Source organism: Hyalangium ruber (assembly GCF_034259325.1).
In the GTDB taxonomy this organism is placed as follows: Bacteria; Myxococcota; Myxococcia; order Myxococcales; family Myxococcaceae; genus Hyalangium_A; species Hyalangium_A rubrum.
In genome coordinates, this window is record NZ_JAXIVS010000021.1 from 57672 (window position 1) to 115342 (window position 57671).

At 70.4% G+C, this 57671-nt stretch carries 43 protein-coding genes (2 of these 43 cut by a window edge); 22 read left to right on the plus strand and 21 right to left on the minus strand.

The window, feature by feature from the left end; translation table 11 throughout:
- The 3 genes in view from SYV04_RS39535 to SYV04_RS39545 are tightly spaced (each overlapping or abutting the next) and all read right to left on the minus strand, a layout consistent with a single transcriptional unit that may run on beyond the window.
- Positions 1 to 1108, minus strand: partial view of a GNAT family N-acetyltransferase gene (locus SYV04_RS39535; RefSeq protein ID WP_321551258.1) — the 5' portion only. The gene continues 1307 nt to the left of window position 1, outside the view; the window shows 1108 of its 2415 coding nt (coding positions 1-1108); it begins with the start codon at positions 1106 to 1108; its stop codon lies off the left edge, out of view.
- A complete protein-coding gene (locus SYV04_RS39540; RefSeq protein WP_321551259.1) occupies positions 1101 to 2639 on the minus strand; it encodes a pyridoxal phosphate-dependent decarboxylase family protein in 1539 nt (512 codons plus the stop codon). The genes SYV04_RS39535 and SYV04_RS39540 overlap by 8 nt, the downstream gene beginning before the upstream one ends.
- Positions 2636 to 4078 carry an aspartate aminotransferase family protein gene (locus tag SYV04_RS39545; protein WP_321551260.1) on the minus strand — a complete coding sequence of 481 codons (1443 nt, stop codon included), beginning with the start codon at positions 4076 to 4078 and terminating at the stop codon, positions 2636 to 2638. The genes SYV04_RS39540 and SYV04_RS39545 overlap by 4 nt, the downstream gene beginning before the upstream one ends.
- A gap of 234 nt (positions 4079 to 4312) precedes the next feature.
- Between SYV04_RS39545 and SYV04_RS39550 the strand changes: the two genes are divergently transcribed.
- The gene (locus SYV04_RS39550; RefSeq protein WP_321551261.1) at positions 4313 to 5443 is read left to right on the plus strand and encodes a PepSY-associated TM helix domain-containing protein; all 1131 of its coding nucleotides are present in this window, start codon (positions 4313 to 4315) and stop codon (positions 5441 to 5443) included.
- A 41-nt stretch (positions 5444 to 5484) separates the two neighbouring features.
- On the plus strand, positions 5485 to 7785 hold the full coding sequence (locus SYV04_RS39555) for a TonB-dependent receptor (protein WP_321551262.1): 2301 nt from the start codon (positions 5485 to 5487) through the stop codon (positions 7783 to 7785).
- Positions 7786 to 7800: 15 nt separating this feature from the next.
- Here SYV04_RS39555 and SYV04_RS39560 read toward each other — a convergent pair whose 3' ends face one another.
- Entirely contained in the window at positions 7801 to 8982 is a 1182-nt protein-coding gene (locus SYV04_RS39560; protein ID WP_321551263.1) for an SRPBCC family protein, read from the minus strand.
- Positions 8983 to 9191: 209 nt separating this feature from the next.
- Between SYV04_RS39560 and SYV04_RS39565 the strand changes: the two genes are divergently transcribed.
- The 5 genes from SYV04_RS39565 (at position 9192) to SYV04_RS39585 (ending at position 11580) form a co-directional block, all read left to right on the plus strand.
- Positions 9192 to 9440 (plus strand): hypothetical protein, encoded by a 249-nt coding sequence (locus tag SYV04_RS39565; RefSeq protein WP_321551264.1) that lies wholly within the window; start codon positions 9192 to 9194, stop codon positions 9438 to 9440.
- A gap of 162 nt (positions 9441 to 9602) precedes the next feature.
- The gene (locus SYV04_RS39570) at positions 9603 to 10565 is read left to right on the plus strand and encodes an SDR family oxidoreductase (RefSeq protein WP_321551265.1); all 963 of its coding nucleotides are present in this window, start codon (positions 9603 to 9605) and stop codon (positions 10563 to 10565) included.
- Between the two features lie 75 nt (positions 10566 to 10640).
- Positions 10641 to 10880, plus strand: a complete 240-nt coding sequence (locus SYV04_RS39575; RefSeq protein ID WP_321551266.1) for a ribbon-helix-helix domain-containing protein — start codon at positions 10641 to 10643, stop codon at positions 10878 to 10880.
- On the plus strand, positions 10877 to 11047 hold the full coding sequence (locus SYV04_RS39580) for a hypothetical protein (RefSeq protein WP_321551267.1): 171 nt from the start codon (positions 10877 to 10879) through the stop codon (positions 11045 to 11047). Before SYV04_RS39575 ends, SYV04_RS39580 begins: the two co-directional genes overlap by 4 nt.
- 86 nt (positions 11048 to 11133) lie before the next feature.
- Complete coding sequence (locus tag SYV04_RS39585; protein ID WP_321551268.1) at positions 11134 to 11580, plus strand: hypothetical protein; 447 nt, start codon at positions 11134 to 11136, stop codon at positions 11578 to 11580.
- Positions 11581 to 11625: 45 nt separating this feature from the next.
- On the opposite strand, the gene SYV04_RS39590 is transcribed toward SYV04_RS39585, so the two are convergent.
- Genes SYV04_RS39590 through SYV04_RS39600 form a run of 3 tightly spaced genes read right to left on the minus strand, consistent with a single transcriptional unit; the run spans position 11626 to position 13635 of the window.
- Positions 11626 to 12687, minus strand: a complete 1062-nt coding sequence (locus SYV04_RS39590) for a lysylphosphatidylglycerol synthase transmembrane domain-containing protein (RefSeq protein WP_321551269.1) — start codon at positions 12685 to 12687, stop codon at positions 11626 to 11628.
- 16 nt (positions 12688 to 12703) lie between these two features.
- Entirely contained in the window at positions 12704 to 13435 is a 732-nt protein-coding gene (locus SYV04_RS39595) for a tyrosine-protein phosphatase (RefSeq protein ID WP_321551270.1), read from the minus strand.
- Positions 13432 to 13635 (minus strand): DNA gyrase inhibitor YacG, encoded by a 204-nt coding sequence (locus SYV04_RS39600; protein WP_321551271.1) that lies wholly within the window; start codon positions 13633 to 13635, stop codon positions 13432 to 13434. The genes SYV04_RS39595 and SYV04_RS39600 overlap by 4 nt, the downstream gene beginning before the upstream one ends.
- A 175-nt stretch (positions 13636 to 13810) precedes the next feature.
- Here SYV04_RS39600 and SYV04_RS39605 point away from each other — a divergent pair, with 175 nt between their 5' ends.
- From SYV04_RS39605 to SYV04_RS39645, 9 genes are read left to right on the plus strand one after another with little or no spacing between them, the layout of a single operon-like run.
- Entirely contained in the window at positions 13811 to 15706 is a 1896-nt protein-coding gene (locus SYV04_RS39605) for a hypothetical protein (protein ID WP_321551272.1), read from the plus strand.
- Positions 15707 to 15747: 41 nt separating this feature from the next.
- The gene (locus SYV04_RS39610; RefSeq protein WP_321551273.1) at positions 15748 to 17652 is read left to right on the plus strand and encodes a hypothetical protein; all 1905 of its coding nucleotides are present in this window, start codon (positions 15748 to 15750) and stop codon (positions 17650 to 17652) included.
- On the plus strand, positions 17649 to 18479 hold the full coding sequence (locus tag SYV04_RS39615; RefSeq protein ID WP_321551274.1) for a carboxypeptidase regulatory-like domain-containing protein: 831 nt from the start codon (positions 17649 to 17651) through the stop codon (positions 18477 to 18479). The genes SYV04_RS39610 and SYV04_RS39615 overlap by 4 nt, the downstream gene beginning before the upstream one ends.
- Positions 18480 to 18482: 3 nt before the next feature.
- Complete coding sequence (locus SYV04_RS39620; RefSeq protein ID WP_321551275.1) at positions 18483 to 20384, plus strand: FecR domain-containing protein; 1902 nt, start codon at positions 18483 to 18485, stop codon at positions 20382 to 20384.
- A complete protein-coding gene (locus tag SYV04_RS39625; protein ID WP_321551276.1) occupies positions 20381 to 22117 on the plus strand; it encodes a protein kinase domain-containing protein in 1737 nt (578 codons plus the stop codon). Before SYV04_RS39620 ends, SYV04_RS39625 begins: the two co-directional genes overlap by 4 nt.
- A gap of 35 nt (positions 22118 to 22152) precedes the next feature.
- Complete coding sequence (locus SYV04_RS39630) at positions 22153 to 22893, plus strand: RNA ligase family protein (protein WP_321551277.1); 741 nt, start codon at positions 22153 to 22155, stop codon at positions 22891 to 22893.
- A 21-nt stretch (positions 22894 to 22914) separates the two neighbouring features.
- A complete protein-coding gene (locus SYV04_RS39635; protein ID WP_321551278.1) occupies positions 22915 to 24108 on the plus strand; it encodes a non-canonical purine NTP pyrophosphatase in 1194 nt (397 codons plus the stop codon).
- Positions 24105 to 24905, plus strand: coding sequence for a nucleotidyl transferase AbiEii/AbiGii toxin family protein (locus SYV04_RS39640; RefSeq protein ID WP_321551279.1), 801 nt, complete (start codon positions 24105 to 24107; stop codon positions 24903 to 24905). Before SYV04_RS39635 ends, SYV04_RS39640 begins: the two co-directional genes overlap by 4 nt.
- 39 nt (positions 24906 to 24944) lie before the next feature.
- A complete protein-coding gene (locus tag SYV04_RS39645) occupies positions 24945 to 25934 on the plus strand; it encodes an NAD(P)H-quinone oxidoreductase (protein WP_321551280.1) in 990 nt (329 codons plus the stop codon).
- A gap of 13 nt (positions 25935 to 25947) precedes the next feature.
- Here the strand turns inward: SYV04_RS39645 and SYV04_RS39650 are convergent, their stop codons facing one another.
- Entirely contained in the window at positions 25948 to 26415 is a 468-nt protein-coding gene (locus SYV04_RS39650) for an allene oxide cyclase family protein (RefSeq protein ID WP_321551281.1), read from the minus strand.
- Between the two features lie 122 nt (positions 26416 to 26537).
- Here SYV04_RS39650 and SYV04_RS39655 point away from each other — a divergent pair, with 122 nt between their 5' ends.
- Positions 26538 to 27575 (plus strand): agmatinase family protein, encoded by a 1038-nt coding sequence (locus tag SYV04_RS39655; protein WP_321551282.1) that lies wholly within the window; start codon positions 26538 to 26540, stop codon positions 27573 to 27575.
- On the opposite strand, the gene SYV04_RS39660 is transcribed toward SYV04_RS39655, so the two are convergent.
- Positions 27576 to 28592 (minus strand): ATP-binding response regulator, encoded by a 1017-nt coding sequence (locus tag SYV04_RS39660; protein ID WP_321551283.1) that lies wholly within the window; start codon positions 28590 to 28592, stop codon positions 27576 to 27578.
- A gap of 169 nt (positions 28593 to 28761) precedes the next feature.
- Between SYV04_RS39660 and SYV04_RS39665 the strand changes: the two genes are divergently transcribed.
- From SYV04_RS39665 to ggt, 4 genes are all read left to right on the plus strand, one after another.
- Complete coding sequence (locus tag SYV04_RS39665) at positions 28762 to 30096, plus strand: trypsin-like peptidase domain-containing protein (RefSeq protein ID WP_321551284.1); 1335 nt, start codon at positions 28762 to 28764, stop codon at positions 30094 to 30096.
- A 12-nt stretch (positions 30097 to 30108) separates the two neighbouring features.
- Positions 30109 to 31974 carry a serine/threonine-protein kinase gene (locus SYV04_RS39670; RefSeq protein ID WP_321551285.1) on the plus strand — a complete coding sequence of 622 codons (1866 nt, stop codon included), beginning with the start codon at positions 30109 to 30111 and terminating at the stop codon, positions 31972 to 31974.
- Positions 31975 to 32057: 83 nt separating this feature from the next.
- Complete coding sequence (locus SYV04_RS39675) at positions 32058 to 34136, plus strand: prolyl oligopeptidase family serine peptidase (RefSeq protein ID WP_321551286.1); 2079 nt, start codon at positions 32058 to 32060, stop codon at positions 34134 to 34136.
- Between the two features lie 38 nt (positions 34137 to 34174).
- Positions 34175 to 35998: a gamma-glutamyltransferase gene (gene ggt, locus SYV04_RS39680; protein WP_321551287.1), complete on the plus strand. Its 1824-nt coding sequence runs from the start codon at positions 34175 to 34177 to the stop codon at positions 35996 to 35998.
- 19 nt (positions 35999 to 36017) lie between these two features.
- Here the strand turns inward: ggt and SYV04_RS39685 are convergent, their stop codons facing one another.
- The 3 genes from SYV04_RS39685 to SYV04_RS39695 form a co-directional block, all read right to left on the minus strand.
- Entirely contained in the window at positions 36018 to 36620 is a 603-nt protein-coding gene (locus tag SYV04_RS39685) for a DUF1877 family protein (protein ID WP_321551288.1), read from the minus strand.
- Positions 36621 to 36624: 4 nt separating this feature from the next.
- Positions 36625 to 38295 (minus strand): cyclic di-GMP-binding domain-containing protein, MshE-related, encoded by a 1671-nt coding sequence (locus tag SYV04_RS39690; protein ID WP_321551289.1) that lies wholly within the window; start codon positions 38293 to 38295, stop codon positions 36625 to 36627.
- A 74-nt stretch (positions 38296 to 38369) separates the two neighbouring features.
- Positions 38370 to 38756 (minus strand): VOC family protein, encoded by a 387-nt coding sequence (locus SYV04_RS39695; RefSeq protein ID WP_321551290.1) that lies wholly within the window; start codon positions 38754 to 38756, stop codon positions 38370 to 38372.
- 28 nt (positions 38757 to 38784) lie between these two features.
- Here SYV04_RS39695 and SYV04_RS39700 point away from each other — a divergent pair, with 28 nt between their 5' ends.
- Positions 38785 to 40293, plus strand: coding sequence for a response regulator (locus SYV04_RS39700; protein ID WP_321551291.1), 1509 nt, complete (start codon positions 38785 to 38787; stop codon positions 40291 to 40293).
- Positions 40294 to 40303: 10 nt separating this feature from the next.
- On the opposite strand, the gene SYV04_RS39705 is transcribed toward SYV04_RS39700, so the two are convergent.
- From SYV04_RS39705 to SYV04_RS39745, 9 genes are all read right to left on the minus strand, one after another.
- The gene (locus SYV04_RS39705; RefSeq protein ID WP_321551292.1) at positions 40304 to 41212 is read right to left on the minus strand and encodes an MYXO-CTERM-anchored inactivated metalloprotease; all 909 of its coding nucleotides are present in this window, start codon (positions 41210 to 41212) and stop codon (positions 40304 to 40306) included.
- 41 nt (positions 41213 to 41253) lie between these two features.
- Positions 41254 to 42390, minus strand: coding sequence for a dipeptidase (locus SYV04_RS39710; RefSeq protein ID WP_321551293.1), 1137 nt, complete (start codon positions 42388 to 42390; stop codon positions 41254 to 41256).
- 69 nt (positions 42391 to 42459) lie between these two features.
- Positions 42460 to 42819 (minus strand): hypothetical protein, encoded by a 360-nt coding sequence (locus SYV04_RS39715; protein ID WP_321551294.1) that lies wholly within the window; start codon positions 42817 to 42819, stop codon positions 42460 to 42462.
- Positions 42820 to 42843: 24 nt separating this feature from the next.
- Positions 42844 to 45957, minus strand: a complete 3114-nt coding sequence (locus SYV04_RS39720; protein WP_321551295.1) for a hypothetical protein — start codon at positions 45955 to 45957, stop codon at positions 42844 to 42846.
- Complete coding sequence (locus SYV04_RS39725) at positions 45932 to 49516, minus strand: flagellar motor protein (RefSeq protein ID WP_321551296.1); 3585 nt, start codon at positions 49514 to 49516, stop codon at positions 45932 to 45934. Before SYV04_RS39725 ends, SYV04_RS39720 begins: the two co-directional genes overlap by 26 nt.
- The gene (locus SYV04_RS39730; protein WP_321551297.1) at positions 49513 to 51339 is read right to left on the minus strand and encodes a hypothetical protein; all 1827 of its coding nucleotides are present in this window, start codon (positions 51337 to 51339) and stop codon (positions 49513 to 49515) included. Before SYV04_RS39730 ends, SYV04_RS39725 begins: the two co-directional genes overlap by 4 nt.
- A gap of 207 nt (positions 51340 to 51546) precedes the next feature.
- The gene (locus SYV04_RS39735) at positions 51547 to 52521 is read right to left on the minus strand and encodes a FecR domain-containing protein (RefSeq protein WP_321551298.1); all 975 of its coding nucleotides are present in this window, start codon (positions 52519 to 52521) and stop codon (positions 51547 to 51549) included.
- 42 nt (positions 52522 to 52563) lie between these two features.
- Positions 52564 to 54411: a sensor histidine kinase gene (locus tag SYV04_RS39740; RefSeq protein WP_321551299.1), complete on the minus strand. Its 1848-nt coding sequence runs from the start codon at positions 54409 to 54411 to the stop codon at positions 52564 to 52566.
- Positions 54408 to 57671: the 3' portion of a response regulator gene (locus tag SYV04_RS39745; RefSeq protein ID WP_321551300.1), read on the minus strand. 66 nt of this gene lie beyond the right edge of the window; 3264 of the gene's 3330 nt are visible here — the last part of the coding sequence; its start codon lies beyond the right edge, outside the window; its stop codon occupies positions 54408 to 54410. Before SYV04_RS39745 ends, SYV04_RS39740 begins: the two co-directional genes overlap by 4 nt.

Genomic DNA, 57671 nt, shown 5'->3' on the forward strand with positions numbered 1-57671 from the left:
TCACGCACGAGAAGCCATCCAGCACCTTGCCCTCGTGGACCACCGCCACGTAGGCGGGATCGCCGATGACCTTGAACTGGGGGAAGCGCTCCTTCAGCTCGGTGCCTAGGGGGCCTTCCATCAGCCGGTACAGCTCCACGCCGCGCAGCAGCTCCTTGAACAGGTTCACCCGCTCGGAGTTGGTGATGCGCACCTGCAGGGACAGCTTGAACATGAAGGGGGCGTCCGCGTGGTACACGGTCCGCACCGAGGAAGTGGGCTGGAACGCTCGGCCCTGGGTGCCCAGATCCTTCAGCAGCCCCTTGGCGAGCAGCTCCTTCACCGGCGTCTCCTGGAGCAGCTTCTGCGCCTGCCAGGGGTGGACCGGGATGAGCACGAAGCCGCCCTCCTGGCAGTGCGCCTCCTTGAAGGAGCGTGGCACCTCGGCGTCCTCGCGCAGCATCTTCTTGATGAGCGTCGAGGCGCTCTCCGCGAGGGCCGAGTCCTGCCGCACCACGGAGGGATCGGCCGCGAAGTAGTGGAGGGCGAAAGCCCCGCCCAGCTCCGGGGAGTACCGCTCCAGCTCCTCTCCCTCGAAGCCGCTGCGGCTCTTGGGGGTGGGGTGCAGGGGGTGGCCGGTGAGCAGGCCCTGCTCGGCCTCGATGAAGGACAGCTCCGGCCCGAACAGGCGCGGCAGATCCTCGGAGCGAGCCTCCAGGAAGGTCGCGATGTTCTCGCAGCTATCGAGCGCGCGGATGCGCAGCTCGTCCAGCGCCACGGGATCCGCGCCACGCACCCGTGCCAGATCCGTCGTCACCAGGGTGACGAAGTCATCGAAGTTCATGGGATGCAGGGAGCCAGCCCCCACGGCGCGGCTGAGCAGCGGGAAGGCGTACCGGTGGTGGCCCGTCTCGGAGAAGTAGGCCACGGGAGCCCACACCTCCGTGGCGTCCTTCTCGAAGGGCAGCCGCGCCACGCTCTTCACCCCGCGCTTGCGCAGGTGCTGCCGGAGCGCCGTGTCCAGGCCGCCCTCGTCCACGTCGATGAGCGCCCACCCCGACGTCTCACGCAGATAGCAGTTGAGGAAAGTCCGGAGCGACACCTGCTCCGCGAGTTTGTTGTCACCCATGATTCGCCTCCTCGAGCTCCCGGCCAATGCGCCGCACGTCTTCCAGCAGGCCCGCGACATGGGCCCGCGTCGTTCTGGGGTTGAGCAGGGTGAACTTCAGGTAGCGCACCCCGTTCACCCGCGTCCGCCCCACCACCGCCATGCCCCGGTTCCACAGCACGTCCCGGATGCTCGCGTTGAGCTGATCCAGCCGCTCCTGGCTCTTCACCCGCGAGGGGCGGTAGCGGAACACCACCGCGTTCAGCTCGGGCTTTCCCGCCAGCTCCAGCTCCGGCGTGGCGGAGATGAGATCCGCGACGTCCGAGGTCAGGTCCACCGTGTACTCGACCAACGAGGCCAGGGTGCGGCGCCCCAGGGACTGGAGGCTGACGAACACCTTGAGCGCATCGAAGCGCCGCGTCGTCTGGACGGACTTCGTCACCAGGTTGTCGACGCCCGCCTCTTCCTCGTCCTCGGGGTTGAGGTAGTCGACGTTCAGCTTGATGTTGCGGAAGAGCGCGCCGTCCCGCACCAGGAAGGCCCCACAGCTCACCGGCTGGTAGAAGAGCTTGTGGAAGTCGATGGTGACGGAGTCCGCCAGCGAGAGCCCCTGGAGCCTGTCCCGGAACCGCTCGCTCAGCAGGAGCGCGCCGCCATAGGCCGCGTCCACGTGCAGCCACGCCCCATGCTTCCGGGCCAGCTCGGAGATCGCGGGGAGCGGATCAATGCTGCCGAAGTCCGTAGTCCCCGCGGTGGCCACCACCGCGAAGGGCAGCAGCCGCTCATAGCGCATCACCTCCAGGTACCGAGCCAGTGCCTGGGGATCGAGGCGGTGGCGCTCGTCGCTCTCCACCGCGACGACCGCGCTCTCACCCAGCCCGAGCAGCGCCGCCGCCTGGACGACGCTGAAGTGGGCCTTCTGCGAGCAGAGGATGCGCAGGCGATGGGACTCCAGGGGAAGCCCCTCTTGCTGCACATCCCAGTTCAGCTTCTCCTGGCAGAAGTGGTTGCGGGCTAGCAGCAGGCCCATGAAGTTCGACAGCGTTCCGCCGCTGGTGAAGACACCGTCCGACCCGGCGCCGAAGCCCGCCAGCTTCCCCAGCCACTTCACCACCTGCTGCTCCACGACGGTGGCCGCCGGCGCCTGGTCCCACGAGTCCATGGACTGGTTCGTCGCGGAGATGAGCGTCTCCGCCGCCAGGGCGGGCACCAGCGTGGGGCAGTGCAGGTGCGCCACGGTGGCCGGGTGCGAGACCCAAACCGAGTGCTGCAGGATGGCCTCGCGGACATCCTTCATCACCGCCTCGAGCCCCCTGCCCTCCTCCGGGCACGGGTCCATCGCCGTAATGGCCTTGCGGACCACCTCGGGGCTCGCGCCGCTGTAGGGCTTCTTCTGCCACGCCGCGCTCCCCTCCAGCGCCTTGAGCGCGGTGGAGATCGCCGCCTGGAAGGAGGCCTGGCTCTTCTCCGACGGGCAGACGAAGAGCCGCTCGAGCAGATCCGGCCCGAGCTCCTCCTGGGGGACGGGTTTCCTGGCCACCGCGGTCGTCATGACGGCGACGCCTCGCTGGTGCCCAGGGCCTGCTCCGCCGCGGCCACGGCCTCGCCGACGATCTCCCCGACGCGATCCACCTCGGCCGCGGTGATGATGAGCGGCGGCAGGAAGCGGATGACGCTGCCATGGCGCCCGCCCAGCTCCAGGATGAGGCCCCGGCGCAGGCACTCGGCCTGGATGCGGCGAGCCATGGACGTGTGCGCCGGGTAGCTGCCCATCGCGTTGGCGCGGCGCGAGCTGTCCACCACCTCGACACCCACCATCAGGCCGCGGCCACGCACCTGGCCGATGCAGCGCGACTTCTTCTGGACGGCCTCCAGGCGCTCCCGGAGACGCGCGCCCATCCGCTCCGCGTGCTCCACGAGGTGGTTCTCGCGGATGAAGCGCAGGGTCGCCGTGCCCGCCGCCATGGCGAGCTGGTTGCCACGGAAGGTGCCGGCATGCGCGCCCGGTCCCCAGCGGTCCAGGGAGGAGCGGTACACCACGACTGACAGCGGCAGGCTGCCGCCAATGGCCTTGGACAGCACCAGCACGTCCGGGAGGATTCCGGACTCCTGGAAGGCATAGAGCCAGCCGGTCCGGCCGAAGCCCGTCTGGACCTCGTCGATGATGAGGGGGATGTCGCGCTCTTGGGTGATGCGGCGCACCTCGCGCAGCCACTGCGCCGGAGCCGGGATGCAGCCGCCCTCGCCCTGGACGACCTCGAGGATCATCGCCGCGGGAGGGAGGATGCCGCTCTCGGGATCATCGAGCAGGTGCTCGATGTAGTGGCTGCTGAGCTGGTGCCCCTCCTCGCCGCCGCGCCCGAACGGGCAGCGGTAGTCATACGGGAAGGGCAGGAAGTGCACCTCCGGCATCAGCCCGCCGACCTCACGCTTCGGGCCCAGGTTGCCCATGAGCGCCAGCGCGCCATGCGTCATGCCGTGGTAGGCCCCATGGAAGGCCATGACGCCGGTGCGCCCGGTGGCCGTCTTCACCAGCTTGAGGGCCGCCTCGATGGCGTCCGCGCCAGAGGGGCCGCAGAACTGGATGCGGCAGTCCTTGGCGAACTCCTCGGGCAGGCTCGCCAGCAGCTCCCCCATGAACTCGTCCTTGGTGGGGGTGATGAGATCCAGCGTGTGCAGGGGCCGGCGGTGGGCCAGCATGTCCTGCAGCGCCTCGATGACCACCGGGTGGTTGTGCCCCAGGGCCAGCGTGCCCGCGCCCGCGAGGCAGTCGATGTACGTGCGCCCATCGGCGTCCTTCACGTACACGCCCTGCGCCTCGACCAGGGCCAGGGGGAGCTTGCGCGGATAGGAGCGCGCGTTCGACTCGCGCTGCGTCTGCCGCTCCAGATAGGGCGCCGAGAGCGGTGCCGGCTCGTCGTACGGAAGACTCGGAACCGAACCGCCCCCATCCTTCTGCTTCCCTGCCTGCGACACCGCTTGCTCTCTCATGGAACCTTTACTCCCCGTGGGATTTTGATTTTGAATTTCAACATCAAAATCATCGCGGCGAGTGATTACAAGAATCGCTATCAATTCGTCAAGTTCGGAACTTGAGGAGTCCCAGGAGGTCTCTGTCTGCAATCCCTACCCAGGCAGACATGTGTCTTGACAACTCGGTGAGTTCTAGAGTATGAAAATGATAATGATTCGCATTTTCATCTGTACCCAAGGGGTCGAGCTGCCATGAGGCTTCGCCGGTTCCTCTTCAAGGTGCACCTGTACGCGGGCCTCACGGTGGGCGCCGTCCTCGTCGTGACGGGCCTGACGGGCGCGGTGCTGGTGTTCGAAGAGGAGCTGGAAGGGGCCCTGGATCCCGAGGTGCGGCGGGTGGTGCCCGGCCCGGAGCGGGTCCCCTTCTCCCAGGTGCTCGCGGCGGTGGTGGAGAACCAGGGCGGAACCCAGCCGCGCATGTTGCGAATCCCCGAGCGCCACGATGCGCCCATCGAGGCCTGGATGGGGGGAGGACGCGACGCGGTGAAGGTCTACGTCAACCCCTACACCGCGCAGGTGCTGGGCTCCCGCAATCCAAGTGACAGCGTGGTGGGCATCGTCCGAGACCTGCACATCCGCCTGCTCGCGGGAAAAGCGGGGGAGACGGTGGTGGGCGGACTGGGCGTGGCCCTGCTGCTGCTGAGCGTGACGGGGATCATCGTCTGGTGGCCGGGGCGGCGGAAGCTGGCCGAGGGCTTCAAGGTGCGCCGCCCCCTGCGCTGGCGGCGCGGCAACTTTGATCTGCACAAGGTGAGCGGAGCAGTCACCTTGGTGTTCCTGCTGCTCGCGGGGCTGACGGGGACGGCGCTGGTGTTCCCCGCGCCCTTCCAGTGGATGCTGAAGCCGCTCCAGGCCAGCACGCCCAAGGCCACGCCGACGCCGCCAGGGCCTGCCACGGGCGAGCCGCTGTCGCTGGACGCGCTGATGGCCGTGGCGTCCCGGACGATGCCCGGCGCCCACCCCACCCGCATCGAGCTCCCCGCCACGCCGGATGCGGCGCTCAAGGTGCGCATGCGCTTTCCGCAGGAGCCCCACCCCAACGGGATGAGCTTCGTGTTCGTGGATCGCCACAGCGGCGCGGTGCTGTACGCGGAGAGCGCGTTGAAGGCCTCCGCGGCCTCGCGGCTGATGGCGCTGCGCTACCCGATTCACATTGGCCAGATCGGCGGCATGGTGACGCGAGTGCTGGCGGTGCTCACCGGGCTGTCGTTGGTGGGCCTCTTCTTCACGGGACTCTTCCTCTGGCACGCGCGGACCCGAGCCACTCCGGCCCCGCGGCCCGCGCAGAGCTCTACCCCTCCCACTCAGCCCAGCATGAGCTGAGCCCTCTCCTCTCCCTTCTCACCCCCCTTGGAACATCGTCCATGAGTTCTCCTCGCGACCCGCGCCGCCTGGCGCCCCGTGTGGCCATCTTCCTGATCACGCTGTCCTCCCCTCCTCTCTGGGCACAGGAACTCCCCGCGGCACCTTCCACCGAGACAGCTCCCGCCGAGCCCGCTGCCGAGGCTCCTGCCCCTGCGCCCGCTCCCGCCCCCACGGCGGTGCCCGCGCCCACGGCCGTGCCCGCCCCGGAGCAGCAGGCCCAGACGCCCAAGGACGCCGCGTTCTCCGAGGACATGATGGTGACGGCCACGCGGAAGCCGGAGAACATCGCCACCATCCCGGGCTCCGTGACGGTCGTCTCCCACGAGGAGCTCGTGACCCAGGCCCAGATCTCCCAGCGGAACCTGGGCGACACGTTGGGCAAGCTCGTCCCGGGCCTGGCCCCGGGCAGCCAGAGCGCCAGCACCTTTGGCCAGACGCTGCGTGGCCGCAACGTGCTGGTGCTGATCGACGGCGTCCCCCAGTCCTCGGTGCGCAGCGTGCAGCATGACCTGCTGGGCATCGACCCGTCGGCGGTGGAGCGGATCGAGGTGGTGCGCGGCACCACGGCCATCTACGGCGAGGGCGCCTCGGGTGGCATCATCAACGTCATCACGCGCGCGCCCCAAGGGGACCAGGGACTGAAGCTCACCACGGACCTCCAGGTGGAGAGCTCTCCCCGCAGCTTCTCCTCGGGCCTGGGCGGCACGCTCTCCCAGTCCGTGGATGGCTCGCTGGGGAAGATCGTGAGCTACGGCCTGACGGGCTCCTTCTCGCGCACCGGCGGCTACTTCGACGCGCAGGGTGATCGCATCCCGGCCGATCCGCATGGACAGGGAGGCCTGGCGGACACCAACGGCTTCAATCTCTTCGGCAAGGTGGGCGTGCGGCTCACGCCCGAGCAGCGCCTGCGCTTCAGCGCCAACTACTACCAGGGCGAGCAGGACACCCGCTACACGTCAGACCCCTCGGTGAAGACGGCGCCCCCGCTCTCGCAGAAGGCGCTGTCGCTGGAAGGGCTGGAGCTGTCGGATCCGCAGGGCACGCGCAACGCCGTGCTCTCGCTCACCTACGATCACGACCAGGTGCTGAACAGCACGCTGCACGCGCAGCTCTACTACCGCGACCACGAGTCGCGCTTCTTCCCCTTCGATGGACGCGCCTTCGCGGCCATGGGTGGCAACATCACCCAGTCGCGCCTGGCGACCCAGAAGGCCGGTGGCCGGCTGGAGATGGGCACCCCGCTCCCCTTCGGGCTGGATGTGCTGTGGGGCCTGGACGCCTCGCGGGAGAACACCTCGCAGCCCGTCACGCTGATGGATCAGCAGCTGTTCGCCGAGAGCAGCGGGCGGGCCTTCCAGTCGGTGGGCGAGAGCATGTGGGTGCCGGAGATGGCGCTCTCCACCGTGAGCCTCTTCACCCAGCTCGAGTGGAAGGCGCTCTCGCTGCTGTCCCTGCGCGCGGGCGTGCGCTACGAGCACACCGGACTGAACGTGGATGACTATTCCACGCTGGCGGGGGACGCCATCGAGGGCGCGTCGCTGTCCTTCAACCGGGCGCTCCTCAACGCGGGCGTGGTGGTCGGAGGGGCGCAAGGCATCAACGCGTTCGCGAATGTCTCGCAGGGCTACTCGCTGCCGGACGTGGGGCTCATCCTGCGCGGCGCGCCGGCCGGCTCCAGCGTGGCCACGCTCAACACCGCGCCGCAGGCGGTGGACCTGCTGGAGGTGGGCGTGCGCGGCAACTGGGAGTCGGTGCAGAGCTCGCTGTCCCTCTATTACAACCGCTCCGACCTGGGCACGAGCTCCGGAGGCCTCAGCGCCCCGGTGATTCGCGCGCCCGAGCGCGTGTACGGAATGGAGGCCACGGTGGACGTGCAGCCCATGGAGCGGCTGAACCTGGGCACCACCTTCACGTGGCTGGAGGGCCAGCTCGACAAGCTGGATGACGGGAACTACACCTTCCTCAACAGCTACCGGATTCCGCCGCTGAAGGTCACCGGCATCGTGCAGCACGAGACGCTGCCGGGCTGGCACAACATGGTGCAGCTGGTCTTCTCGGGCCACCGCAACCGCTTCCCCACCAGCACGGCCTATGGGGAGCGCAAGGTGGACAGCTACTTCACGGTGGATCTCTCCACCAGCCTGAAGGCGGGGCCCGGCCAGCTCCGGGTGAGCGTCGCCAACCTCTTCAACCGGCAGTACTACACCCGTGAGTCCCAGCTGCTGCGCACGGGCGCCAACGACAGCTATGCCGCGGCGCGCGGCGCCGTGGTGAGCGCCGGCTACACGATGACGTACTGAGCCCTCACGGAAGGCTCAGTACACCCAGGTCTCCACGCCCCGCCCCGGGACCAGCTCGTCCCGGGAGACGGTCTCGTGCCCCGTCGCCTTGCCCAGCTCCATCAGCGACTTGAGCCGCAGCAGGTCGTCGTCCATCTGCTTCTTCGGGTCGGCTCCCAGCAGCTTGGCGAACGCGTGCCCGATGAGCCCCGCGGGCGGGTTGTAGGACAGTCGGATGTCCAGCCGCGTCCGACCCTCCCCCAGGTCCTCGAAGTGGATGATGCCCGCGTTCTCCACCATGGAGCCCTCGACGCTCTTCCACGCGAGCACCCGCCCCGGGTCGAGCCGGGTAATCACCGCGTCCCACTCGAAGACGATCCCCGCCGGCCCCCGCACCTTCCAGCGCGAGTGCCCTTCCCCGGTCACCTCCACCTCTTCCACGTGGCTCATGAAGCGCGGGAAGTTGTGCATCGCCTGCCAGAAGGCGAACACCTCGTTCACCGGCGCCCGCAGGGTGATGTCCTTGTGGAACGTCAGCGCCTCCGGCCCCGCCCCCACGCCCGTGAGGCGCTTGAGCTCGAGGTTCGTCAGGCTCCGCAGCCCCAGCAGCAAGCTCACCCCTCCCAGCACCGGCGCCGCCTTGCCCCCACGCGAGAGGCCGTACCCGAGCAGCCCCACGCTCCCGAGCCCCACCAGGAAGCGCGCCGTCGGTGACCAGGAGCGCTGCAGCAACTCGGGGCGGCTCCCCGGCCGCGTCGCATCTCCCTGGAGATCCGGGTGATGTCCCGCGTGCTCGTGGACCTCGAGATCGTCATCGATCTCCCGCACGCCTCGCACGCGCCGGACGCAGGCGAGCACCCGCTTCGACTCGCTGGCCAGGATGGGCCCCTTCAGCTCCACCTGGCCGTGACGGCAAGCCACCTGGATGGCTCCGGGATGGGAGCAGACCCGCCCCATCGCCGAGCGCACCCGCGCCTCCAGCGTCACGTCATCCACGTCCTCGGGGTGGAGCTTGACCCGTCCCCGGTACAGGAGCCCTCGCGCCCGGTGGGACATGTCCCGGCGCACCACCTCGAACGCACTCCGCACCCCATGCAGGAGGTGCAGGGCCTTCTCCCGGACATGGGCGCGGCGCACCCTGCCGCTGCGCGGATCCGCCCAGTACATCAGCCCCGCTCCGAGCCCCACGCCACCGATTGCCCACCCTGCTCTGGTCATGCGTCTGGCCTCCTGTAGGTCCCCACCCACTCAACGTGAAGGCGCCATGTCCACCGAGCAGCAGCCAAGGAAGGGAGCCCCTCCATGACCGTCGCATCGGAAGGGAGACACATGCATTCCGCACCGGGGGTGCGCACCTTGTGAGACTCGAACGGGCGGCGAGGAACGGGCCCTGCGCTCGCGCCCCCGCCCGCAGACCCGAGGTGTTCATGCCTGTACAGCAGCCCTCCACGCCTCAAGCGCCCGTGAAGGAGCCTCAGCCCCAGAAGTCTCCGCAGGTCGAGCCGCCACCACGGCCGACCCCAGAGAAGGACCCACCGTCGAAGATGCCTCCCGAGCGCGATCCGCCGCCGCCTTCGCCCGAGCCCGGCAAGCCGGTGCCCGATGTGAAGGATCCACCAGTGCCAGGGCAGCCGCCTCGCACGCCCGGCATCATCGCCCAGGCGCCCCAGGCCTGAAGCGCGGCAGAGGACAGGGCGACGCCTCGGGTGCTCGGCTGCTCATCGGAGCCCCAGGCCAGCCCTGGCTCCCGCCCTGGTCGTCGTCTCGGGACGAACATCCATCTTGAGGGAGTTACGCCGCTTGAAGCCGGTCTGGCGGCGCCACGAAAGGACTCGCCCGTGCCCAGCAAGCTGAGCAGGTCCGTCGTCGTCGTCACCGGAGCCTCGAGCGGCATCGGCCGAGCGTCCGCGCTGCGCTTCGCGCGCAAGGGTGCCGCCGTCGTCCTCACCGCCCGCAACGAGCCCGCGCTGCGCGAGGTGGCCTCCGAGTGCGAACAGCTCGGCGCGCGCACCCTCGTGCTCCCGGCGGACGTCACGGATGAAGCCGCCGTGAAGGAGCTGGCCCGCATCGTCGTGGCGGCCTTCGGTCGGCTCGATGTCTGGGTCAACAACGCCGCGGTGGCCCTCTTCGCCCGCTTCGAGGACGCGCCACCCGAAGCCTTCCGCCAGGTCATCGAGACGAACCTCTTCGGCTACGTCCATGGCGCGCGCGCCGCCCTGCCCTACTTCCGCAAGCAGAACGGCGGCGTGCTCATCAACGTCTCCTCCGTCTTCGGTCCCGGCGGCGCGCCCTACCTCAGCGCCTACATCGCCTCGAAGTACGCCATCCGCGGCTTGTCCTCGTGCCTGCGGCAGGAGAGCCGCGACACGGGCATCCACGTCGTCACCGTGCTGCCCGCCTCCGTGGACACCCCGATGTTCCAGCACGCCGCCAACTTCTGCGGCCGCGACGCCCAGCCCCTCGAGCCCGTCTATCCCGCCGAGCAGGTGGCCCGCGCCATCGTTCGCAGCGCCCTGCGCCCCCGTCGCGAGGTGTTCGTGGGCAAGCCCCGCCGCAGCAAGGGGCTCCTGAGCAGGGTGTCCCCGTCCCTCGGTGAACGCCGCGCCGCGCGCAAAGAGGGTGAAGCGCGCCGCCCGTCCGCGCTCGCTCCGCCCTCGCCCGGCAACCTCTTCGCCCCCATGCCTCCCGCCGAGGTGAGCGGCGGATGGCGCCGCGCGACCTACGTCCGCAAGGGGCTGCTGCTGGGGCTGCTGGCGCTGCCCTTCCTGATCAGCTGGCGCAGACAGCGGCGGAATTTTTGACGGGACGCCCAGCCGACCTCCTAATGCCGCCCACAGGCCAGTAGCGGCCTGTAGCAGCCCTCCAGGAGGTCCCTGATGCAGGATGGCAATATCAGCCCGCTGACTGCCGACACCGTGTCGGCCCCGGTCGATTCCGGTGAGCGTCGTCCCAGCCCCGAGGCCGACGTCGTCTCCACCCACGTCCTCGTCGCCGAGGAGCAGGTGCAGAAGCTCCGCGAGCTGGCTCGGCGCACCCGCATCGCCCAGAGCGAGTACCTCCGCGAGGCGGTGGAGGATCTGCTCGCCAAGTACGGCCGCACCGGCGGTGAGCCGTGACAGGCGCCACTGCGTCCACCAGCGCCCCCACGCGCACCCGCGACGTGCTGCCGCTCGCCCTGTCTCGGGACTTCGAGGGCTGGCGTGGCTCGCGCGCTCAGTCGCCCGCCGAGCGGCCGACCTCCATCAAAGAGGCCGTCATCCGCTGGCTCAACGAAGAGCTGTAACCCCGCGCCCGTGCAAGCCCGGCCCCGTTTGGAGGGCCGGTGGGGGTTTGGATAGGCTTCCGGCTCCCTTTGCACAGGAGTGTTGCTTGTACCTTCGTCCGCTGTTGCTTGCCGCCGCTGCCGCCGCCGTCACCGGCTGCGCCTCGTCCCCCAAGCCGAACTTCGACGCCATCTACCCCGGCATGCACTCGCAGCAGGTGGTGGAGGCGATGCAGGGCGGCCCCTCCCGAGCCCGGGAGTTCGGCGAAGGCTCCACCGCCTGGTACTACGGTGAGGACCAGTGCGTGCTGATGCGCGAGGACAAGGTGGTGTCCAAGGAGCGCACCCAGGAGAACACCTCCGTGGACGCCGTCGTCGTCTCGCTGAAGAACTCCACGAAGGCCATGTGCGCGCCCCCCGGCATGGGCGAGGCCCGCAGCGAGCAGGAGATCGACACGCCCATCGGCACCTTCAAGGGCTCCATCGATCCCGCCGCCATCAAGAACAAGGTCATCGAGACCAAGAAGGAGCTGGTGGGCGACTCGCCCAAGTAGCCCCTCCGTGCTTCGCCCCTCTTCCGCGAGAGGAGGGGCGCCGGCTCACGCCACCGGGGCGGAGGCCTCGCCTTCCTTGTCCAGCTTGGTGGCGATGTCCCGGAAGGACAGGTGGCCGAGCGACAGCAGCACGAGGCCCAGGCCCACCTGCTGCACCGTCTGGCACAGCCACACCACGTTGGCGTAGGCCAGCCCGCTGGAGTTCACCACCGCGGCGGGCAGGAAGAGGCTCAGGCCCACCTTGGTCGCCGCCTGGAAGGTGCCCATCATCCCGGGCGCCGCCGGAATCATCAGCCCCACCACCAGCACCGTCATCACCACGTAGCCCTGGTACAGCGACAGGCCCATGGGCTGGCACGCGGCGTCCGTCACGCCCGAGCAGCTGAAGGCCCGCGACACCAGGGCCATGCCCGCGCCGTTGAGCCCCCAGTAGACCACGGTGCAGAGAAAGAAGCCCACCAGCCCCTTGGCATCGGGCAGCTGGCGCATCGCTCCCACGAAGCCGTCCACCACGTCCGCCATCTTGTCGGCCAGCTTCGGCACCACCCGCCCCACCGTGGCACGCACCAGGTGGACCGCCCGGTCGTGCTGCCAGCGCGCGAAGAACAGGAAGGCCAGCCCGCCACCGAACACGGCGAACATCAGCGTGGAGCCCAGCTTCACCAGGCGCACCGCCTCCGTCTCCGTGGGCAGGAAGAAGAGCAGCCCCCGCAGCAGCGTGGCCACGAAGAGCCCGTCGGTAATCCGCTCGAGCACCACCGAGGTCATCGCCGCGCTGCGGCGGATGGTGCTGCGCTGGGCGATGAGGAAGGGGCGCGCGAACTCGCCCAGCCGGAACGGCAGCACCAGCAACATCATGAAGCCGATGCCGGAGGCCTCGTTGAGCGGCCGGAACGCCACCCGCTGCATGCCCGAGAGCAGAAACCCCCACCTCAGCGTCCGGCACAGGTGGATGAGCAGCAGGATGGCGAAGTACGGCAGGACGTAGATGTAGTCGGCCGAGCGCAGACTGGCCCACTGCGACTTCCAGTCGGTGTCTCGGAACGCCCACCAGGAGAACAGGATGGTGACCAGCAGGCTGGCGATGAGCTTGACGGCACGCTTCACGGCGGGCGGTATACCGTCACTCCTCCTGGGACTCCAGTGTCTCTCCCGCCAGCAGACGCGCTGGGTTCTCCCGAAGGAGCCGCCCGAACGCCTGCTCCCCTACCCGCGAGCGCAGCTCCGCCAGCGCCTTGCCTACCCACTCCCGCGCTCCCACGGGGGCGTGCAGGTCCGTGGCACCCAGCGCGTAGAGCCCCTCGTCCAGGAAGGCCCGGGCCAGCTTCTTCGCCGTGCCTCCGTAGCGCCCGGTGAGCGCGCCCACGTCCAGCTGCAGCAAGGCCCCGGTGCGCACCGCCTCGGCGGCGCGGCCCTTGCGCTCGAACTCCAGGCAACGCTCCGGGTGGGCGATGACCGGGAAGACTCCCTTGGTGCGGATGCGGAACAGGATGTCGAGCAGCGCGGGTACCGGCGCGGTGTAGGGCAGCTCCACGAGCACATAGCGGCCCGCGCCCAGCAACCGCGCGGCGGGGGTGCCCAGGCTCCGCAGGAAGACGTCATCCAGCACGTTCTCCGCGTTGCGCCCGAGCGTCAGGGCAATGCCCTCGCGCTCCAGGGCGGCGCGGACTTCGGCGAGCCTGGCGTCCACCACCTCGGGGGGCGCGTACTCGGGGCGCGCGTGCGGACTGGGCGCCACCGTGGAGAAGCCCAGGTCCACCAGGGCCCGAGCCATCTCCAAGGTGTCTTCCAGGCGCTGCGCCCCATCATCCACGCCTGGCAGCAGGTGGCAGTGCAGGTCGACCAGACCGCTCACGCGTCACTGCCCCGATCTGAGTGCTCGGGCGGCAGTTCGTCCTCCCGCTCGTCCGATTGGCGCTCGGGCACGCGGTACTCCTCGCCGAGCCAGCGACCGAGATCCACCGCGCGGCACCGCCGCGAGCAGAATGGGAAGGAGGGGTTCTCGGCGCGCGGGGCGGCCGGCTTCTGGCAGATGGAACAGAGGGGGCGCGACATGATTGGTCTCCCAGGACTCATAAGTCCTGGCGCCGGCACGGACCAGGATGTTTGACGGCCCCTGGCCCCTTGGGGGTCGGGGCACCGAGACACACCTACATCGTAATATTGCACTGGCCTTGCGCGCTTCCCTACGATACCGGCACCTGCTGCCCGCCACGCCCCGGAGCGAGAGATGAACCAGGCAACGAGCCGCCGGCTCCGCAAGCACTCCTTGTTACTGCTGATCCCGTTCCTGCTGGCGGGTGCGCCGCCGGCCCCCGTGGCGCAGAACGTCTCGTTGACCGGTGCCCCCACGCAACTGCGGCTCGAGTATGGCGGCACACCGAGGGCGGGGGTGCCGATCGAGGTCCGGGTGAAGGCCCTGGACGTGCTGGGCTTCGTCGCCCCCAGCTACCTGGGGAAGGTCCGCTTCAGGAGCACGGACACGGGGGCCACCCTCCCCGCGCCCTACCACTTCACCGAGGGCGATGCGGGGCAGCAGGTGTTCACCGTCACGTTCACCCAGGCCACCGAGCAGACCTTGTGGGTCGAGGCGATCGATGGTCCTCCGATGACGAGCGCCAGCATCTCCGTCACGATCGGCGTCGGCGTTCCGCACCACGTGAGGATCAGCGGCGCTCCCCTGCCGGTCCGCGCTGGAGCGCCCTTCGTCATCACGGCGATCGCCGTCGACGAGTTTGATAATCCGGCGGTCTTCGACGGGAACGTGTCCTTCACCTGGAGCGAGAGCCGGGTGGGACCGCCCGCTCCCCGTACTTTCGGGAACGGCCAGTTCGAGTTCGTCTTCCAGAGCGCCCGCACGCATTCGGTGAAGATCAGCACCCCCAGCCTTCCCGTAGCCAACGTGGAGCTGCCCGACATCGAGGTGCTTCCGGGTGAGTTCTTCCGGGTAAAGCTGTCCACCGCCACCCCACAGCCGGTGGAGGCTTGCAGCCCGGCGGTGCTCCAGCTGGCGGCGGTGGATCCCTTCGACAACCCCGTACGGGAGGACATCGGCGTGGAGCTGTGCGGCAGGCCTGCCACCACGCTGGCGTTCTCCAGCTCGAACCTCCAATCGGAGACGCGCTCCCCCGGGTGTGTCCACGGGCGGCTGTCTTCCGACGGCACCGGCCAGGCGAGCTGGAGCAGCACCGCGGGCCCCTCCGAGATCCAGTTCGTCGTCGAGCAGGAGCTGACCCCCGCGACCGACACGCTCGGTGTCCTCTGGGGGGCCAGTGCGTACTCCGCGGCGCACTCCACGCTCTCCTTCAGCGGCACCCCGGAGGACACGCCCTCGCTGCGCACCTTCAGCGGGCAGCTCGACCTGCTGTTCGAGCCGCGCAACGCGTGCGGAGAGCTCGTGGCGCTCCCCACCGGGCAGACCTTCGCCTTCAAGGCGGAGACGCCGCTGTTCCTCCGAGAGCCGCCGGTCCAGCAAGCCGATGGTCGGTGGGCTACCTCCGTCCGGCTGCCCAAGTGTCCGGACTACTCCGCGCCCTTGAGGATCTGGCCGCTCGTCGGCAACGAGCTGGTGATGAAGAGCACCACCGAGCCGCTGGTCGCCGCTGTCGAGCCGCTGTGCGCCACCTCCGCCGTGCAGCTCTCGGTCCGCTCCGAGCCCGACGGAATGAGGCCCGCGCCCGGCACGCTCGTGGACCTCGTGGTGGAGCTGCGCAACGACGGCGAGGAGCCCTTGCCGGCAGGCGTGCTCTGGTTCGTCCCCCAGGAGCTGACGGAGGTGACGGCCAGCCTCGACGGACAGGCGCTCACCCCGCGCGGCGAGGGCTATGACCTTCCCGAGCTGGCGGCGCATGCCACGCTGACAGTGAACCTCCAGGGCATGGCGGGGGCGCAGACCGATCTCCAGGTGAAGGCCACGGTGTGGTACGCGACCGCGGATGGCGCCGCGCTCACCGAGAAGCAGACCCTGAAGCTCGACCGGGACGAGCTGGGGGTGGACGTTGGGTGCGGTTGCCAGACTGGCTCGCTGTCGAGCCAGTTCCTCCCGTGGCTGGCCTTGCTGGCGGCCGCTTCGCGCTCCCGGACGCGATTGCGTAGACTGAGGCGCGGCGAAAGGATCGAGCCCTAAGCACCATGGTGGCAGGGACACTCACTCTCCTGGTCCTGACCTTGACCGGTCAGACCGTCGCGCTGCGCTCCGACAAGCCCTTCGTCACCTCCCGGGAGAGTGCGCGCATCGAGCTGCGCGTGCTGGATGAGACGGGTCGCCCCGTGCGCGGCGCCCGCGTCTCCTTGACCGTCAACGTCGGCTCCGTCACCGAGCCGGTCGCCACGCGAGAGGGTCCGCTCGTCGCCACCTACCGCCCCGCCACGCAGGAAGGGGCTCAGGTGGCCCTGTTCCACGCGACGGTGAAGTCGGGGCCCGCCTCCGGCTCGGGGGGGTGGCTCTCGCTGCCCATTCACGGGCGACACCTGCTGCGCGTGCAGGCTCCACCCCGCGCGCGGGTGCGCGTCTCCATCGAGGGCACCTCCTTCGGGCCTGTCACAGCTGGGGCCGATGGGACCGCCACCGTGCCGGTGGAGCTTCCCCCCGGAATCTCCAGCGCCCAGGTCACCACGGTTGACCGCTCCGGCCAGAGCCGCACCCAGGAAGTCCCGCTGCCCGCGCCCCGCTTCGCCCGGATCCGGCTGGTGGCTCCCGCCGAGGCTCCGAGCTGGGAGAAGCCTGTGCGGATCCAGGGCTTCGTCGTGGACGAGCGCGGCAACCCGGCCCTCTCCCTGCCGCCGATCGCGGTCAGCACGGAGCGGGGCACGCTGGGGCCCATCGAGCCCAAGGAGGGCGCCACCTTCGAGGTTCCGTATACCGGCCCGGAGCAAACTCAAGCGCCGGTGACGCTGTCCGCCTCCACCGTGGAGGATGCCGAGCGGGCCTCCACGCTCCAGCTCGCGCCTCGGCCCGGTCCCCTCGCGCGGCTGGGGATCACCCTGTCGCCGGCAAACTTCACGGCGGGCTCCACCGAGCCCATCGTCATCGAGGCCGTGGGCTATGACGCCAAGGGCAACCCGCTGCCCGCACCTCCCGCGACGTTCTCCACCGAGGTGGGCACGCTCGAGGCCGAGGAGGGAGGCCGACGCGCGCGGATTCGCCCGCCCGATGCGTTTGGCGCGAAGAAGGCGCTGGCCATCCGCGTCCAGGCCGGAGCCCTTCAGGGCCAGGGAGAGCTGGCGCTTCAGAGCGGCCCACCCGTGCGGGGGGAAGCCTCCGTCCAGCCGGCGCTCTCGGGGAACGGGGATGAAGTCGAGGTGACCGGCCGCTTCGTGGATGCCTGGGACAACCCCGTCGATGGGCTGAGCGTGGTGGGGACCTCGCCTTCGGGGAGCCTGACGGGACCGGAGGCGCTGGGAGAGGGCCGCTACCGCTTCCGCTTCTCCCCTGCTCCCGGTCAGGCGGTGGGGGGCTCGGCTCCGTTCGAGCTTCGGGCGGAGGGCTTTCCCGTGGCGACCTCGGGCACGGTGCCGGTGCTGGCACGGCGGACGCGGTGGCAACCCTCGCTGGGGCTGCTCGGGTTCGTGCAGAGCAACACGGCCCTCTCCAACAGCTTGGGGATGCGAATGGAGGGCTCGCTGCGGATCGCCGATCTGCCGTGGGAGGCGCTGCTGCAGCTCGAGGCCCGGTACAACCGGCGGGAGACACAGCTCCTGTCGTCCTCGGACTCGAGTTCGGTGGAGAAGGTGTTCTCGCTGAACGGCTACAGCGCGAGGTTGGGCGCACGCTGGAGCCATCCCGTGCTGCGCCGGGGCGTGCTGTTCGCGGACGCCAGCGCGGGCTACCTGCGGATGAGCGGGCAGGTGAAGGTGGAGGGACTGGGCGAGATGGTCCCCCAGCCGATCCTATCGCGAGGTCTCGTCGTCTCCGTGGGCGGCGGACTCGGGTGGACGATGGGGCCCGGCAGGCTCGTCGGACAGCTCCAGTGGGCCCAAGCTCCGGGTCGCGGGCTGGTGAGCGGCAACCTCGGTGGGCTGTCGCTGGGGGCCGGGTACCAGCTTCCGCTCTCAGGAGGCGTGGATCGATGAGGCGCTGGGGAATCACTCTCGGGCTGATGCTCCTGAGCGCGGTGGCGCTGGCCGCGGCCCCGGCTCCGAGCGCGACCGGCACGGTGTGGATCACCCTGCAGCCCCAGCCCTCGGGGCCCTTGAAGGCTCCCCGCGTCCGGGTCGAGGGCAAGGAGGTCCCCACGAACCCGAGCGGAGCATTCCGGGTGGACGGGCTCGCGGGTGGGTGGGTGGCGATCCAGGCGTCGGCGGAGGGCTACCAGCCGCTGGAGCGGAAGGTGCAACTGCCCGCGGGTGGGCAGACCAGTGTCCTGCTGCCCCTGGAGCGCATCCGAGAGCCGGGCACCCTGCGCGGCCGGATCATCCGCCAGGCCGGTGGGGCGGGCGCGAAGGTCCCGCTCGCGGATGTGGAAGTGCAGCTCGGCGGCCAGGGGGTCGCCCGGAGCGACGCGGACGGTCGCTTCGTGCTTTCGGCCGTGGGGCCTGGACCGGTCTCGCTGAAGCTCCTGGGCGCGGGAGTCCGGCCCCAGGAGGAGGTGGTGGTCATCCCGCCGGGAGGTGAAGCCTCCATCGAGGTCGCCCTGCAGAAGGCCGAGGAGGTGCTGGCGTGGATGCGCGGGAAGGTCCGCTCCACGCAGGGCCAGCCGTTGCAGGCCACGCTGAAGGTCGCCGAGCGGAAGCTCAAGGCCCGCACCCGCCCCACGGGAGACTTCGAGTTCCGCCTGCCCGCGGGGCGCTACCAGGTGACCTTCGAGGCGCGCGGCCACATCGCGCAGACCAAGACCGTCGACGTGGGGGCGGGAGATCAGGCGCTGTTCTACGTGGACCTGTCGCCTCTGGAGAACTGAGCCTTGCGCGCCCTGTCCCTCACGCTCCCGCTGTTGCTGCTGCTCTGGGCCTGCAAGAAGGACCCTGTCGCGCCCGGGCTGGCGACGCTCACCCAGGTACAAGGACAGGTCTCCGTGCAGCACGGCGTGGAGACCCGTCCAGGAGCCCTGAACCAACCCCTGTACCAGGGCGACACCCTGGTGACCGGGCCCACGAGCGCGGCGAAGGTGCGCTACGTCAACGGCGTCGAAGTGCAGGTGAGCGAGAACAGCCGCTTCCGCATCAACGGCACGCCGGGAGCCCTCACGCTGGAGCTGGAGGAAGGCCGCATCGTCTCCACCGCGCCAAAGGACGCCGAGACGGGGCTCACCGTCACGGGGCGCTTTGGCCGGGCGGAGCTCATCACCGCCTCGGAGCTGGTGCTGGATCTCCGCTCCGCCAGGCCGCGCCTGACCCTGGAGTACGGAGAGATCCGCGTCATTGACCCCGAGGGAGAGACCATCCCCCTGGTGGTGGCGCAGGAGCTCGAGCTCCCCGTGCGCAAACCCAAGCAGGCGGAAGAAATCCCGTTCATGCGCGCGACGGAGATCGTGTTCGTGCTCAAGTCCCAGAACGGAAAGGCGCGCGTGCGGGACTCCCAGCAGGCCGCCTTCACCGAGGTCTCCTCCGATCAGCCGCGCGAGCTGGGCGCTGGCGCGTCCTTCGAGGTCCCCGCGCAGGCCACTGCGCGTCTGTCCTCCAGCGAGTTGCAGGTGAATCTGGAGGGGGACACCGCGGGGACGCTCACCGCGGCCTCCCGTCAGGGCGAGCAGCGCTCCTATGCCCTTCAGCTCAGCCGAGGAAAGGCGCAGCTCCAGTTCGCGCCGGGACAGCACTCCCTGAAGCTCACCGACGCCCAGGGCTCGGTGGAGCTCAAAGTCAACGAGCAGAGCGCGATCTCGGTAAGCCACCCTCAGGAGGGCTCCCGCGTGACGGTCCTCACCGGTCAGGTCGAGCTGCTGGCGGATGGGAAGAGCACCGTCCTCAAGGCGGGAGAAGGAGTGAACCGCTCGGCGACGGCGGCACAGCAGGGAGCCCCGGACACGACCCCGGCGCTGGTGCTGCCCGCGAACGCGAAGGTGCGCGTCTTCTCGGACACCGTCTCCGAGGCGGGGATCCGCGTCCCCGAGGCGACCAGCGGGCCGCTGCGCGTGGAGGTGGCAGGAGAGCCGGCCTTCCGTGAGCCGCTCCTGGCGGGGCGCGTGGGCGAGAACTGGGTGCGGATCGCGCCTCCCGCCAAGGGCGAGCTGCACTGGCGCTTCCTCTCGGAGGATGGCACCCCGCGCGCCCAGGGGTCCGCGCGCTTCCAGCCCGACCGAGGCCTCTCCTCCCTGTCCGGAAAGAGCCCCCGAGCCGAGGTCCTCGAGACGGGGCTCAAGGCCTCCATCTACTTCCAGGGCGCGGCCCCTTCGCTGCACTTCAACTTCGATGCCCGCGAGGGAGCCCGCTCCTACCGGTTCCGCATCTTCCGCGCCAACGATCCGCAGCGGCCGTTGCTGGAGCGGGCGGCGAGCCGGACGGAGTTCACGCTGGAGCCGGGCGCGCTCGGCGAGGGGAACTATCTCTGGTACGTGGCGGCGCTGGGCGCGGGGGGCGAGGAGCTCTCCGGCGGACGGATGAACAAGCTCGAGCTGGTGTACGACAACGCGCGGCGCGGGCTGGCCATCAGCCGTCCCAAGCCTGGGGAGCGCGTCGGACGGGGCGACGTGCCCTTGGAGGGAGTCGCTCCCGTGGGCTCACGCCTGTCCGTCAACGGCCAACCCGTGGCGCTCGATGCCAAGGGCCGGTTCTCCCAACGCCTGCCCTCCGCCCAGGTCCTGGTGTTCCGCCTGCTGTCGGACCAGGGTGAGGCATACTGGGTGCGCAACCTCCGGAGCGACAGGTGAGCGGAGTTCCATCCTCAGGCGTCATTCCCCTCACCCGGCCGGCCGCTCCGCGCCGCTTCGGCCAGTACCTGCTCTTCCGCAAGCTCGCCGAAGGAGGCATGGCCGAGCTCTACCTCGCCAAGCAGATCGGCGCCGAGGGCTTCGAACGCGACGTGGTGATCAAGTGCATGCTCGATCACCTCTCCAAGAACCAGGACTTCATCTCGATGTTCCTGGACGAGGCGCGGCTGGCGGCGCGGCTGCACCATCCGAACATCGTGCAGATCACCGATCTCGGCGTGGCCGACGATCGCTACTTCATCTGCATGGAGTACCTCGCGGGAGAGGATCTGGATTCGCTGATCGGCTGCTCGCGCCACAAGGGCGAGGCCATCCCCATTCCGGTCGCCGCGCGAATCATCCTCTCGGCGCTCGAGGGGCTGGAGTTCGCCCACGGCTACCAGGAGCAGGGCCAGTCCGTGGGGCTCGTCCACCGGGACGTCTCCCCCTCGAACATCTTCGTCACCTACCAGGGCACCGTGAAGGTGCTGGACTTCGGGATCGCCAAGGCCTCCTCCCGGATGACCCAGACCCAGCCCGGGCTCCTGAAGGGCAAGTGGGGATACATGTCCCCCGAGCAGGCCCGGGGCGAGTCGATCGACGCGCGCAGCGATCTGTTCTCGCTGGGCATCACCTTCCATGAGCTGCTCACCGGGCGCCGGGTGTTCGAGCGGGACCACGAGATCGGCGTGTTGCTGGCGCTGATGGCCCAGCCCATCCCTCCGCCCAGCACGCTGCGTCCGGACATTCCTCCAGCGCTCGACCGGATCGTCATGAAGGCGCTGGAGCGGCAGGCCGACGATCGCTACGCGAGTGCCTCCGCGATGCGGGCGGACCTGGAGGACTTCCTCCGCTCGACGCCTTCGGTCTCAGGCATCTCCCACCTCGCCCAGTACATGCAGGGCCTGTTCGGACCTGTCGAGGTGGCGAACAAGACGAAGATCCCCTCGCTCACCGAGCTCGCCGCGATCCGCGTACCCACGCCTCCGCCGCCTCAGGACGAGCGCATCGGGTACGAGAAGACGCTGGTCCGACCGACGGATCCGGGCGAGGGCTCCAGCCCCGCCGCGCCAGCGCGTCCGTCCACCGACCGGCAGCCGCTTCCGGCGCCCGTCCCTGCCACCCCTCCCCGCCAGAGCATGGCCGTGCCCGTGGCCATTGGGGCGCTGGTCGCGGTGGTGCTCCTGGCGTTGGGCGGAGGCGCGGCCTGGTACTTCCTGTTCCGCACGCCCGCTCCGGCGCTCTCCGTCACGGCTCCGCCTGTCGCGATCCCGGCGTCTCCGGTGGAAACGCCTCCGCCTGCCCCTCCAGCTCTCCCCACCGCGCCCGTGGCGCAGCCGACTCCGCCGCCGGCCACTCCTGCTCCGGAGCCGACCCCGGAGCCCGTGGCGAAGCCCAAGATCCCCGCCAAGCTCAGCCAGAGAGAGATCGACCGGGTCTTCAGGAAACACCGCGAGAGGCTGCTCGCATGTGGAGAGAAGTTCAGCACCGACATTCCCCCGAGCCGTCGGGTGAAGCTCCAGATGAGCCTCAAGAACTCCGGAGAGGTGTATGACATCCGGATCTCCGAGCCCACCTCTCTGGCACCTGAGCTGGCGAAGTGCCTGATCGCCCGAATGGAGGCGGCGAGGTTCCCGCCCTCTCAGACGCCCGTGCTCCGGCTCGAGCTCCCGCTGGTGTTCAGCGAGCGCTGAGCCGGCACCCGCCCTTTCGGTGTTAGCTTCACGGGGTGCGCCTCGGTCCTGATCCGGAGTTTCGCCCGCTCGGTGGAAAGGCCTACGGCTCCATCCCGCACCTTCCAGGCTCTCGTACCGGCCCCGCGGATCGACACCTCGCTCCCGGGCTCGCGCGGCGCTGTACCGACACGGCGCGCGATGGGGCCGAGCACGTGGTGGTGCTCGAGAAACTCGACGGCTCCTGTGTGGCCGCCGCGCGCTTGGGAGACACGCTCGTCGCGCTCGGTCGAGAGGGTCGGCTCGCCGCGCACTCTCCCAACGAAGCGCGCCGGCTCTGGGCCGCGTGGGTCGCCGCGAACGCGGACCGCTTCCTCGCCATCCTCCAGCCCGGCGAGCGGCTCGTTGGAGAGTGGCTCGCCCTGGCCCATGGCACGCGGTACGCGCTGCCGCACGAGCCCTTCGTCTGCTTCGATCTGATGCGGGAGCGCGAGCGGCTCCCCTGGCGCGAGCTGGTGGAGCGCGCTCGCGCCGGTGGCTTCGTGACACCAGGGCTCGTCCACGAGGGTGGCGCGTTGAGCATCGAGGCGGCGATGGAGCGGCTGCGCGGCGGCGGCTTCCACGGTGCGGTGGATCCCGTCGAAGGCGCGGTCTGGCGGGTGGAGCGGCGCGTGGGCGAGACGGTCCGCGTGGACTTCCTGGCGAAGTACGTGCGGCCCGACAAGATCGACGGCAGCCTGCTCCCCGAGAACACCGGGCTCCCGTCCGTCTGGAACTGGCGCCCGGAGGCGTCGTAGGCCGCAAGGAGCCCCTCACGCATGCCACGCGCCTTCTTCGTCACTGGCAACCAATACAAGGCCGAGGAGATCTCCCGGCTCCTCTCCGGCCTCGACATCGTCTGGCGGAAGCTCGCCCTCCCCGGGCTCGAGCCCGCCGCGCCGGAGCAGGGACCGATCGACCTGGCCGCCCTGGCCCGTCGCAAGGTGCTGGCGGCCTGGCAGGCGCTGGGGGCTCCGTGCTTCGTCGAGACCACGGCGCTCGAGTTGGACGGCGTGGCCTCCTTCACCGGGGCCCGCTTCAAGAAGCAGTGGCTCGCGCAAGGCGAGCAGGCCTTCCTGGCGACCCATGGGGGCTGCCGAGGCCGGGTTCGGGTGGCCGTGGCGTTCTCGGAGGACGGCGTCGCGGAGCACGTCTCGGTCTTCGAGGGCTCCATCGAGGGCACGTTGCTCGCGGCACCCCGTGGCGATGGGGGCTACGGCTGGGATCCCGCCTGGCTGCCCGACGGCTATGCGCGCACGCTCGGAGAGATGGCGCAACAGAAGTTCTTCCTCAACATGCGCCACCGGCCCTACCTGGAGCTGGCGGACCGGCTTCGGGAGCATTCGATCGGTGGCCCCTATGAGGCCCATGTGACGATCGCGACGCGTTCGGAGGAGGACCTCGAGCGCTTCCGTGCCTTCTGCGGCGCCGCGGGGGTCAAGTGCATCTTCATCGAGCTGGGCCAGGGAGCGGTTCGCTTCCAGCCGATGACGGCCTCGTACCACCACGGGCCGCTCCGGCAGGCGCTGGACGAGGTGCAGACGTTCGCGCGCTCCCTGGCGGCCGACGGCTTCGATGTGACGCGGCTCAAGATCGAGGCGCTGGGCACCAACCGCGACATCCCCGAGGAGGATGCGGCGGCGAAGGCCCAGCCGGCGAACTACTTCGAGTTCCACGTGAAGGTGACGCTCCCCTCGGTGGGCGCGGACCTGGAGGCGCTGCGGGCTCGCTGTGAGCGGCATGGCGCGCACCTGTCGCGCAACGCGCGCAAGGTACGGGCGGACGGTGCCTCCGAGCGCTTCGTCACGCTGCGCATTCGCGGCCTGGGTCGGGCGAATGCCGACGCGCGCTTCACGGCGCTGCTGCGGGAGCTGGCGGAGACGGAGCTGCCCCTCTCCTACCCGCTGCGCGAATACACGGTCTACGACTCGAACCAGGGGCTCGATCGGGGCTGGGGCGAGGTGCTGACGTGAATCCCACGCCTCCCGTGCTCGCCGCGGCCATGGGCCTGCTCCGGCGCCTTGCCCGCTCGCCCGTGGCGGAGGAGCTCATCCTCCGGGGCGGGATGATGATGCGCCTGTGGAGCGGCTCGGTGCCTCGACCGGTGGAGGACATCGACTTCCTGGCCCGCTTTCCCTTCGACGCGGCGGCGACGGTCGCGAGGCTCGAGTCCCTCTGCCGCGTGGAGGTCGAAGATGGGATGCGCTTCGGTGCGCTGCGCTCCGAGGTGATCTGGGCCGAGACAGCCTTCCCGGGAATGCGCGTCTTCGTCGAGGTGGCCCTGCGCGACACCGAGCAACCCTTGGAGCTGCGGATCGACACCGGCTTCGGCGATCCCATGGACCCTCCCGCGATGTGGATGGACCATCCGCTCGAAGAGGGCACCGCCGCCCGCGTCCTCGCCTGCCGGCCCGAGACGCTGTTCGCCTGGAAGGTCCATGGCCTCTTCGAGCGAGGTCCTGGACGCTTCCGCCCCAAGGATCTCTTCGACGTCTACCTGCTGGCCAGGCACGCCCCGCTCGATGCGGCGCTGCTGCCCCGGGCGCTGCGCCTGGCTTTCGACTCGCGCGGCGACTCACTCGAACTCACCTCCCGACTGGTCGCGGGTGAGTTCGGACAGAGCCCCTGGAGCCTTGAGAAGTGGGCACGTTTCCGCAACAGCCTGCCGGAAGGCCGGCCCGAGCAGCTCTCCGAGGTCGTCACCTCGGTCGCGCGGGTCCTCGGCCCGGTGGTGACGGTGGCCATGGCACTGCCCTCCAGGATGGAGTAGCTGAACCAAGGCCCAAGCCGTCTCTCGGACGAGGTTCCCATGCAAGTCTTCCGCACCACTGGCGCTGGCGGTCCCGAGGTCCTCGCTCCCGAAGCTCGCCCGGACCTCACGCCAGGTCCCTCCGAGTTGCTCATCCGCGTGCGCGCCACGGCGCTCAACCGCGCGGACCTGCTCCAGATCAAAGGCCACTACGCGCCACCGCCTGACGTGCCCCAAGACATCCCCGGCCTGGAATACGCGGGAGAGGTCCTCGCCGTGGGCCCGCGCGCGCGCCGCTTCCGGCCAGGCGATCGGGTGATGGGCCTGGTAGGCGGAGGTGCCTGGGCCGAACAGCTCACCGTCCACGAGCGCGAGGTGCTCCCCATGCCGGAGGGCATGGACTTCACCGACGCCGCCGCGCTGCCCGAGGTGTACCTCACCGCCTTCGATGCGCTCGTGCTCCAGGGCGGAATGCGGACCGGAGAGACGGTGCTCGTGCATGCGGTGGCCAGCGGCGTGGGCTCCGCGGCGGCGCTCCTGTGCCGGGCAATGGGGGTTCGCGTGGTGGGCACCGGTCGCAACGCCGCGAAGCTGGAGCGCACGCGCGAGTGGGGGGTCGAGCGGACCATCCACGTGGAGGGAACGCCGCCGCGCTTCGCCGAGGCCGTCCGCGAAGCCACGGGAGGCCGAGGCGCTGATCTCGCGCTGGATCTGGTGGGCGGGGACTATGTCCCGGAGACGCTGGAGGCGCTCGCGCCGCAGGGCCGGGTCATGCTCGTGGGGTTGGTCGCGGGCAACAAGGCCCAGCTCCCCCTGGGGGTCATCCTCATGAAGCGGCTGCGCATCACCGGCACGGTGCTTCGCAGCCGCCCGCTGGAAGAGAAGATCGCGCTAGCACAGGCGGCCGAGCGTCACCTGCTGCCGCTGTTCCGCTCGGGGGCCCTCAAGCCCGTCATCGACGCCGTGGTACCCATGCGAGACATCCGGGAAGCCCTCACTCGCATGGCGAGCAACGAGACCGTGGGCAAGGTCGTCCTGCGCTGGGACTGAGCCCCCTCACGCGCTACTGGGACAACAGCACCTGGTAGATGAAGGTGTATTCCTGCGTCGGCGAGTCCCGAAACTCGAGCTGCATCTGGCCGTGGGCGCCCTTGAACGCGCCCGTGCCTCCGGTAATCGCGAGCACCGAGCCCTTTCGATCATAGAAGGGCCCCGACACCGTGAGCTGCCCGTCACTCAGAAAGGCGGTCCACGTACACTCCCAGGACTCGCCCGCCACCATGCGCACGCAGTACCCCTGGTCCGTGCCCATCTGCGTCGTATTCGTCGCGTCGAACAACAGGTTCGAGAAGGTCAGCACATCGCCCGCGGAGTCCCCCGCCGGCTCGTTGTCCACCACCGCGTCCGAGGCCGCGCGCTCCACCAGCTGGATCGTCTGGATCTGTAGCGGAGCCGCCTCCTCGTCTCCACAGCCCACCAGCGCCGTGAGCAGCACGAGTCCCAGGCCACCCTTCATCCGCGTCCTTCGCATGTGTACCCCCCTCAGGGCCGAGTGATACGGCGGGCGCAGTGTACCCATGGGCTCACCGAGCGAGCGAGCACCCCTCGAAGACCGTTGCCAAGCATGGCCAGCTCCATATCCTGCGCCGCGCCATGGCTACCCACTTCGATCCCAGCGCCGCCGCCCCCGCCGACTCCGGCATCTTCGGCCTCCCCCACTCCGCCGATGAGGCCCACGTCGTCCTCGTCCCCGTCCCCTTCGAGGCCACCACCAGCTACGGCGGTGGCACCTCCGAGGGCCCCGCCGCCGTCCTCGACGCCAGCCGCCAGGTGGACCTCTTCGACGTGGAGACCGGCCGCCCCTACGAACGCGGCATCGCCATGCTCCCCGAGTCCGAGGACCTGCGCGCCTGGAACACCCGCGCCAAGGAGCGCGCCCAGCTCGTCATCGAGGCGGGCGGCGTGGACCCCGCCAACGCCGAGCTGCGAGCGGCCGCCGATGAGGTCAACGCGCTCTGCGAGAAGATGAACGACGTCGTCTACCGCACCACCCAGCAGTGGCTCGAGAAGGGCAAGCGCGTGGGCGCCGTCGGCGGAGACCACTCCATCTCCTACGGCATCATCCAGGCCCACGCCGAGAAGTACCCCGGCCTGGGCGTGCTCCACCTCGACGCGCACGCCGACCTGCGCAAGGCCTACGAGGGCTTCACCTGGTCCCACGCCTCCATCATGTACAACGTGGTGAAGCGCATTCCTGGCGTGAAGTCGCTCGTCCAGGTCGCCATCCGCGACATGAGCCAGGAGGAGCACCAGCTCATCGAGGACTCCGGCGGCCGCGTGCGCGCCTTCTTCGACTCCACCCTGCAGAACAAGCGCTTCGACGGAGTGCCCTGGAACCGCCAGGTGGACGAGATCGTCGCCCAGCTCCCCGAGCACGTGTACCTGTCCTTCGACATCGACGGACTGGACCCGGTGCTCTGCCCCCACACCGGCACGCCCGTGCCCGGCGGCCTCTCCTTCCCCGAGGCCAACGCCCTCATCGCCGGCGTGGTCCGCTCGGGGCGCACCATCGTCGGCTTCGATCTCACCGAGGTGGCCCCGGCTCCCGACGGCGGCGAGTGGGACGGCAACGTGGGCGCCCGGCTGCTCTACAAGATGATCGGCTGGATGCTGAAGTCGCAGCGCGCCTGATCAGCGCGGCAGCAACAGGCTGAAGGTGGAGCCCCTGCCCATCCGGGACTCCACCGACAGCGCGCCTCCGTGCAGGCGCGCCAGCTCCGAGGCCACATAGAGCCCTAGCCCCGTGCCGCTGTCGGCACGGACCTGGAACGGCGCGAAGAGGCGCGGCAGATCCTGCTCCGAGAAGCCCGCGCCCTCGTCCCGCACCCGCACCGTCACCAGCGTCTTCGAGGCGTTCAGCTCCACCCGCACCTCGCCCTGCCCCGCGCCGTGATGCACCGCGTTCGCCAGCAGCGCGTCGAACACCTGGCGGAGCCGCTCCGGATCGAAGCGCAGCTCCACCGGCTCCGGGGGCACCAGGAGCTTGAAGGGCAGCGCGGGTACCTGCGCCCTCCAGCCCTCCACCACGTGGCGCAAGTGCGGCGTCAGGTCCTCCTCCGCCGGCTGCAGCGTCACATTGCCCGCCGCGAGCCGCGCCGCCTCGTGCAGACTCCGGCCCAGGAACTCCATCGAGCGCAGCTGCGCTCCCAGCGCCGCCAGCGCCCCCGCGTCCACCGCGGGCGTCTCCTGCAACCGCTGGAGCTGCTCACGCGCCGCCGCCAGCGGCACCTGCAGCGTCTGCGCCACCCAGTGGCCCACCTCCTCCACCGAGGGAGCGTCCTGCGCCGGCCTGCGCTGCGGCACGTGCGCCAGCGACTGGCGAATCAGCGACTCGAAGTCATTGATCTCGAAAGGCTTGTGCAGGAACGCGGAGGCCTCGGGCGCGCCGTTCGGCAGCACCGCGCTCAGCAAAATGACGGGCACGTCCTTGAGGACGTCGTCTCCGCGCAATTGCCGGCAGAGCTCCACCCCGCTCAGCCGCGGCATCATGTGGTCCGTCACCACCAGATGCGGCCGCCGGGCTCGCGCCAGTCCTAGCGCCTCCTCGCCATCCCGAGCACGAACCACATCGTGCCCCAGGTCCTCGACGACCTGGCTCAAGACCTCGAGCACCGCAGGTTCGTCGTCCGCCACCAGGACGAGACTCATGCCGCCACTCCTCGACGCCAGCGCGGGACCCCAACCCACGCCCACCTGGCCATGCCATTGATCTATTAAAAGGCCGTACATCGGTTCCAGGTGGGCTCGGGAATCCTGACCGTTTCCCGACAGTCCCTTCGTCTCGCGCAGGACATCGTCCTTGCGCAGGAGGTACGGAATGAGGCTCTCAGGTATGAGGTGGTGGGTTCTGACCGGAGTGTTGCTGGCCTCCGTCGCCCAGGCGGACCAGGCGCGGCGGCGGGATGCGGTGGTGGAGGTGGTGCAGAAGGTCTCCCCCGCGGTCGTCTATATCGGCACCGAGCAGGAGGTGGAGTCGCGCTTCCGCGGCCGGCGCTCCCCGCTGGAGGACTTCTTCGGCGGGTACGAGCAGCCGCAGCGGCGGCGGGTGCAGGGGCTCGGCAGCGGCGCCATCATCGACGCCTCCGGCATCATCGTCACCAACGAGCACGTCATCCGCGGGGCCTCCGCCATCCACGTCGTCCTGGAGGACGGGCGCACGCTGGACGCGGAGGTGCTCGGCAGCGACGCGGGCAATGATCTGGCGGTGCTCAAGGTGAGCGCCCGGGAGCCGCTGCCCACCGCGAAGCTGGGCACGAGCTCGGATCTGATGATCGGCGAGACGGTGGTCGCCATCGGCAGCCCCTTCGGCCTGTCGAAGACGGTGACGGCGGGCGTGGTGTCCGCCGTGGGCCGCACGTTCCGCGCCGAGGACGGGCGCGTCTACAACGACTTCGTGCAGACGGACGCGGCCATCAACCCAGGCAACTCGGGCGGCCCGCTGCTCAACGTGGACGGAGAGATCATCGGCATCAACACCGCCATCTTCGCCAGCGCGCAGGGCATCGGCTTCGCGATCCCCGCCGACAAGGTGCGCCGCATCGTCGAGGAACTCACGCGCTTCGGGAAGGTGCGCCCGGCGTGGGTGGGCATCGAGGCGCTGGATCTGGCCCCTCAGGTGGCGAGTCAAGTCGGATGGGATCGCACCTACGGCGCGCTGGTGGCCGCCGTCGAGCCTGGCAGCCCCGCTGAGCAGGCAGGCGTGCAGCGCGGGGACGTGCTGGCGGAGATGGGCGGCTCTCGCGTCTCGGATGCCGATGACTTCGACACCCGCGTGCGTGGCTATCCGGCCCGCTCCGCCTTCCCGCTCACCGTCTTCCGCCAGGGCGGACTGCGCACACTCCAGGTGACACCCGTGGAGTTCCCCACTCGGATGATCGAGACGCTCGCGTGGGAGCGACTCGGACTTCGAGTGAAGGAGGCTCGCGGCGGCGGCATGGCCCTGTCCGCCGTCCGTCCCGGCTCCGCGGCCGAGGAGGTGGGCCTGGTTGCCGGGGATGTGATCCTTCGGGTGAACAACCAGCAGGTCGCCAACTCGGACAGCTTCCGAGAGGCCCTGCTCACGGCGCGACGGGGGCGTAGCGTCTTGTTGCTCGTCCGCCGGGGGCGATATGGCTACCACATCACCCTCCCGTTCCAAGGCCAACGCCTCTAGCATGATCACCGCATGAGTCAGGTCAGCTATCAGCCCCTCGGTCCCTTGATGTCTGGCGAGGGCTCTCGCGCGTTCCTCGGGCTGGCGCTCGAGGATGGCGTCGCGCCCCACCCCGTGGTGCTCATCTGGGCACCACCGGAGGTCGCGCAGGACGCGGACCTGACGGACAAGCTGCGCCGCGAGACACAGCGTGCCGTCGTCTTCGAGCACCCCAACATCCTGCGCGTGCATGGCCTGGTGTCACTGGAGCAAGGCCTGGCGCGCGTCACCGAGTACGCCGACGGCGAGTCGCTGCGCCGCGTGCTGGAGGTGACTCCGCGCATTCCTCCTCCGCTGGCCGCGCGGCTGGTGGCGGACGCGGCCATGGGCGCGCACTACGCGCACATGGCGGGCAATGACGATGGCTCGCCATTGGTCCACGGCGACCTGCGCCCGGAGACGCTGATCATCTCCTTCCAGGGCGTGTGCAAGGTGACGGGCTACGGCGCGCTGGGCGTGGCGCCTCGGGAGCGCGGCGGGCGCCGCGTGCGCAACCGGCGCAAGTACAGCGCGCCCGAGCAGCTGCTGGGCGGTCGCGAGGCCGTCAACATCCAGACCGACGTGTTCCTGCTGGGCCTCGTGCTCTACGAGTGCCTCACCGGCAAGGTGCCCTTCAAGGACGCCAAGGACGCGGACACCGCCACCCTCACCGAGGCGCTGCCGCACCTGCCTCCCAACATCCCCAAGGAGCTCGACGCGGTGGTGCAGAAGGCCACCGCCAAGCGCGCCAACGAGCGCTACCCCTCCGCGCTCGCGATGCGCGATGCGCTCGTGGCGGCCATGGGCGATCTGCCCCAGCAGGACGTGCTCTCCGTCTTCATGAACCGGTTGTTCCCGGTGAAGGAGACGGCGCGCGCGGCACGGGCTCAGGTGATCTCGCTCGGAATGGAGCAGGCGCTGCGGCGCTCGGAGGCGAACTGGCCCACCGTGGTCCCCTCCGCGCAGCCGCACCGCCCTGCTCCCGAGGCAGCGCCCTCCGCACCCGCGCCGAAGGCCGCTCCGGTTCCGGCGCCGAAGTCCCCGACCCGAACGGCGGAGCTTCCGGCGACTCCGGTTCGGGCCTCCGCGCCCGCGCCTGTTCCCGCTCCCGTGCCCGCGGCCACTGCCGCCGTCAGCGCCCCCGTGGCCGCTGCTCCCGCGCCCAACGTACCCGTGGCTCCCGCGCCCAGCGCGCCCGCCTCGCAGCGCTCGCGCCTCCCGCTCGTGATTGGCGCGCTCGCCCTGGTCAGCGCGGCGGCGGCGGTCGTGGTGTGGCGAGGGAAGCTGCCCGGTGACTACTCCTTCTCCTCCGAAGCGGGCGACGCGGGTGTCTCCCTGGCCTCTCTCACCCCGGGCCCCGCGCCCATCGATCCGCTGGCGATGCCTGACGCGGGCGAGGCGCCAGATGCCGGCGTCGCGGATGGCGGCGTGGATGCCGGAACGGAACTCGAGCTGATCGTCGATCCGCGCGTGGACATCCTCTTGTCGGATGGCGGAGTGCTCGGCCGCACGCCGCTGACGGCGCCGATGCCCGCGGGCCGTCACGTGCTCTCCCTGAGCAACCCGGCGCTGGGCATCCAGACGGCGCGCTCGGTCACCGTGAACCTCACGGGCCGCACCACGCAGCGCTTCTACTTGAACAAGGGCTTCGTCACCATTCGTGGGCCCGAGGGCTCCATCGTCCAGGTCGACGGGCGCAAGGTGGGCACCACTCCTGTCGAGGAGCTGGACCTCTACGAGGGCTACCACCGGCTCGTCGTCACCGTGGGCTCGGCGCGGTGGACCAAGTCCTTCCAGCTCGATGCGACCCAGCGCGTCACCTTCACGGTGGACTTCGAGGAGCCGGAAGAAGAGCCCTGAGCTCGGTGGCAGGAAGCCTCCGAGCAGGCACCGCGTCCGAGGAAGCGCTTCTCAGCGGGCGGGCTGGCCGTTATGTGAGGGGAATGCATTTCGCGCGTATCCCCTCAGTGTTGGCCCTGGTGTTGACCGCCTCCGTCTCATGGGCGGCGGATGATCCCTTCCTCTGGCTCGAGGACGTGCAGGGCCAGAAGGCCCTCGAGTGGGTCGGTGCGCAAAACGCGCGCACACTGGCAGTGCTGGAGAAGGACACTCGCTTCGAGCCCTTCCGCACCCAGGCGCTGGAACTCCTCACCGCCAACGATCGCATCCCGAAGCCTCTCTTCCGGGCGGGCGGCGTGGACAACTTCTGGCAGGACCGCCAGAACCCGCGCGGCCTGTGGCGGCACACGTCGCTCGACAGCTACCTGAGCCCGAGCCCCGAGTGGCAGACGGTGCTCGACATCGACGCGCTGGCCAAGGCCGAGGGCGGCAACTGGATCTTCAAGGGCGCTCAATGCCTGCCCCCCGAGGACCGGCTGTGCCTGGTGCGCCTCTCCAACGGCGGCAAGGACGCGGCCGAGGTGCGCGAGTTCGACGCCGTCTCGAAGACCTTCCTAAAGGACGGCTTCCAGATCCCCGAGGGCAAGCATTCCGCCACATGGCTCGACACGGACACCCTGCTCGTCGGGCGGGATTGGGGCGGTGACACCCTTACCGAGTCCGGCTACCCCTACGTGCTCAAGCGCTGGAAGCGCGGAACGCCCCTGGAGCAGGCCACCGAGGTGTTCCGGGGAAAGAAGTCGGATGTGCGGGTCGGCCCCATCGAGCTGCGGGACGCCGAGGGCCGGCTCCAGGCGGTGCTCCTCACCCGTGGCATCAACTTCTTCGAGGACGAATTCTTCCTGCTCACGGACGCGGCGCCCGTCCCGCTGGCCCTGCCAAAGAAGACGTCCTTCCAGACCTTCGTCGCGGGGCAGCTCATCTTCACCCTCCAGGAGGACTGGGGGCAGCTCAAGCAGGGGGCGGTGTTCGCCCTCGAGCTCGCCGCGCTGAAGGCGAACCCCGCCCAGCTGAAGCCGACGCTGCTGCTCCAGCCCGGGCCTCGCCAGGCCATCGAGAGCGTGGCGGGGACGCGCAACAAGCTCGTCGTCAACGTGTACGAGGACGTGAAGGGCGCCACCGATGTCTACACCTGGGCCAAGGGCCGCTGGAGCCACAAGCGCCTCGCGTTGCCCAAGAACGCCTCGGTCGGCATCGTCGCGGCTTCCTCGGCGCATGACCGGCTGTTCGTGGAGTCCCAGGGGTTCCTCGAGCCGACGACGCTGTGGCTCGCGGATGCCGCGGCCACCACCGTGAAGAAGGCCAAGGCCCTGCCCGCGCGCTTCCAGGCGTCGACCCACAAGGTCGAGCAGTTCTGGACCCCGTCCAAGGACGGCACCCGGGTGCCCTACTTCGTCGTCCGGCCCAAGGCCCAGAAGCCCACGGGCGCCGCGCCGGCCATCGTCTACGGCTATGGCGGCTTCCAGGTCTCCAAGCCGCCCGTCTACCTGCCCGAGGTGGGCAAGCTCTGGCTGGAGCACGGCGGCGTCTATGTCATCGCCAACATCCGCGGCGGCGGCGAGTTCGGCCCCCGCTGGCACCAGTCGGTGCTGCGCGAGAACCGGCAGAAGTCCTTCGATGACTTCGCCGCCGTCGTCGAGGACCTGGTGCGCCGGAAGATCAGCTCGCCGCGCCGCATCGGCATCTATGGACGCTCCAACGGAGGTGTGCTCACCAGCGTGTCGATGACGCAGCACCCCGAGCTCTTCAACGCGGTGGTCATCGAGAGCCCGCTCATCGACATGATGCGCTACACGAAGCTGCCGGCGGGCGCGTCCTGGGTCAGCGAGTACGGCAACCCCGAGGTGCCCGAGGAGGCGGCGTTCATCTCGAAGTACTCCGCCTACCAGAACCTCAAGGAGGGCGTGCGCTACCCCAAGCCGTACATCACCACCAACACGAAGGATGACCGCGTCCACCCCGGCCACGCGCGCAAGTTCGCGGCGCGGCTCGAGGCCATGGGGCTGCCGTACCTCTATTACGAGAACACCGACGGCGGTCACTCCAACGATGCCGACCCGGTGATGAACGCGCGGCGGTGGGCGCTGCACTATGTTTACTTGGCGCAGCAGCTGATGGACTGAGCCGCCGCGAAGGGCTCGGTTCCGGTAGGGTGCGGAGCATGCGCAGACTCCTCATCGCCGCGTGTACCGGGCTGCTGCTCGTTGCCAGCTGCAGCCACGACAAGGCGGCCTCCGGTGCTACCTCCGCCACCGCGTTCCAGCCCCAAGCCACTGGGCGCGGCGGCGCGGCGGCGACGATCGATGTGCGCGCCACCGCGGCGGCCATCGAGATCCTCAAGGATGGAGGCAATGCCGTCGACGCGGCCGTCGCCGCCGCGGGCGTGCTCAGCGTGACGGACCTCTACTCCTGCGGCATTGGCGGGGGTGGGTTGATGGTCATCTACCTGGCCGGCGAGCAGCGCGTCGTCACCGTGGAGCACCGCGAGGCCGCTCCCCGCCAGCTCCGCCGGGAGCTCTTCTATGAGGCGGGTGTGCCCATCCCCACGCTCGAGGTGATGACCAGCGGCCTTTCGGCCGGAGTGCCCGGCATGGTGCGGGGCTGGGAGACCGCCCTGGCGCGTTACGGTACCCGCGGGCTCAAAGAGGTGCTCCAGCCGGGCATCCGCGTCGCTGAGCAGGGCTTCGAGGTGGACCCGTTCTTCTTCGACCAGACCACGCGCAACGCCGAGCGCTTCAAGCTGTTCACCAGCTCGGCCAGCCTCTTCCTGCCCGCCCAGGGCCAACCCCTCCCTGTCGGTGCCACCTTCACCAACCCGGGCATGGCGAAGACGTACCGGCTGGTGGCCCAGGGCGGCAGCCAGGCCTTCTACCGAGGCGAGCTCGCACGGGCCATCGTGGAGACGGTGACTCGGCCTCCCATGTCGCCCGGGGCCGCGCACCCGGTCCGCGCGGGGGTGATGAAGCTGTCGGACCTGGCGGACTACGAGGCGCGCATCCGCGAGCCGGTAAAGAGCACCTACCGGGGCTACACGCTCTACGGCATGGGCGCGCCCACCAGTGGAGGGCTCACGCTGGGCCTGGCCCTGAACATCCTGGAGGCAACGTCGCCGGCCTCGCCGAACCGGGCGGAGATGCTCCACCGCTACCTCGAAGCCTCGCGTCTGGCCTTCGCGGACCGCAACGCCTACGTGGCCGACCCGGAGTACGTGGACGTGCCCGTGGCGGGGCTGCTCTCCAAGGAGTATGCGGCCGAGCGGAGCAAGGCGCTCGATCCGGCGAAGGCGGCTCCGGGCGCGGCGCGCGCGGGCAATCCGTTCGCGTATCAGCAGGACCCCAGCACCCTTCCGCCCCTCGCGCAGCGCCTGCCGGCGCTCCCGCCCTCGGTGCTGGACGTGCCCCACCGGGAGACCACGCACATCACCACTGCGGACAAGGCGGGCAACATCGTCGCGTACACGTGCACCATCGAGGCGGAAGGCGGCAGCGGCATCGTGGTGCCCGGCTACGGCTTCCTGCTCAACAACGAGATGACGGACTTCGACGTGCCACCGAGTCCTGCCACGCCCCACGCCAACATCCCCGAGGCCGGCAAGCGGCCGCGCAGCAGCATGACCCCGACGTTGGTGTTCAAGGACGGCGTGCCAGTTCTCGCGCTCGGGAGCCCCGGTGGCAGCAGCATCATCACCACGGTGCTGCAGACGCTCGTCTACCACCTGGATCTCCACATGCCTCTGCTGGAGGCGGTGGCGGCGCCGCGCGTCTCCCAGAGCAACGTGCCGGATGGGAAGAGCCATGCCGAACCGGAGTTCATCGCCTCCCCCGAGGCAGCGGCGCTCCAGGCGAAGGGGCACACCTTCACGGAGGCGAACCCCATCGGCGCGCTCACCGCCATCCGCTTCAACCCGGACGGCACCCTCACCGCCGTGGCCGAGCCCCAACGCCGCGGGGGAGGCAGCGCCATGGTGGTCGAGCCGGTGCGCTGAAGCCTCGACGGGCCCCGCCTTAATCGCGAGTCACCAGCACCCCTTCCCGGTGACTCGCCACCTGTCGATAGAAGGCTTGCAGGCCGCGAAAGGCCTCCACCGTCCAGCCCCACTCGTCCTCGCCCGCGCGGTCCGCCCAGAACTTGTAGACGGCCTGCGCCTCCATCCGCGCGGGCTCCCACGTCCGACGCAGGTCCTCTTCGGTCATGGGGCCCAAGTGCTCCGCGATGACCTGGACGATCTCCGGACGGGAGTAGCGCAGGGGGATTCCCTGTCCCCCGGCGAGGTGACTGGCCAACGCGGCGGCGCCTCGGAGGGCGTGCGTACCCCAGTCGTCTCTGTCGAAGTGGCCCTCCCGGCGTGCCTCGGACAGCAGGTAATGGAGCACGTCCCACCGGGGCCCCACGTCGAACCTGCGCCGCTCCAGCCCTGAGTGGGTTTCACACAGCTTCGACAACTCCCGCGCGCACTCCGCCCAGGCCCCTCCCCACTTCAACCATTGGGGGTTCCCCGGTATCCAGTTGGCCACGCTGAAGGGCTCTGCGAACGCGGGGTCCCGGATGGCCCGGGCCAGCAACTCACAGCCCTCCGGAAGGGCCTGGTACAAGCCCTCGATTCCCACGGGTTCAGGCGCTCTTGCGGCGGCGAATCATCGCCTCGTACGAGCGGCCCACGCTCTGCGCCAGGATGAGCAGCTCGCCCACGTCCGGCGGCGTGAGCTGGTCCGGGCCGTTGTCGAGGTACAGCAGATGCACCACCTTGCCGCGCACCAGCAGCGGGAGGATGACCGACGTCTTCGGGTAGGTCGGCTCGGGCTGCTTGTCCGCCCCCAGCAACCGGTAGAAGACGTTCATCGCCGTGTCCCGGCGGACCGGGCCCACGTAGTGCGAGCGCGTGTCCCGCACCAGCCGGAAGGTGTTCTGCGGGCGCAGCGCGACACCAATCCGCCGCACCGCGGCATCGCGCACCCCGCGCCCCATGCCGTGCCAGCCCGTCACGAGGCTGCCCTGCACGGACAGCAGCAGGCACCGGCGCCACTTGCCCACCGCGAAGCGCAGCACCGTGGTGGCCACATCCTCGCGGTCCAGGCTCTTGGCGAGCTGCGCCTGGGCATCGGCGAAGGTGAGCGGCTTGAGAGCCGCCGGCTTGGCCACGCCCGGACGACGGGCGGCGACCTTCCCAGGCGCGGCGGCGGGCCTCGCGGCCTGAGGCCCCTGCGCCTGCGGAGGCGGAGCGACCGGCGGAACCACCGGGGCCACGGGGGGCAGCGCGGGCGCGGCCGGGGGCGGCCGGGCCTGGGCGTTTTCCGTCGGTACGGGGATGAAGCTCGCGGTGGGCCGGCGCGCCGGCGGCTCCACCGGCGCGGGGATGAAGGGAAGCTCCTGGGGAACCTCCGGCTGCGCCACCGGGGGAGGCGCATACGGCGCCACCGGCTGTTCCACCGGCGGCAACGAATAGTCCGGCACGGGCTGCTGGGCGACCGCCTGCATCGCCTCCGCGTAGGCCTCGGGCGCGCTCGGCACCGCCCACATCTGCATCGTCGGACGCGCGGGAGGAGCCTCCGGCGGGGGCGCGTACACCTCGGGGGGCGCCTCCTCCACCACCTCGCCGGTGATGACCTCTTCCTCCAGCTCCTCGGCCACCACCTCGCCGGTGATGATCTCCTCTTCCTCCTCGAGGAGCTGCATCAGCGAGTCGGACCGCGCGCCGCCCGTGAGCGCCTGGGCGTAGACCGACTGGAACTCCTCCTCGCTGATGAGCTCCGTCGACTTGTTGGAGGACCGGGACACCTCTCCCGAAGCTCCCAGCGACTCCAGCTTCTGGAGCGGCTGGGGCTTGGGCTTCTGCATGGCGTTCATGTCGATGGCCCGCAGGGGCCTGAACGCCTTGCAGTAGCGGCGCAACAGCTGGTGCATCCGGAACTCGGGGATGACCACCGGCACCACGCGCTTGCCCGTCTGGAACCCGAGCGAATCCAGCATCGTGTAGTCCGTCGGGTTCATCACCGCGAGGCTCAGCCGCGTGGCATCCACCCGCATCGGCAGGTAGTCCCGGTTGTCCGCGTCGTTGAGGTCCACCAGCGCCAGGGCCTGCGCGTCTGGCTTCATCTCCCCGCTGGCGTGCGCACACCCGTGCAGCTTGCCCAGCATGCGCGCCAGGTCCGGCTCCGCGATCAGCCCCAACTCCAGCAGGTTCGTCCCCAGCCGCCCGCCGTGGACGACCTGGGACTCCAACGCCTCCTCCAGCGCCTGGGGCGTAATCAGCTTCTCGCGGATGAGCAGTTCCCCAAGGCGCATGTCCTTGCTTGATACCCGTGGCGGCGCATCTTCCGCAAGGCTACCCGTGGCGACGGGTGACTTCCGTCCTCCGTTCAGTCCTCCGGATGATGACTGAGCGCCACCCGATTGCCCTCCGGGTCCCGGACATAGATGGTCCAGCGCGTCTCATGGTCCAGGGGCACCTGGGCACGGGCGAAGGCCTCCACCGCCTGGGCCCGCGCGGACCGGGGGATGCGGAAGGCCAGCATCAGCAACCCCGGCCGCTCGTGGCGGAAGGGGCTCTCCTCCAGAGCGCCGGAGACCGCCTCGATGGCCAGGAAGGCGCCCCCGGGCACGCCTACCCAGATGCTCCGCAGGGAGCCGTCCGGGCGGTGGTGCCGGACCAGCTCGGGAAAGCCCAACAGGTCCCGGTAGAAGGCGGTCACCCGCTCCACGTCCCGCGCCTGGAGTGCGACATGGTGGAAGCCCTGAACGTCCATGAGGCGGATGCTATGGTGTCCACCCCCCATGGCGCGACTGCTCATCGTCGAGGACAACCCCGAACTCGCCTCCCTGATGGTGGCGGCGGCCCAGAGCCGCGGTCACTCTGCTCAGGCTGCCCTGACAGGCGAGGATGCGGTCGCCCTGCTGCGCCCTGGGGCGTTCGACGCAGTGGTGGTGGACCTGCTGCTGCCCGACATGCGCGGCACCGAGCTGCTCACCACCCTGGTGCCCTACGGCATCCCCGCCATCGCCATCAGCGGTGTATTCAAGGGTGACCGTCTGGCCCGGGAGGCCACCAGCCTCTACGGCGCCCGGGCCTTCTTCGAGAAGCCCTTCGAGCTGGACGCCCTGCTGGATGCGCTGGAGCAGAAGTGCGGGCTGCCCTCCACCGCCAGGCCCCCTCCCCCTCCTCGCGAGGCCCAGGAGGAGGACGCCATCCTCGAGCTGATGGAGCTGCTGCCCGAGGACGAGGAGGTGGAAGAGGCCACCCAGCCCGCCATCACCCCCATCACCGAGAGCGACGCCGAGGACGAGGACGCGCCGTCCCCGCCCCCTCCTCCGGACAGCGAGGACCTGTCCGTGGATGCGGTGTTGGGACAGGCCGAGGCGCTCATGGGCCTGGCCGACCTGGCCGAGGCGGCCACCCCCTCCGGCACCGAGCCCCCCGTGCCCGACGAGCCGCCCGAGCCGGAGATCTTCCTGCCCTTCGGGGAGCGCGAGAAGGTGTGGGCCAAGGGCCACAAGCAGGAGGCCTCGGAGCTGCCCCGCGTGGGCCGCCGCGCCCTGCCGGAGTGGACGCTGGAGGGGGAGATCAAGGAGTCCACCATCCCCCGGCTCCTCAACGCCTATTACGAGGCGCGCCACCACGGCGAGCTCAAGCTCAAGCAGAGCCAGGTCCTCAAGGTCGTCTACTTCGAGGCGGGCCAGCCCGTGTATGCCGCGTCCAACCTGGCCCACGAGCGCTTCGCCCGCTTCTGCGCGCGCCGGGGCGTGATGTCCGACTCCGACATGCAGGCCGTGACGGCGCTCTCGAAGGAGGAGGGCCTGCGCACCGGAGACGCGATGATGCGCCTGGGCCTGCTCACCGCCGACAAGCGCCGCGCGCTCGTCGAGGAGCAGGTGAAGGAGATCATCTGGTCCACCTTCGGCTGGACCACCGGCGGCTATGGCTTCAGCCCCATGCGGCTGCAGCGCGCGGGGCTGGTGAAGCTGTCCATCTTCCCGGGCGATCTCATCCTCGAGGGCGTGCTCAAGCTGGAGACGCTGGTGGCGCTGCGGCAGAAGATGCCTCGCACGCGCCGGCTCTTTCCGAGGGCCGATCCGCCCTACGGGCTGCACGAGCTGAAGCTGGGCGGCCCCCAGGCCCTGCTGCTGGCCTACGCGGACGGGACGAAGACGGTGGAGGACCTCATCACCCTCACCGACCTCTCCGAGCGCGAGACGCTGGCCACGCTCCGGGGCCTGGAGCTGATGGGAATCCTCGAGGAGCGGCGAGAGGAGCCCAGCCGGCGCCGCATCACCTTCGGGCTCTGAGCCACGCGGCTCAGCGGCGGCGCCGGGCCGCCAGCCAGAGCACGAGCGCCCCGAGCAGCGGCACGGTCGGAGCGGCGCCACAGCCGCCCTTGGAGGGCGCGGGCTCCTCCTCCTTGGGAGGGTTTACCCCGCCGTCGGTACCTCCCGGCGTCCCCGCATCCGGTGGGCTCTGAATGGCACACCCGGGCGTGGGCTGCCCCCGCGGGTAGAGCTCACAGAGCCCCTGGAGCGTGCCGGGATCGATGACGCGCTTCTGGGTATCCCCCCAGTCCAGGCGGCGCGCCATCGTCGAATCCAGGCGATCCACCAGGGCGAACCCGAGCGCCTCGCCGATGGACCGCGTCATCAGGCTCTGGACGTCTCCAGAGACACAATCGGGAGCGTGGGTCCCTGGCGCGCACGGAGGACTGTCCACCGTGCTGAGCGTGCCATTGCTGCTATTGAGCGCGATGTGGGCGCCGACGATCTCCCCGGTGGTGTACCTGAACGTCGCCGACGCGTTGACGACTTCGTCCGAGCCGAAGGCCCAACAGCCGTACTCATCGACACAGGGCTCGTGGGGATTGCAGACCTGTCCCTCGGGGACGACGTCGCGGCACAAGCGCGGGCGGATGATGATCAGGGCTCTGCCGTCACCGAAGGTCAACGTTCCATCCGTCACATCCGCCGTCTGCTCGAACACGAGGTCCGAGCAGGAACTGGCGGCCTGGCGCCAGGTGTTGACCGCAGCCTGGATCGCGGCTCGCTCCTCCGGGGTGGGATGGCCCGGGGACGTGGCCACGGCATAGGTGAACGTCCGCGAGGGCCGACAGAGGAGCAGCCCGTCGATTCGCGCGCGTTCGTAGGCCTGGGCCTGAGCGTTGGAGGCAAGGAGCCAGAGGAAGAGCGAGGCGAGGAGCGACGGGCGGATCGAGGCCATGACCCGCCCATGGTACCAGCGCCCCCGACCCCAGCGCTCCGCTAGCCCCAGACCTCGCGCATCACCCGCGCGAAGTTGCCGCCCAGGATCTTGGCGATGCGCGCATCGGAGTGACCGCGCGCGGACAAGAGCGCACCCAGCGTCTCGAACCGGCGGGCGTGGTTGAGTTCGGGGATGAAGGTCACCAGCTCAGGCGAGCGCCCCTTCGTCAGCACGCCGTCCGCGACCAGCCCCTTCATGAACTCGAGGTTGCCCTTCTCGAACTCGGGCGTGCGGTCCACCGGTGACAAGGTGTTGTCACTCCCGATGCCGACGTGATCCTCTCCGCAGACCTTGATCGCATGCTCGATGTGGCGAATCAGGTCCGCGACCATCGGTTGGCCCTGCTCGCGCAGGTAGGGCCAGAACAGGATGCCAACAACGCCACCGCGATTGGCCATCGCCTTCAGCTCCGCGTCGGCGGTCAGGCGCGGCAGGTTGGACAAGGCCCGGCACCCGGAATGGCTGATCACCACCGGCGCCTTGGACGCGGCGATGGCTTCGCGCACGGTGCGCTGCCCGCCGTGGGCGAGATCGACCAGGACCTTCTCGGCGTTGAGGCGCTCGATCACCTGCAGGCCCAGCTCGCTGAGTCCGGCGTTGCCCGGCTCCATGCACCCGTCGCCCACCAGGTTGCGCCGGTTGTGGGTGAGCTGGAGCACGCGCAGGCCCAGGCGCTTGAAGATCCCGATGCGGTCGGGATCCTCGCCAATCGGCGAGGACTCCTGGAACCCGTAGACCAACCCGACCTTGCGCTCGCGCTGCGCACGCTCCAGATCGGCGCCGGTGCGCACGGCGGTGAAGCTGTCCGGGTGCGCGGCGATCTGCGCCTCCCAATGGGCGAACTCCTTCATCGTCGTCTCGAGGGCGGAGTCCCGGAAGCGGAACCGCCCCGTGGGCGCCAGCGTCAGCACCACCGCGCTCAGCCCCGACTCGCGCGCGTCAGCGAGTTCCAACGCGTTGAGAGATCCGTCCGGGTTGCCGGGGAATCGGCCGAAGCCACCGCAGGCGTCGATGGCCAGCGTCCCGCTGTAGGGCGCCCAGGCCTTCTTCTCCTGGCCCCACGCAGGGGGAGCCACGCCTCCTGCGACGAGCGCCGCCGCGCCGCTTCCCACCAGGAACTGCCGTCGATTGATCATCCCCTGCTCCTCTCTTTCGGGTCCGGTCGCACTCTACGCCACGACGCGCCCGGAGGAGCCGGACTTGAACTAGGGACCCTCGACCTCGAGCAGCGCCGCGAGGAACAAGCTGTAGGTCAGCTCCCCCACCAATCGCTTCTCATGTCGCGCCTGTGCGCGCAGCGCCTTCGGCAAGGAGCACGGCTTGCCGCCCTCGCCTTCTCGCATCTGCACGTAGCCCCGCTCGGAGAACCCGACCACCTGCCACCCCCGCTTGCAGAGCGCCTGGCTGAGATCATCCGTGAGCTGGTGGTGGACGGCCTTGTTGAGGGGCACCGGATCGAAGATCGCGTTGTGCCAGCCGCGCGCGTCCTCCTGCCAGCCGCGCGCGCGCAGGTAGTGGGACTTGCGCGCGAGCGAGAGCCCGCCGACGTGACGCTCAAGCTTCATCGACCGGGTGCCCTCGCTCCACCTTCAGCGCTTGCGACGACGGCGCAGCACCGTGAGCAGCCCGGTCAGCCCCAGCGCCGCCGCTCCCGAGCCACCGCCCGAGCAACCACACCCGGACAGAGGCGCCTCCGGCGCCCGCGAGATGGGCACGGTCCGCAGGGAGGCCTGGCCCTCGAAGCGCTGCGACCCGAGCAGCTTCGGACGCACCACGTAGCTGAGCTGCCCGGTGGCACCGCCCTCCAGCACCAGCCCGCTCACCTTCAGCCGGGTGCCGTCGAACGTGGCCTCCACCGGGGCGCCGTTGAAGCGCGCGCTGCCGGAGACGTAGTCCGCGCCCTCCAGGAGCTCCTCGTGTACCACCTCGCGCACGCCGCACGCCGTGGTGTTGCGCAGCTCGACGGACACGCCAATGAGGTTCGTCTCGCCACCCGCGGGCCGCTCCGTGCGGCGGCTCAGCGCCACGAAGGGCTCCACGGTGATGGGTACGGTGTGCTCCTGCCGCGACACCAACCCGTTGTTCGCCGTGACGCGCAGCACCACGGACTGGCCAATGAGCGCGCCGAAGTCCGTGTCCTGGGTCTCCACGTCAATCCTCGGCCCGGTGAAGACCCGCTGCGTCAGCGCTGGTCCATCCTCGTCAATCTGCTCCCAGGTGAGCGGCACCGTCGCGCACGGTCCCAGCGGCAACCGCTGCTGGAGCGTGCCCCGGGCCGCCTCACCACAGACCGCAGTGAGGCGCGGCGCCTCCAGCGGCTCCAGCGGGATCGTGACGGGCGGAACATTCACCGTCAGCTCGGCATCCTCCGCCAGGGTGCCCGGCATGTCTTCTCCGAGCCCTGCCCCTCCCTGCACGCCCGCGCCTCCCACCAGCTGGCCCACCACGCGGTAGCGCGCCCCCTCGCACCGGTCGCCCAGGGGGAACGTCCACGGCCCGGGAACGTTGAAGGTCCCCTGCTGGGCCACGCTGCCATCCTCGCGCTCCAGGCGCAGGTTCGCCTTCACCCCTCCGCGCTCAGAGATGCAGTTGAGCCAGGGTGCCGTCACCGTGCCCGTCACGCCCTGGGACGTGGAGGAGGTCTCCGTCAGCACCGGCTGCCCGGCGGACAGCGGCACCCAGTTGGGGTTCACCGTCACCTCATAGGCGGAGACGGGCCCCAGGATCCCGGAGCCGTCCTTCGGCACGTGGCGCACCGAGAACGGCAGGACGGCGCTCGCGCACTCCTCGGTCTGCACCGTGAGCCGCGGCGTCACCGCCCGCGTCGTCGTCACCGGGCTGCCATCTTCCGTGAGCAGCTGGATCTTCGACGGAGGCAGCGCTCCCGCCGGCAGATCCCACACCGTATCGACCCCCGGGTAGCCCGTGCTGCCCACGCAGGCGTGCTCGGCCTGGGGCTCGATCGTCAGGCTCTGCCCCGCATTCAGGGCCGCGCCCGCTCCGGCCCCGAAGGGCGCGTACGGCGTGCCCCAGGGGCGCACCTGCACACCGAACTCGGCGGGCGACGAGAGCAGTCCCTCCTTGTCCTTGGCGTAGACCCGGTAGAAGTAGCTCACCCCGTTCTCGGCGCACAGCGTGGGCGGGCTCGGGAAGGTCGCGCTCATGCTGCCCGGCGCGATCGCGGGCGCGCTCGGCGTCTGCGCCTCCCAGTAGTAGTCGGTGATCGCGCACCGGGGATTCGTCGGAGGCAACAGCTCGATGACCCCCGCGTCCCCACCGGCCTGCACCGTCAGTCGGTTTGTGGTGAGCTCGGGCGTTTCGGGCGGGAGGGTATGGCGCACCCGCAGGTCCACGCCCACCCGTCGCTGATGGCTCGCCATCCCATCGGCCGTGACGAGCTCGAAATGCACCGCCTGCCCCTCGCAGAGGGGGCCGGCATCGACCGTGAACTCCACGCCGTCCTCCCGCACCGCCGAGGTGACATGCACCCCGTTCATCCGCATCTCGGGAGGCTCCACCGTCACGCGGACCGGGTCTCCGTCCAGGTCATCCACGCTGACGAAGATCGTTCCCACCGAAGACTCGGGCACGGAGGCATCCGTGCCTGCGTCCACCACCGGCGCGTGGACGTTCCGGTAGAAGGCGATGTTCGGCACTCCCGCATCTGGCATCCGGCCCAGGGTCAGGACACAGAACTCCGCGCCGCGGCATGCCACCTCGCGCGGCGGAGCGGGGAGCGGCGGCTGTCGAGGCGACACCCTCCAGGTGGTCCCGAACTCCTCGGGCCGGGTGCCCGGCACGGCGCGCAGCACCACCGAGCCGCCCGGCTGCGGCGCCAGCGCCATGCCGAAGCCTTCGCCGTAGGCAGTGCCCGCGTCGGTGTTCACATCCACGCTGGCGACGGTGGTCCCCCGGAACTGGGGCGGCACATCGACCTCCGCGAAGGGAAACGCCGAGGTATCGAGCGTCCCACGCAGGAGGCCGGAGGTCGTCGCCAGCAGCGCCGTCGGGGCAGCGGTCCCCGAGGGGATCAGCTCGATCGCCAGCGGCGAGGCGGGGGTGTAGGGCCCGGGGGCCACGTACGAAGCTTGGAGCTGATCCCCGCGGTACCAGAGAAAGCCCATCGCGCCCGGCCGGATACCGACGAGCGCGTGCTCGCCGCTGTCCAGCGAGAGCACCCCGAGGGCATCCGTCGTCAGGCCCGGCTCGTTGTACAGCAGCGCCCAGGGCCCCGGCTGGCGAACGCCTCCATCGCCGTAGGCCAGCAGCGCCGAGCCCGAGACGGTGTCCACGCCCCACGCGAAGGCATTGCCCGCTCGTGTGTGCTTTACCCGCGTGAGGTTCGGCGCATCGCCCGTGGCGAAAAGGTCCGCCGAGGGGGCGCAGCCCGTGGGGACGCTCTCCACGCCGTCATCCCTGCGGAACGCGGCGAAGCAGCCCCCATCCGACAGGTGCGTGCCCACCGCCCAGAAGCCGGGCAGGCTGCGCAGCGTGCCGCCCCCCGGAGCATAGAGGTAGGCACCCTGTGTGGTGGACACGGAGTAGAGGCCGTTGGGCCACACCTCCACGTCATCCGGAGTGCCAGGAACCTCGCGCATCTCCCAGTCGGCGCGCGCCGTCCCCATCATCGCCAGCAAGAAGCCGACGACGAGCGCGAGCCGGATGCGGAACCCGGTCCTAGTAGGCCATTTCCGCTCGGACATAGAGCCGGTCCGCCTCATCCTTCATGTCTCCCGACAGCCCCAGGCCACTGAAGCCCAGCAGCGTGTAGCCTGCGGCGAAGCGTAGGCCCTCGTCCACCGGGTAGCCCACCTCGCCACGCAAGGCAGTCAACGCTTGTCCCTCGCGCGCCGAGCCGCGGCGTGCGCCTTCCAACCCCAATTCCAGACCTCCTACCACCCGGACCGCGGGCCGCAACGTGCCCGTCCAGACCCAGCCCACCTCCTCGCCCAGGCTCGAGCGCCCGACGTGCAGGCCGGCCGCCACCGAGAAGCGATCGCCCAGGCGAACCGCGGGCAGCACCGAGAAGACTTGCAGGGAGCGCTCGCCGAACGCGTTGCGCTCTCCCGGCAGCAGCTCGCGGGTGATGCTGTAGCGCCCCACGAGGAGCCACGGCCCCGGCCGCCACGCCATGGCGGTGGAGCCCTCCAGCAGGCGCTGCTCGAGCTGCTCTTCGCCCAGGGTGCGGGCGAAGTTCAGGCGCCCGGAGAGGCTCAGGTCCTCTCGCAGCAGCGCCTCGCCAGCCAGGGAGACCACCGCCTGCAGCCGGTCCACGGAGGTGGCGGCGCCTCGCACCGGCGTGCCCTCCTCGCGGCGCAGCTCCGCCCTGCCCTCCACCCGCAGGCGCGCGAGCGTCCACTGGCCGAACAGACTCGCGGCATCCCGCGTGAGCGAGGAGGGCAGATCCAACGGGTGGCGGACTCCGCGCTCGTAGCGCCCGCCCACCTGCAGCCCTCCGGCGACGGCCTGCTGGAAGCCCACCGCGCGCGCCACGCGCACCGCGTTCGCGTCGTGCGCGCTGATGTCCTCCACGAAGACGCTGGTGCCATCCTCCAACTCCGTGCGCGCCCCCATCACCGCGCGGCCCGCGCCGAAGTCCGGGCCATCCACGTCCACCGAGTAGCCGCCGTAGTAGACGTCGGGCCCTCGGCGCACGGAGGCATCGGCCCACACCTGGGGGCCCAGCTCCGGGCCCCAGCCTCCGCGCACGCCCACGGTGGTGTCCTCATCCAGGGTCAGGTCCACGCCCGCGGAGGAGAACGAGTCATCCACCCTGCCCGGCCCGTCGCCGCGACGCATGAGCGCCTGCCGGTGGCCCGCCGAGAGCACCACCCGCTCATGCACACGCAGCCGGCCCTGGAGCCCCACCGAGGTGCGACCGCCTTCCAGCACCGGCCCCACGCCCGGGACTTCGGAGGCGCGCAGCCAGGCATCGCGCAGCTCCAGGCGCGCGCTCCAGCTCTCGCGCTCGTAGCCCACGCCCAGGCCGAGCGTCCGGGAGGCGATGCTTCCGGGCTCGAACGGCAGGCGGGGGTCGGCCGAGCGTCGATCATCCCCGAGCAGCGTGAGGCGCACGGGCCCCAGCGGCTGCGCGGCGCGCAGGGAGATCTGCCGGAAGAGCGCGCTCTCCGCGTGGGCCCCATCGGAGAACCCCGGCTCCCGCCAGCGGAAGGCCGCGTCCACCGAGCCTCCTCCGAGCGGCCCCGGGCCCTTCACCCTCAACCCCAGCGCGTCACCGCCCGTGGCGGTGCTCGACAAGGGCCGCAGGAAGGTGAGGCCGCCATCATCCGAGACACCAAACACCCCGGCGCGAATGGCCTGTCCCTCGCTGCGTGCCGCCTCGGCCCACAGCGTGTAGGGCCCCAGCGCGCCACTCACCCGGCCCGTGAGGAGCTGGTACGGGGCGCCAGCGCGGCGCTCTCGCACGCCGGCGAAGCTCAGCCGGGCTCCCGCCAGCTCCGCCCAGGCCTCACCGCCCACCGTGTCGTGCGAGCCGGAGAAGTCGAGCGCGGCATAGTCGGCGACCAGGACGGGCTCGGGCACCGCCGTGAGCGCGTCGGTGCGCAGCCAGGAGGTGCCCGCCAGGAGCGACAAGGGGCGCGCCAGGAGGATGCGTCCGGAGAAGTAATCGATCTCGTAGTCACGGCCTCGCACCAGGTGGCGCTCGGCGAGCGGCAGCCCCGTGAGCCCATCTCGCAGCTCCACGCGCAGCACCTCGGAGCCCTCCACGATGGCGGAGGCCCCCAGGAAGTAGAGGCTGCCCCCGGTGGCGTGCAGCTCCTCGTGCGCGGGCATCGCGGCCAGGCCCCGGACGGGATCCGTCATGCTGCCCGCGAAGGCATCCACGCCCACGCGGGCCGGGCCGGCCTCCGTCTTCAGCTCCGCGAAGGGGCCGAAGAGCGGGTGGTGGTAGCGGCCGATCTCCCGGTCCGCCAGCAGGGCCCGGTACGTCCCGAAGCCCGCGCGCCCGTACGCGTCGTGTCGGGCCTCCAGGCGCAGGCGCCCCTCCGCCGCGTTGGGCGTCAGGCTGGTGGAGTCGTCTCCCCACTCCTCCAGGGCCAGTTCGGGATCCAGGCTCCGCTCCAGGCGCTCCACCAGACGTGGGCGCAGCCAGGACGAGGCGTGCTCCGAGTGCAGCGTCCGGAAATCCGTGTCGCGCAGATCCACCTCGCCCCGCAGCTCGAAGTCGCCCAGCCGCGCCTCGGCGTGGGCCGCGCCGCGCCCGCGAAGCTGGAAGGCCCCGTCTCCCGGCAGGTACGCACCCTCCAGATCCAACAGGCCCACCAGGAAGGGCCGCGCCACGGCGGACAATTCCACCGTCTCCTTGCGGGCCGGCTCTCCGGGCCGCTCGAACTCCAGCGTCACCGGGTTCTTGCCTGGCGTGAGCGTGAGCGGCACCTCGGCGTGGCCCTCGGGCCCCACCGTCACCTCGCCCTGGGGAGCGCGCACCCGAGTGCCCTCCGGGGCCTCCACGCGCAGCGAGACGTTGCCGCTGGGCACCTCCTCTTCCCGGCCTCCCGGCAGCCGCACCGCGCCCGAGGGCTCGATGGCACGGGGGGCGATGAGCCAGCTGCCCTCGCGCCGCACCACATCGACCCGCTGGCGGAAGAAGCGCACCGAGCCACCGGGCGAGGTGGCGGTGATGCCGAGGCGGTTCTCCCCCGGCTGGATCGACACGACCGCGCGGTAGGTGCCGTCCGCATCCACCTCGGCCTCGGTGTCCTCCACCCGGACGCGATCTCCCGGCGAGGCCTGCCCGGCGACGACGAAGGCGATCCCCTCCTGGACGACCTCCGCCTGGGGCGGCACCTCCGCGTGGGTGGGCGCCAGGGGCGGTGTGGACTCCACGAGCAGGCGGACCGCGAAGTCCTGGAGGACGACGGCGCCCCAGGGCACCTCCAAGGTCACCGCCTCGGGAGTCGCCTGCCCTCCTGGCGGCAGCGATCGCGTGTCCAGCCGCAGCCGGTGGCGGCCGGGGCGCAGGTGGAGTCCTCCCGTCGCATCGGGGGTGCGCGAGTCCACGCCCGTGAGGTGGTAGCGGCCCTGCGCGTCGGTGAGCACCTCCCGCCCCGTGGCGAGCACCAACCGCACGCGGGCCAGGCCTGGCTCGGAGGAGCCGCAGCGCCCATCGCGATCCCGGTCCTCACACACCCGGCCGGCCAGGGTCGAGGCGAGCGCCGGCGGATCCTCCACCGGGCTCTGCGCCTGGCTCGCCCAGGACAGCAGGACGACTCCGAGCACCACCCATGCCGACCCTCTCACGGCTTCACCTCGGCGACGGCCGTCATCCCTGTCGTCACGTCCGCCACGGACACGCTCACGCGCCCAGGCTTTGCCCCCACGACGGTGAAGCGCGTGCGCCCCTCCCGCGCCTCGCTGCCCTCCATGCGCCCCGAGGAGAGCACCACATGCACCTTGCGATCCGGGAGCACGCGCCCCTGCGCGTCCTCGATCCAATACGTCACCCGCGCGCCCTCCACCTGGAGCCGGATGTTCACGGGCACGGCGGGCTCGAGGCGCACCGCCCGCACCACCGGCGCCGGCACCAGGGGCTCATCCACCGGGTACACCAGCCCGCTCGGGCCGAGCACATGGATCGTCCTGCGCAGCCCCGACCAGACGCCGTGTACCACCTCCAGCTTGCCGGGGCGTGGCGGGCCCAGGCTCATCGTCCCATCCGCGCCGGTGACGCGTGACTCGCCGCCGATGCTCAGCGGCTGCTCGGGGATGGGCAGGCCGGCCAGGTTCGACACCCCGAGGAAGAGCTCCCCATCGCGAACCCAGGCGGAGATGCGCGCCGGCTCGGTGGCGACCGGGCCAAAGGCCCTCCCCGTCAAGGAGATCTCCCGGCGCTCGCCCTCAGCGGGCAGCGTCCAGGTGCTCTGGAAGAAGCCGGGGCGCTCCTCGCGTGGCGCGGAGAGCTCCCCCACGGGCGCGCCGAGCGCCACCTGGGCCCCGGGCCGTGGGCGGCCGAACGCGTCCTCCACCGCCATCGACACCTGCACCGTGGAGCCGTAGTGGACCTGCGCCTCGGGGAGATTCACCGAGACCTTCTCCGCGGGGCCCTGGACGAGCTGGAGCGAGAGCTCCTCCCGGGAGTTCATCCCCTTCTGCGGCCAGGTCGCCAGGATGCTCTCGGGCTGCGCGGGCAGCCCCCGAGGCGCCGTGTAGATCCACTCCAGCAGGCCACCCTCCGCGCGCTGAGGCCCCTTCAGGGTGCCGTGGCGAACCTTGGCGGTGACGCGCGCGTCCGGGACGAGGCGGCCTCGCGCATCACTCGCCGCGCACAGCATCCGCGCGCGGGCGGCGCCATCGGCGGGCAGTCGGGGCGGGTTGAGCACGCAGGCCAATCCGTCCGTGGGCGGCAGCCCGAGATCGATGGAGCGCCGGCGCACGTTGCCCGCCCGGTCCACCACCCGGCTCTGGCCAATCCGCTGCCCGGGAGGGACGACCACCGGCAACTGGAAGGACCCATCCCGGCCCGCCTGCGTCGGCCCGTACGTCTTCCCCTCGATGGTGATGGAGAACTGCGCATCCGGCTCCGCCTCGCCCGACAGGGGCACCGCCGCCGCCAGCGGGACGAGGATCCGCCCGTACGCGCCGTGGATCGACTGAGGGTGCGGCCACGCGGAGAGCGCCACGAGGACGGCCACCTCGGGATAGGTGGTAGTGGGCAGCACGTAGCGGGCGCGGTAGGTGCCAGGGCCGGTGCGCGAGAGCTCCTCCACGCGGCCGACGTTCGCGCGCACCACGGGCGGGGAGCCCGAGTCATCCGGCGTGCCGTCCGGCTGCAGCAGCCGCACGGTGAGGACCGCCTCCGTGTCCCGTCCCTTCACCGGCTGCTCGGGCTCGAGCGCGAGCGCCACCCCAGCCGTGGGAGGCCCGATGGCGTAGCGGGCCTCCGCCTGCAGGCCCGAGGCGTTGGCGCGCAGCACCACGGTCCGGGCGCCCGGCTGGGGCACGACGAGGAAGGAGCTGAGCGGCGGCTGAGGAGTCCCGGGGCGCACCTCCGCGCCCTCGGCGGACAGCAGGGGGGCCTGGATCGCGACGGGTGTACCGGCAGCGTCTCGGCGCACGAGTGCCACGGAGAAGCCCTCGGGAGGGACCGCCTCGGATGGCCCGAGGATTTCGAGGGTATCCGCCAGCGCTGCCGGGGAGAGCAGCAGGAGCAGGACTAGAGGGAGCCGGTTCAGAGCCTCGACTCTACAAGGCTCTCCGGATTCCCCGAAATCCTATCTACCGCCTCTGACGCAGATCCTGCCTCACCCCCACGCCAGCGCACTCCCGAGCTTTCAAGGACTATCTGGCTGGGCGGGCGTTATCTGCCCCCCGGCGTTACCCCACGGCGTCTTGAGCTTCTTGATGACGGGGGGCCGGGTGTCGACGCTGAACTTCTGGCTGTCCTCCTGCTGGCTTCCGCCCACGGAGACGGCGCGGATCTTCACCTCGTTCTCGCCCTCCTTGAGGGCCACGGTGCGGGTGAAGGAGCCGTCCTTGCTAGGCGAGAACGTCTCTCCGCCGACTTCCAGGCGGATGCCGGGCTCGGCCTGACCCTGGACGACGATCTCGCGCTTGTTCTGGCGGCCCGCGGGCCACTGCACCTTGCGCAGGAGGCTGGCGGGCACGGGCGTCGGCTCGGAGGGTCCGTTGGAGCCCGGCCGCACCACGGACTGCTGGCCGGCGCGGACGATGACGACCTTGCCGTTGCCGACGAACTCCACCTGCCCCTCGCGCGAGCCGACGGCCACGGTGCCCTCGCCGTCGTTGCTCATGGTGAAGGTACCCTCGGTGGCGCGCGCCACCGCGTCGCTGTTGGCCGCCTTCACCTCGAAGGTGTGCCGGCTGCCGGGGCGCACGGTGGTCGTCGCCATACCGCTGGCGAGCATGATGCGGGAGAGCGAGTCACTGAGCTGCTCGACCGTCACCTCGGTGCCGGAGTCCATGCGGACCAACACCGACTCGCCGCCGATGAGCACGGCGTACGAGCCGTCCCGGGTGCGCACCGCGTCGGTGGCGCGCAGGGTGACGCCCTTCTCCACCTTCTGCCAGGTGCCGTCCTTGCGCCGCACCTCCACGGTGCCGGACACCTCGCTGATCTCCATCTCCACGGGCTTGTCGGGCACGGGCGCCTCGACGACGGGCGGCGGAGCCACCACGGGCGGAGGAGGCGGAGGCGGAGGCGGCTTGTGCAGGAACAGGAAGTACCCCAGCGGCAGGGCCGCCAGAATCAACACGAGCCCGATGAGGAAGGGCGCCTGGCGTTTCATGGGGGGGGTTCCGGACATTACCGATCGAAGGCTATCTCACGCTCAGGCCTTGAGCAGCCACACCGTAAAACATGAGCCCTTGCCCTGCTCGGTCCGGACCTCGATGCTGCCGCCCGCCTCGTTGATCACCCGGTAGGCGACCGAGAGACCGAGCCCCACATTGGACCACACGTCCTTGGTGGTGAAGAAGGGCTCGAAGATGCGCTCGCGGTGCTCGGGGGCGATGCCCTTGCCGGTGTCCTCCACCTCGACGAAGCAGCGGCCCTCGCGCTCGCCGGTGCGAACGGTGAGCTGCTTGGTGGGAACCTTGAGCATCGCCGTGCGGGCGTTGGACAGCAGGGCGAGGATGACCTGGGTGGTCTGCCCCGGGTCGGCCTTCACGCGGGGCAGCTCGGGCGCCAGCTCCATGGCCAGGGTGATGCCCTCGGCCTTGCTCTGGTTCTCGGTGAGCGACAGCGCGTCGCGCGCCACGGCGTTGAGGTCCATCGGCCGCATCTCGGCGCGCTGGCTCTGCTGGGAGAAGCGCAGCAGGTTCTGGGTGATCTCCTTGCAGCGCTTGGCGCTCAGCTCGATCTTCCGCAGCATGTCGAGGTCCGGATCAGCATCCGGGCGGGTCATCAACATGAGCTGCACGTAGCCGAGGATGCCGGCCAGGGGGTTGTTGAGCTCGTGGGCCACGCCGGCGCCGAGCTGCCCCACCGCCGCGAGCTTCTGGGCCTCGAGCAACTGGACCTGGGCGGCCTGCAACTCGGCCATCGCCTCGTCCACCTTGGCGCGCAGGTCATCGTTCCAGCGCATCAACCGGGCACGGGCCGCCTCCAGCTCCGCGCCCATGTGGTTGAAGGTGCTGGCCAGGGCGGAGATCTCATCGAACCCGTCCACCTTCACGCGCCGGTCGAGCTCGCCGCGGCCAAAGGCCTCCGCGCCCTCCACCACCTTCGAGAGGCGCTCGGTGATGCGCCGGGTGTAGAGCGCGCCCAGGGCCAGCAGCACCGCCAGCGTGCCTCCAATGGACATGAGCACCGTGGAGCGCATGGAGCGCACCGGCCCCATGGCGCGCTCCTCGTCCACGGACACCACCACGTTGAAGTCGAGCTTGCCCGACACGCGCGCGGCGCTCACCCGGAGGGGGGGATCGGACGTCTGGAAGCTCTGCTCGATCTCAGCGCCCTGGGTGCGCAGGTGCGCGGCGACCTCGGGCTCCAGATCGCGCAGGCGCCGCTGGGGGTGGGAGCTGGCCAGGATGCGTCCGCCGCTGTCCACCAGATCGATGCGCCCCAGGGAGCCCTTGGCCTTCTGGGTCAGGAGCTTCTCCAGATCCTTGAAGACGATCTCCGCCAACACGAAGGAGGCGCCCTCGCCCGGCTCCAGCTTGATGGCGACCGCCACCGCGGCGCGGCCGCTCTGCTGGTGCGCGTATACGCGGCCCAGCGCCGCCTGCCCCTTGTCGCCGAAGCGCAGGGGCTGCACGGGCACGGCGCGCGCGAGGAGCTCGAGGTTCACCGGATCGAAGCCAGGGTGACCCTCGGGCCCCTCCCCTTCCTTCTCGGAGAAGACGGCGCGGCCCAGGGGCTTGCCCTCGGCGTCCAGGCGGAGCACGGCGCTCACGGCGGAGGACTGGCGGTAGACCAGGGACAGGGCGCCGTGGAGCTCCTCCTCGGTGAGGCCGGCCCAGTCCCAGGACTCGACCACCAGGGCCATGGCGTCCACCGTCTTCATCAGCGCGGCGTCCACGCTCTCGGCGGTGGCCACCGCCAGCGCCCGCTGCTCGCCGGCGATACGCGCGGCCAGCTGTGCCTCGGAGCTCGACAGGAGCCAGAAGCCCACGCCGGCCAGCGGCAGCACGGTGACCGCCAGCATGAAGAGGATGAGCTGCTGGTAGAGCTTCATCCGGTGACGGTCCGGCTCTCGCGATCGCGGTCGCTGCGAAGGAAGACCGAGCCCTGGATGGCCTTGGCGCGCTTCTTCAAGTCCGCGGCGCGCCGGGCCAGCTCGGCATGGTCATGGGACACGCCGTCGCTGATCACCGCGATGATGGAGACGGTCATGATGGGAACCTTTCGCTTCTCGCCGAAGCGGTCCTCCGCCTCGATGTGGCCCCGCTCCCGGTCCTGCCGGTCGTAATAGAGCGGGATGATGCGGTCGAAGGCCTCCATGGCGTGCTGGCAGATGCGGTCCACGGACTCGGGGTTGATGATGAAGACGAAGTCGTCACCGGCCACGTGGCCCAGGAAGTCTCCGGGCGAGCCCTCCTGCGCGAAGATCTCCCGCAGCAGGTCGGCCGTCTGGCGCACCACGCCATCGGCCTTCGCGAAGCCGTAGTAGTCGTTGTAGGCCTTGAGGTTGTCGAGATCGAGGTAGCAGAAGGCGAAGGGCCGGCGTGCCATGAGCCGGCGCTGCACCTCGCGCTCGATGGAGTTGGAGCCCGGAAGCTGCGTGGTGGGCGAGGCGCCCAGCTCCTGCTCCTTGCGGCGCAGCACGCTCTCCACGCGGGCGCCCAGCTCCAGCGCGTCGAAGGGCTTGGTGATGTAGTCGTCTCCGCCCAGCTTCAGGGCGCGGATCTTCGAGGCGGTCTCCGCGCGAGCGGAGATGAAGATGACGGAGATGTGGCCGCTGGCGCGCTCGGCTTTGATCTCCTCGATGAAGTCGAAGCCATCGCCGTCGGGCAGCCCCACGTCCAGGAGGATGGCGTCCGGCCGGCGCTCGCGCAGCACGCGGCGGGCGTCCTCCAGAGTGCCGGCCACGGACACCTCGAAGCCGAGGCTGGTCAGCACCTCGCTGCAGATGCCAGAGATCTTCGAATCGTCATCCACCACCAGCACGCGACCGTGCTGCTGGCCGGTGCGCCCGCGCACCAGCGAGTCCACGGTGGCCACCAGCTTGTCGGCCATCAGCGGCCGCAGGAGGAAAGCGTCCGCGCCGGAGCGGAAGGCGCGCTGGCGCTCATCGAAGGAGGAGCTGATCAGCAGCGGCGTGCGGCGGGTGTCCGGATCGTGCCGGAGGATCTCCGCCAGCCGCAGGCCCTCCACGTCCGGCAGCCGCACGGCCACGAGGATGACGTCGGGGTGGTGACGACGGGCGGCGCTGATGCCCTCCTCGGCGGTGCTGGCGATGCGCACGTCATAGCCGCGCCCCATGAGCAGGCCCTTGACGAGGTAGGCCAGCTCCGTCTCGCTCTCGATGACGAGCACCCGGCCGCGCGGCTCGGGGCGCTTGGGGGTGGAGGAAGGCACCTCGGCCCCCTCCTGCCACAGCTCGCGCGGAGGCTCGGCGGGCAGCACGGTGACGAAGCGCACGCCCTGGCTGCTGGGCTCGCACCAGATGCGGCCGCCGTGGGCCTCGACGATGTGGCGGCAGATGGCCAGGCCCAGGCCGGTGCCGCGCACGGTGCGGTTGGCGGGGGTGCGCGCCTGCTCGAAGCGGTCGAAGATGCGCTCCAGGTTCTCCTCGGCGATGGGCTCGCCGCTGTTCCAGCACGAGAGCGACACGTAGCCTGGCAGCGCCGAGGTGGCCCGCAGCTCCAGCACCACCTCGCCGCCCTCCGGGGTGAACTTCACCGCGTTGGTGAGCAGGTTGTTGAGCACCTGGTTGATGCGGTTCGGGTCGGACATGGCCCGGAGGCCGTACTGGGGCAGCGAGGTGGACACCTTCACCCGCCGCTCCTGGAAGGCGGGCCCGTACTTCTCCACCGCGCGGCGCACCAGCTCGTCCAGGTAGGCCAGCTCGAAGTTCATCCGCAGCCGGCCCTTGGCGAACTTGGCCAGGTCCAGCAGGTCATCCACCAGGGCGTTGAGCTTCTCGGTGGACTCCTTGGCGAGCGCCAGGTAGCGCTGCTGCTTCTCGTTGATGGGGCCGGCCAGGAAGTTGAGCACCAGGTCCAGCGCGCCGGAGATGGAGGTGAGCGGCGTGCGCAGCTCGTGGCTCACCATCGAGACGAACTCGTCCTTGCGGTCCTCGAGCATCTTCTGCTCGGTGACGTCGCGCAGCACCACGCACACCCCGCGCACGTTGCCGCGCGCGTCATTCACCGGGGTGACGGTGACCTGGATGTGGCGGTCGAACAGCTCCACCTCCTCCTTGAGCACCTGCGAGCCGCTGTACTCCCAGCCCCGGATGAGCTCGGAGGGCTCGAAGCCCAGGCGCTCCTCCAGCATGCGCCCGGTGAGCGTGGCGGTGTCGTCTCCCAGCCGCAGCAGCTCCCGGGCGGCGGGGTTGATGACGACGATGGCGTCCGCCTCATCGGTGAGCAGCACGCCGTCGGTCATCGACTCGACCATGCGCTCGATGCGGCGGCGGGCCTCCTCCTCCACGGAGCGCAGGCTCTGGATGGCGTCGGCCGTCTGATTGGCCAGCGTGTCCAGCAGCACCCCGTCGTCCTCGCTGAAGGCCTGGGGCTTCTCGGAGAACAGCGACAGCATGCCCACCGGCTTGCCGCCGGCCACCAGGGACACGGTGAGCTGGCTGGGGTAGACGGCCGGGGCGCTGTCGTCCTGGGAGATGTTGCCCGTAACGCGGGTGGTGAGCCGGTCCTCGGGCAGCAGGTTGCCGGAGCTGCGCCGGTAGGCGCCCAGCATGGACTCCTTGACGCTGAGCAGGGCCTTCTCGCCCACGGTGCCCAGGCAGCGCAGGCGCAGGATGGCGCTGCGCGAGTCGTCGGGGGCGATCAGCGCCGCGCCGCAGTCATACGGCAGCACCCGGGCCACGGCGCTGAGCACGCGGTCGATGATGGCCTCGTAGCTGGGCGGATCCGAGGCGCTGGCGCGGCTCACCTCATAGAGGACGAAGAGGGCCTCCACGCGCTGGTTGAGCTGGCGCAGCAGCCGCTCCTTGTCGCGGCGCAGCTGGGTGAACTCCACCGCGTTCTTCACGGTGATGAGGAGGTCGGTCACCTCCCAGGGCTTGGTGATGTAGCGGTAGACCTGGCCCTGGTTGATGGCGGCGATGATGTCTTCGGGCTCCGTGTAGCCCGTGAGGAGCAGCGCGGTGACGTCGAGGCCCTCCTCGCGCGCGGCCGTCACCAGCTCGATGCCCGTCATCTCCGGCATGCGCTGGTCGGTGACGAGCACGTCCACCGTGTGGGTGCGCAGGATGGAGAGCGCCTCGGGGCCGGAGGTCGCGGTGAAGACGTGGTACTGGCGCTGGAACATCCG

What these genes read in the sequence shown, in the direction of transcription:
- SYV04_RS39540 (WP_321551259.1), bottom strand. Translation starts at nt 2,639, where the DNA reads ATGACGACCGCGGTGGCCAGGAAACCCGTCCCCCAGGAGGAGCTCGGG.
- SYV04_RS39545 (WP_321551260.1), bottom strand. Translation starts at nt 4,078, where the DNA reads ATGAGAGAGCAAGCGGTGTCGCAGGCAGGGAAGCAGAAGGATGGGGGC.
- SYV04_RS39550 (WP_321551261.1), top strand. Translation starts at nt 4,313, where the DNA reads ATGAGGCTTCGCCGGTTCCTCTTCAAGGTGCACCTGTACGCGGGCCTC.
- SYV04_RS39555 (WP_321551262.1), top strand. Translation starts at nt 5,485, where the DNA reads ATGAGTTCTCCTCGCGACCCGCGCCGCCTGGCGCCCCGTGTGGCCATC.
- SYV04_RS39560 (WP_321551263.1), bottom strand. Translation starts at nt 8,982, where the DNA reads ATGACCAGAGCAGGGTGGGCAATCGGTGGCGTGGGGCTCGGAGCGGGG.
- SYV04_RS39565 (WP_321551264.1), top strand. Translation starts at nt 9,192, where the DNA reads ATGCCTGTACAGCAGCCCTCCACGCCTCAAGCGCCCGTGAAGGAGCCT.
- SYV04_RS39575 (WP_321551266.1), top strand. Translation starts at nt 10,641, where the DNA reads ATGCAGGATGGCAATATCAGCCCGCTGACTGCCGACACCGTGTCGGCC.
- SYV04_RS39600 (WP_321551271.1), bottom strand. Translation starts at nt 13,635, where the DNA reads ATGTCGCGCCCCCTCTGTTCCATCTGCCAGAAGCCGGCCGCCCCGCGC.
- SYV04_RS39605 (WP_321551272.1), top strand. Translation starts at nt 13,811, where the DNA reads ATGAACCAGGCAACGAGCCGCCGGCTCCGCAAGCACTCCTTGTTACTG.
- SYV04_RS39615 (WP_321551274.1), top strand. Translation starts at nt 17,649, where the DNA reads ATGAGGCGCTGGGGAATCACTCTCGGGCTGATGCTCCTGAGCGCGGTG.
- SYV04_RS39635 (WP_321551278.1), top strand. Translation starts at nt 22,915, where the DNA reads ATGCCACGCGCCTTCTTCGTCACTGGCAACCAATACAAGGCCGAGGAG.
- SYV04_RS39645 (WP_321551280.1), top strand. Translation starts at nt 24,945, where the DNA reads ATGCAAGTCTTCCGCACCACTGGCGCTGGCGGTCCCGAGGTCCTCGCT.
- SYV04_RS39650 (WP_321551281.1), bottom strand. Translation starts at nt 26,415, where the DNA reads ATGCGAAGGACGCGGATGAAGGGTGGCCTGGGACTCGTGCTGCTCACG.
- SYV04_RS39655 (WP_321551282.1), top strand. Translation starts at nt 26,538, where the DNA reads ATGGCTACCCACTTCGATCCCAGCGCCGCCGCCCCCGCCGACTCCGGC.
- SYV04_RS39660 (WP_321551283.1), bottom strand. Translation starts at nt 28,592, where the DNA reads ATGAGTCTCGTCCTGGTGGCGGACGACGAACCTGCGGTGCTCGAGGTC.
- SYV04_RS39665 (WP_321551284.1), top strand. Translation starts at nt 28,762, where the DNA reads ATGAGGCTCTCAGGTATGAGGTGGTGGGTTCTGACCGGAGTGTTGCTG.
- SYV04_RS39670 (WP_321551285.1), top strand. Translation starts at nt 30,109, where the DNA reads ATGAGTCAGGTCAGCTATCAGCCCCTCGGTCCCTTGATGTCTGGCGAG.
- SYV04_RS39675 (WP_321551286.1), top strand. Translation starts at nt 32,058, where the DNA reads ATGCATTTCGCGCGTATCCCCTCAGTGTTGGCCCTGGTGTTGACCGCC.
- ggt (WP_321551287.1), top strand. Translation starts at nt 34,175, where the DNA reads ATGCGCAGACTCCTCATCGCCGCGTGTACCGGGCTGCTGCTCGTTGCC.
- SYV04_RS39690 (WP_321551289.1), bottom strand. Translation starts at nt 38,295, where the DNA reads ATGCGCCTTGGGGAACTGCTCATCCGCGAGAAGCTGATTACGCCCCAG.
- SYV04_RS39695 (WP_321551290.1), bottom strand. Translation starts at nt 38,756, where the DNA reads ATGGACGTTCAGGGCTTCCACCATGTCGCACTCCAGGCGCGGGACGTG.
- SYV04_RS39700 (WP_321551291.1), top strand. Translation starts at nt 38,785, where the DNA reads ATGGCGCGACTGCTCATCGTCGAGGACAACCCCGAACTCGCCTCCCTG.
- SYV04_RS39705 (WP_321551292.1), bottom strand. Translation starts at nt 41,212, where the DNA reads ATGGCCTCGATCCGCCCGTCGCTCCTCGCCTCGCTCTTCCTCTGGCTC.
- SYV04_RS39710 (WP_321551293.1), bottom strand. Translation starts at nt 42,390, where the DNA reads ATGATCAATCGACGGCAGTTCCTGGTGGGAAGCGGCGCGGCGGCGCTC.
- SYV04_RS39715 (WP_321551294.1), bottom strand. Translation starts at nt 42,819, where the DNA reads ATGAAGCTTGAGCGTCACGTCGGCGGGCTCTCGCTCGCGCGCAAGTCC.
- SYV04_RS39720 (WP_321551295.1), bottom strand. Translation starts at nt 45,957, where the DNA reads ATGTCCGAGCGGAAATGGCCTACTAGGACCGGGTTCCGCATCCGGCTC.
- SYV04_RS39735 (WP_321551298.1), bottom strand. Translation starts at nt 52,521, where the DNA reads ATGAAACGCCAGGCGCCCTTCCTCATCGGGCTCGTGTTGATTCTGGCG.
- SYV04_RS39740 (WP_321551299.1), bottom strand. Translation starts at nt 54,411, where the DNA reads ATGAAGCTCTACCAGCAGCTCATCCTCTTCATGCTGGCGGTCACCGTG.